Below are 48,329 nucleotides of genomic sequence, written 5' to 3'. Positions count from 1 at the left end.
CACCAACGGCGACCGCCACGCCGACCGCCACGGCGACGGCTACCCCGACCGCCACGGCGACGGCCACAGCGACCGCGACCGCAACACCAACGGCGACGGCCACCCCGACCGCCACGGCGACGGCCACAGCGACCCCAGAACCGACCGCAACACCAACGGCGACCCTGACGGCCACCGCCACGCCGACAGTCACAGCGACCCCGACCGCCACGGCTACCGCGACCGCCACGGCGACGGCCACGCCGACCGCCACGCCGACCGCCACGGCGACGGCCACCCCGACCGCCACGGCGACCGCGACCGCCACGGCGACCCTGACGGCCACCGCCACGGCGACCCTGACGGCCACCGCCACGGCGACGGCCACCCCGACCGCCACGGCGACCGCGACCGCCACGGCGACCGCCACGGCGACGGCTACCCCGACCGCGACCGCCACGGCGACCCCGACGGCCACCGCCACAGCGACGGCAGTCACCACCGTCACGCCACCGCCCGCACCGCAATATCGGATATACATCCCGTTGATAATGCGGTAACTGCGGTGGATTGAAATATACGTCATCCCTGTAGAGACGCACGACTGTGCGTCTCTACACGGTCATTTGGCGACGCACGGCTGTGTGTCTCTACGACGGGATCACCATCACCTCGCTCACGTCACCGCAAACCGACGGCAGCAACGCACGACTGTACGTCTCTACGGATAACACCCCATTTGACAATTACCCATATATACGCCATAATTTTTTTGAAACAATGTTTCATTAATGGAGGCAAATGCTATGAAATGGATACAACGCATAGCCGTTATCGCCATCGCGATACTGCTGATCACGGCGTGCGGCCAAACCCCGGCGAGCCAACCTACCGCCGCACCTGCAAATACGCCGGTCAGCCAACCTACCGCCGCACCTGCGAACACGCCGGTCAGCCAACCTACTACTGCACCCACCAGCGCCCCAGCCAGCCAGCCTACTGCGGCGCCTGAACCGATCATGGTTATGGCCAGCACCAGCATTGTGGCCGATGTGGTGCGTCAGATCGGCGGTGAGCGGGTGCAGGTTGATACGATTGTGCCGATTGGCGCCGATGGGCATAATTACGAACCAACCCCACAAGATATTGCGCGTATCAGTGCGGCAAAAGCTATTTTTGTGGTTGGTGTCGGCTACGAAGAATTCCTTGATCGCCTGATCGCGAGTTCGGGAACGCAGGCAACAGTTGTGTCATTGTCGGAAAATCTTACCTTGCGCACAATGAGCGAGGAAGAGGTGGGCGGCCATATGCATGATGAACATGGTGACGAGCATGACCACGATGATAAGAAGGACGACGAACACGGCCACGAGCACAGCCATGCCGCCGGTGCAGTTGATGGCCATACGTGGACTGATCCGACCAACGTGAAGGTTTGGGCTGATCTGATTGCTTCCACCCTCAGCCGGATCGATCCGGCAGGCGCTGATATCTACACGGCGCGCGCTGCCGACTATCAGCGCCAGCTTGATGAGCTTGATCGCTGGATTGCCGAGCAATTTGCCGCTATTCCTGCTGAACGTCGGCTGATCGTCTCTGATCACGTCATCTTTGGCTACATGGCAGACCGGTATGGACTGCGGCAAGTGGGCGCGATCATTCCCGGTGTAAGCACCAATGCATCGCCGTCGGCGCAAGAGTTGGCTGCATTGCAAGACCTAATCACCGATCTAGGAGTAAAGGCTATCTTTGTTGGCGATATTGCTAACCAACAGCTGGCTGAGCAGATCGCTCGCGATACCGGCGCTCAGATTGTGCCAGTATTGACCGAGTCGCTCACTACTGCCACAGGGCCGGGGGCAACTTACATCGACTATATGCGCTTCAACGTCCAGCAGATGGCGAATGCGCTGCGCGAGTAATTGATTTCTAGTTTACAATCATGGGACGATGCGATGCATCGTCCCGCTGTATTGTTTTGTGCGACGGAGAATATCGTATGTCCGTCCCATCACTGACTGTATCGACGACAACTGCAGCGGCGACAACCGCGATAGCTGTCGCTATTCGCCATCTGACGGTGCGCTATCGCCAGATCGAGGCGCTGAGCGATGTTTCAGTCGATATTCAGGCTGGTGAACAGATTGCGATTGTCGGCCCGAATGGCGCCGGCAAGAGCACATTGCTGAAAGTTATTGCCGGCCTGCAACCGATTACCGCTGGCGAGGTTCGCATCTTCGGCGTCGAGCGGGCTGAACCAAACATGATTGCGTATGTGCCGCAGCGGTTGCAAGTTGATTGGCGCTTTCCGGTTTCGGTCAGTGATGTGGTCTTGATGGGGCGGGTAGGGCGAATCGGTCTCTTACGCCGACCATCACGTCACGACCGACTATTGGTGCAGCGGGCGCTTGAGCGAGTCGGGCTGGCTGCCTTCGCCAACCGCCAGATTGGTCAGTTGTCGGGCGGTCAGCAGCAACGAGTCTTTTTGGCGCGGGCGCTGGCCCAAGAGGCGCGCCTGTTATTGATGGATGAGCCACTGGTGGGGCTGGATATTCCCTCCCAAGATGAAATCTTTCGCACCCTAGTCGCCTTACGCGCTGAGGGGGTGACAATTTTGACCGCGTTGCACGATTTGCAACAAGCGGCTCGTTACTTTGACCGGGTGATGCTGCTGAACCGCCGGCTGATTGCGTATGCGCCAGCCCGCGAAGCTTTTACCGCTGCCAATCTCGTCGCCACCTATGGCGGTCATCTCCATCTGCAAAGCAGTGGTGATGGGCTGCTGACGGTGGCTGACACCTGCTGCAATCCACCTCTGGATGACACTGTATGATTGAGGTTGTTACCACTCCCCTTGCTTACCCTTTTATGCAACGTGGGCTGATCGCTGCCCTGCTGGTGGGAGTCGTTTGCGCGGTCGTCGGGGTGTATGTCGTCTTGCGCGGCATGGCCTTCTTAGGCGATGCCCTAGCTCACACCATATTGCCCGGTATTGCGATCGGCTATTTAGTGAATGGGGCTAACCGGGGTGCTCTCTTCTGGTGGGCCTTGGGTGCAGCACTGGTCAGCTCGTTCTCGATTGGCGCGGTGAGCCGGGCAGCGCGTATGCGCGAAGACACCGCGATCGGCATTGTTTTTGCAGCAATGTTTGCGCTCGGCGTAGCCCTCATTTCGACCGTGCGCAATTCGGCGGTCGATCTCTCGCATTTTTTGTTTGGGAATATTTTAGGTGTGAGCGAAAGCGATCTGTGGCGGATCGCCGCGTTTGGCGCGGCGGTGTTAGCGGTGATTGCGCTGTTTTACAAAGAGCTGATGGTGATTACGTTCGATCCGGTGCTAGCGGCAACGTTGCGCTTGCCGGTACGCTTCTTCGATTTCTTGCTCTTGACTATGCTAGCAGTGGCAATTGTGGTTGCAATCCAGACGGTTGGCGTCGCATTGACACTGGCAATTCTCGTTACTCCGCCAGCTACTGCCGCTTTCTTCACCTATCGCATGCATACAATGATGATTGCAGCGGCAATCTTAGCAATGCTGGCCGGCGTCGTTGGCCTCTATGCCTCGTATTATCTCAGCATTGCCTCTGGTGCAGCGATTGTGCTCGCCAGTACGCTGATCTTCGCGCTGGTGTGGGCCGGTTCGCACCTCCGTCGCCGCAGCGGCTAATTATGTAGTACAATTGTTGCAGTCCGGTCAACTGCAGGCCGGTTCAAGCCTCTGAACCAACGATTGGCAGAGGTGAGGCAATGATGATTAGCCGGCTGTGGCTCATTTTCACCATAGTGGTTGTATTCATCGCTACACCAGTCGCGCAAGCCCAGCCGCCAGCTGGGCCGCGTTGGGCGCTCAACCGGTGTGGCGCTGGTGATTCGGTGCAGTATACGATCGCAATTGCTGGCGCGATCACGCCCGATGCCCTCATCCCCGGCGGGATCGAGACGCCGAGTTACGCCGAGTCGTTCGCGCCGTTGCGCCCATTTTTAGCTGCTGCCGATCTCGGCTTGGCGACACTGGCCGGGCCATTGGCCGGCGGCCCGGCACCGGCACTCGCCGCAGCGATGGCCGAGAGCAACTTGCTCTTGCTCGGTGCTGCTCATCCACGAGTGCTCGACCGGGGGCCGGCTGGGGTTGATGCCACCTTGCAAACCTTAGCCCGCTACGGCATCTACCAGCACGGCGCTGCGCCTAGCGGCGAGACAGCGCCACCGTTTTTGAAGGTCACGGTGCCGCATCCGGCCTCACCGTTAACGCTCGGCTTCCTCAGCGCGACGTGGGGGCTCGGCGGTAATGCCGATCCGCGCGGCCAGATTAACCTCTTGGCCGACGCTGCCGGGGTCTTGCCAGCGATCAGTTCTGCTATCGAGCAGGCGCGCCGCCAGACTGATTTGGTCGTGGTGATGGCGGCATGGGGCCAGCCAAACGATCCTGATCCGGCCCAAGCCCGGATCAACGCTGCCAGCAACTTGATCACCGCCGGAGCGGATGTGGTCATCGGTAGCATACCGGGTGCGACCGCAACGGTTGACTGGGTGCGATCCGGCGATCGGGAAGGCTTGGTCATCTTTTCCGCCGGCGACCTGATTGGCGCAGCGGAAACGCCAGCAGTGTTGATATATGTGGGCATCACGCGCGACGCAGATGGCGCAGCCCGTGTGACCGGCATCCGCTATTTGCCGATGACCCCCGGCAACGGTAACCGTGGCCCGGCGCCCTTGCCGGTTGCACTCCGTGAACTATCGGCGCTGTTGGGTGATCCCGGCCAATTGCAGGTGGTTGCGCCCCTTCCCCCCACCGGCAAGATCGAGGTCTGTCCGTCGCTGGTGTTACCCGAAGCGCCAGCAACGCCGATTACCGGCGATTTTGCCCGCTTTTACCAGACCTTCGGCAGCGACCAACGACGCGATCTGATCGAAGCCATTGCTCTGCTCGGCTTGCCGCTCGGCCCGGTGCGCCGCGAATTGGCCGGCGATTGTCGGCAAGAAGTAGCTGTGCTCTATACCGAACGCCAGCGACTTGAACTACATCCAGCCAACGATTGGCCCAATCGGGTGCTTGGTTCGCATCTCGGGACAGTAGCCTTCCGGCTGGTATATCCCGATCAAGCAGTAACGCCTCGCACCGATCTGAACGATCCCGCTGCGTTCGCCCATCCACGGTTTCGCACGTTTTACGAGCGGTATGGCGGCCTGAGCGTATTTGGCTACCCCATCAGTGGCGCGCTGACCGAGCGTGATCCGCTGTCAGGACGCGATCTGGTGGTACAGTACTTTGAACGGGCACGGTTTGAGTTGGATCCAGTTGCGCCGTTGCCCGAACAACCAATCTGGCAGGTACGGCTGGGGTTGCTGGGGCGTGAAGTAGGGGCGCAAGCGGCGAGTGTGCTCTGCCCAGCAACCGTCGTACCAAACACAACGGTGCCATCTATAATGGCAACCCCAATCGCTCCGGCAACGAGCGGTGACGTGGTGCAGAGCAATAGCGGTGGAGCAGAATGGATAATGGCTGTCATTCTCGTGTTGGGATTAGCGGCAGTTGGGTTACTGTTGTATATGATGTATGACTTATATTGCTACAGCGAGCAACATCCCACAGCAGGCTTGCGGAGCAGCCGCAGCAGCTATCGATCGGCCAGCACCCCGCCACAATCGTCGCATAGCGACTCCCTTGTGGTAGATAAACCTCAGGAAACGTGGCAAGGCCGGCTGCGCAATTTTGTGCGCCGGAGCCAATCAACTCCCGCGCCGCCATCAGAAGAGACGGTGATCGAGCAACCAGCCGTGGCTGGTGGCCGCTCGCTCTTGGGATGGGTGACGAAACAGAGGAAATTAGAACGTTCAACCCGCAGCGGGCCGGCATGGCGACAACCAACCCGGACGGCAAGCCGCCAAGCCCAACCATTAAGCGCAGTGGCATCACAACCAGCGACCAGCTCGACCGTTCGCCAAACCGATCAGTGGCCGGCAGCCAATGATCGTCCGGCCAACCGGAGTCACTCTGCATCCGGCCAGCCGCCCAACCAACCTGATCCACTGGCCAATCATGAGCTTGATGCTTGGTTTGATGCGCCGGCAAGTATGTTGCGCAACGGGTATGATCCAGCGCGCCTCGAACCGGCCAGCGATCAACCGGTAGACTGGAACGATCTGCCGCCAACCGAGCGTGAACGTTGGCAGATGGAGCTAGGACCGCTGGACGATGATACGGCAGCCGACTTGCCGCCAGCCGAGCGTGAGCGCTGGCAAGCGGAATTGGCTGCACCAGAGTTTGAATTTGACTCTGACTGGCATCGCGCCGAACCGCCCAAGCAGCCCCGCACCACCCACCGGCTCGACGATGCCGAGTTGCCTGCTGATCCGACGCTCGGCCAGCGCTCCAGCACTGAGGATGATGATTTGTTACGGAAACTGCTTGGGTTATAATAAGGTATAGTGTCAAGCGGGCACAAAATCGTTCGCTAGACGGTTGATCGGCGAACGGTTGAATGCTATACTGCCCGCATAAACCAATCCGCTACCGATGCAGCCTGCCGCAGGTTGTCAATCACGATAGAGGAGAGAGCGTATGCCCCAGACGCGACTGGTGATCGCCGACGACGAATCGATCATCCGCATGAATCTGAAAGAGACGCTCGTGAGTCTCGGCTATCTGGTGGTCGGCGAGGCCGGCGACGGCGTGAGCGTGATCAATCTCGCCCGCGAACTACGCCCCGATCTGGTCTTGATGGATATCAAGATGCCGAAACTCGATGGTATTCAGGCTGCCCGCATCTTGACTGAAGAAAAGATTGCGCCGGTGTTACTCCTCACCGCTTACTCTGATCGCGATCTGGTCGAGCGGGCGAAAGAAGCTGGCGTGGTGAACTATATCGTCAAGCCGTTTCGCGAGGCCGAGCTGTTGCCCGCAATTGAGATCGCCATTGCCCGTTATCAAGAATTCCTTGAGATGGATCGGCAAGTGGCCGATCTGAAAGAGACGCTCGAAACCCGTAAGCTGGTCGAACGGGCTAAGGGCATCTTGATGGACACCCAAGGCCTGAAGGAGGCCGAAGCCTTCCGCAAGATCCAGCAACTGTCGATGAATACGCGCAAGTCGATGAAGGAGATTGCGCAGGCCATCTTACTGGCGCACGAGATTTAGTTCGCCAGAGGGCTACTCCCGCCATACGGTGGTAGCCCTCACGCCGCTGTCATGTCATCTGCCGATGCTCCACCACCACCTCCGCTATCACTGCCAGCGCGCTGGCAGCGATACGTTCGGCTGCTTGCACCGCATCTGCTGACGGTTATCGCTAGCTTGCTACTCTTTACCGCGATCCACGCTTGGGTATTCCCAGCGCCACAACCGGTGGCGCCGCAGTTTGCAACTGCAACCCCGGCGCCGACTGTTCCACCCACACCTCCACCCACACCGCTACCCACCCTCCCGCCAATACCTCTCGACGATGGCTTGCTTCGGCTGACAATCCTTGATCTTCAAGCCGAAAATGCGCAATTACGCACGGCAACCCAGTTATTACGGGCTGCTATGACGCTCGACGAAGCGGTGCAAGCTCTGCAACGGAACGATATGAGCGAAGCTGATCGCGCACTCATGACGGCGCGCCGCGCGCTTGATCGCGCTTATCAGCTTAGTATTGAACCACAAAAAGGCCCTATCGACGCTATCCGCTTGCAGATCAGCCAGATTCGCGATGACCTCGGCGTGCGACCCGAAGGCGCTGACCGCCGGTTGTGGCAGGTGCGCCGGTTGATTTTGGCGTTGGTTGACGAATGAAGGGCATCCGGTTGCAGGGAAGCGGCGTATAATACCGGTAGAGACGTATGGCTTGCATCTCTATGAAGATGCGTAGCCGTGTGTCTCTACCGGCCCTACAATGATGTCATCCCTAGAAAGACCCCATCATGTACCGCGATCCAACGATTCGCTCATCGGATATCACCCCCGAATCGGTCTATCTCAACCGGCGCGCCATCTTACGCGGGTTGGGGATGCTAGGGTTAGGAGCGGCGCTTAGCGCCTGCGGTCTTCCCACTAATACTGAGAATAACAACCAGCTATCTCCTGTTGTCAACGCCGATCTGCGCGACGAGCTGGGCGATCCGGCCAACACCTTTGAACAGATCACCAACTACAACAACTTCTACGAATTCACCACTGACAAAGAAGCGGTCGCCCGCCGCGCCGCCAATTTTGTCACCCAACCATGGACGGTGGAGGTGACGGGGATGGTGCGCAATCCGCGCATCTTCGCCATCGAAGACATCTTGCAGATGTTCGATCAAGAAGAGCGGATTTACCGGCTGCGCTGCGTGGAAGGCTGGTCGATGGTCATCCCGTGGCAGGGGTTCTCGCTGCATAAGCTATTGGCGCTAGTTGAGCCAACTGCTCAAGCGCAATACGTGCGCTTCGAGACACTCTACGATCCTGACCAGATGCCGGGCCAGCGCGATCGCTACTTTCCGTGGCCGTATGCCGAGGGGCTGCGGATCGATGAGGCAATGCACGATTTGACCATTCTCAGCACCGGTCTCTACGGACGCACGCTCTTGCCACAAAACGGCGCACCGTTACGGTTGGTCGTGCCGTGGAAGTACGGCTTCAAGAGCATTAAGTCGATAGTCAAAATCGAACTGACCGACACGATGCCGCTCTCGCTCTGGATGGCAGTTGCGCCGCACGAATATGGCTTCTACGCCAATGTCAATCCCGATGTGCCGCACCCGCGCTGGTCGCAAGCTACTGAGCGACGCATTGGCGAGCTGGGCCGACGTAAGACGCTGCCGTTTAATGGCTATGCCGAGCAGGTAGCGGCGTTGTATGCGGGGATGGATTTGCGGAAGAATTATTAGCGGTACGCTCTTTTGCTACTGCACAGGGCGCAGAGGGTGGTTTACCGCCGAGCGCGCGTGGCCCCGACTGGAAGAATTAGCACAAATCCGACCGTTTTACCGCCGAGCGCGCGTGGCCCCGGCATCTGTGTCCTTTGCGTCTTTGCGTTCACCTGCTCTGCTCCTTGGCTCGCTTTGCGTCTTTGCAATCGCCCCCGCTTCCCCATCTCGGCAGGCGCGTGAGGGTGGTGAAAGGGAATTTACCGCAGGGAATGCAGAGGACGCGGAGGGTGGATGCCATCTCCACGGACTCCTCCCCCGCTGGGGGCTTGGGTGGAGAGAGGGTAGATCGAGAAACACGCTCTATTTTAATGATAACTGAATCCATATCTATGACAGCAAATTTCATCCGCCTCGTCCCTCATCTGATCGGACTGCTACCGCTTGCGTTGCTGATTGGTGATGCACTCGGTAACCGGCTGACAGCCAACCCGATCCAATACCTCACCCAGCGCACAGGTTGGTTGGCGCTGGCGCTGCTCTTGGCGTCGCTGGCGTGTACACCACTGAATCGCTGGTTGGGTTGGAAGCCGGTGATGCGCTGGCGCAAACCGCTCGGTCTCTATAGTTTTGGCTATGCTAGCCTGCACCTTGCCATCTTTGGCGCGCTGGATTATGGTCTCGACCTTGACCTGATTGCGCAAGCGGTGATCGAAAAACGCTACATTATCGCTGGCTTTCTGGCATTTCTCCTACTTGTACCGTTAGCCATTACCTCAACTACCGGCTGGCAACGGCGGCTCAAGCAGTGGTGGCGGCGCTTGCACCGGCTGGTCTATCTGGCTGCGGCGCTGGCAGTGGCCCATTACCTCTGGCTAAGCAAAGACCCCCGTCCGGCACTGATAGCCGGCGGCATATTAGCAGTACTGCTGCTAGCCCGCCTCCCGGCTAGGCAAAGCTGGCAGCGCGTGGTACAATGGCGCTATGAGCGAACTGAAAGACAAACTGGTCCTCGTCGTTGATGACGAGCCGCGCATGATTACCTTCATGCGCATGAATTTAGAGCTGGAAGGGATGCGGGTGACAACCGCCACCAATGGCCGTGAAGCGGTCGAAAAGGTGCGCGAAGAGATGCCCGACATCGTGCTACTCGACGTGATGATGCCGGTGATGGACGGATTTGAGGCGCTGCGTCGCATTCGCAGCTTCTCGCAGGTGCCGGTCATTATTCTTACTGCAAAGGATGAAGAAGAAGATCGGGTGCGCGGGCTTGAACTCGGCGCGGATGATTATGTTGGCAAACCCTTCAGTCAACGCGAGCTAGTTAGTCGTATCCGAGCCGTTTTGCGCCGCCATTACACTCAGCCGCCTATCCCGCAGACACTGGTCAAGGTTGATGACCGCCTGAGCATCGACTTTGCTCGCCGCGAAGTGTTGGTTGACGGTAAGCGGGTTAATCTACGCCCGACCGAGTACCGGCTGCTCTACCATCTGGTACAGAATGCCGGCTATGTGCTGACCCACGAGATGCTGCTGAGCAAGGTATGGGGGCCGGAATACCGCGACGAGAGCCATTATTTGCGTCTCTACATCACCTATCTGCGTCAAAAGATCGAAGAAGATCCGGCCAACCCCAAGTACATTTTGACCGAACGCGGCGTTGGGTATCGGTTTGTCGATTTCCCCGGTGCGCGCCGGATCAATCCCGCCGATGCGCCAGTGGTATAAGGTTGCACGCGGCCAACAGCCGTTCGGGTTGGCCGCGGTAATCGTCCCACGCCAATTCACCGCGCGCGATCCCGCCTAACACCCGCCACAACCCGGCATTGACCGGCGCAGCAAGGCCGTGCGCCGCCGCGGTAGCAGCCACCGCGCCGTAGAGAAACTCCCCCTCAGAACGTGGGCGTCCGGCACGCAGATCGCGTAACAACGACGGATCTTTGCCGCCACGCCCACCGGCAACACGCTGGCGCAAGATCGGGTCAAGCAATGCCGGCGGCAACCAACGAATGCCAAACGCGAGCAACGCCGCCGGGTAGCGTGGCAAATTGACCGGTTTCACCCTCATTGCCCGCATCACGGCCAACGCTTCACGCACGGCCGCCCGTTCAAGCGCAATCAGGCGGCGGTCGGCGTACACCTGATCAACCGGCCAGCCGAGAATGGCGGCAGTGGCATTCCCTAGCATGTTCAGTAACGCCTTCGACCACTTCATCGCCCGATAATCAGCGTAACGGCGCACCGTAAACCCGCCTGCGGAAAGTACCGTCTCGGCTAGCGTCAGATCACTCGCCGCACCAACTGGCGCCAAGCCAATTCCGCCCTCTTTGGTGACCGTAATCGTTGTTGGGCCGGTCACGTCAACCGAAGTGGTAATCGTGCCCGAGACGATCCGGTCGGCGCCGAAGGCGGCAGCGAGCGTCTCTTCGTTCCCAATACCGTTCTGCAACGTCAAGATTGCCGCTGGATTGAGTGCGCGCAAGGCAGGAATCGCGCCTGCGGTATCGTACCCCTTCACGCACAAGATCGCGAGCGCTGGCGACTGAAATGTCGGCGGTAGCTCGGCAACTGCGCCGGATACCGTCAGATTAGCTAACTCACACGCGCCGATCCCGCTGACAGCGAGCGGATTGGCGCGCAACGCCGCCGCACCGTTCGGACGGGTCAGCAACGCAACCGGCGGGATATTGGCGGCTTGCGCCAAGCGCGAGAGCACAAGTAACCCGATCGCGCCACCGCCGACAATCACAATGGACATGGAATGCCTCCAGATAGGTTCGATGCAACCGGAACGGGTTCAGTCTACTTCCCGCACTGATGCCAAAAAGCGCTCGGATGGGGTGCGGCGGTTCAACTGCTGCACTCCAGAATAGTACACGCTCACGCCATCAGCGCGTTTGCGTTGGCTATCATCTCAATTAGCCCTTGCGCGCACTGTTGCGAGAGATTGCGTCACCGCGCTCTGCACGGCTCACAATGACAACCATCAAGGTGCGCATCTCCCCGGTTCACCAAGCACACACCGTCACCAACGCTGTAGTATAGCGGAAAATGAACGCTGAGCGATACGCCGATTCGTGCTACCATGAAGGTGCTGGATTCGCGTTTGAGCTAAGGAACCCTAAGGTATGGCAACCCCTCCACAAGTTGGCGATAGCGCACCCGATTTTACGCTGCCGAACGAAGCCGGCGAGCTGGTCTCGCTCAGCCAGTTTCGCGGCAAGAGGGTCATTCTCTACTTCTACCCCAAAGATGACACCCCCGGCTGCACGTCGCAAGCGTGCGGGTTTCGCGATGCCTACCCGGTGATCGAAGAGAAGAACGCGGTCGTCATTGGCATCAGTCCCGACAGCACCAAATCGCATGCCAAGTTCAAGACCAAGCACAACTTGCCGTTCATCCTCCTCGCCGACGAGCAGCACAGCGTCGCGGAAGCATACGGCGTGTGGGGCGAGAAGTCAATGATGGGCAAGAAGTACATGGGCATCATCCGCTCGCATTTTGTGATCGACGAAGAGGGCCGGATTACGCAAGCCGAGGTGAAAGTCAGCCCCGCCGACAGCGTCAAGCGGGCGCTGGCGGCGTTGGAGTAACAGGGTAGGAGCAGGTTTGAAACTCTCTCTTATATCTGACCATAGCTATGGAGCAGGTTTACGCCTCGCTCCTATCCCTCTCCACCTCGTCGGCGGTACTCTTCTGGCGTTTGACCAACCTCTTTGCGAAACACCCGGCTAAAGTAGCTGCTGCTCGAAAAGCCGACTTCGAGCGCAATGTTGGTGATACTCTTGTCGCTTTCGAGCAGCAACCGGCGCGCTTGCAAGACGCGATAGCGGTTGAGATACTCGACTGGCGTGGCGCCGAGTTCTTGCCGGAAACAGTGGGTGAGGTAGTCTTCGCTCATACCAACATAATGGGCGATATCTTGCCGGGTAATCGGGTGGTCGTAATGGCTATGGATGTAAGCCATCGCTTTGCGCACCAGCATCTGCGCCTGATCACTCAGCCGCCGCCGCCGTTCGAGCGCAGCCTGTAGGTGGGTGAGCGTTTCACTGGCGCTGAACATGCCTTTGCCGAGCACCGCCGTCACCCCTTGATTGAGACGGGCCATATCCGTTTCACTCAGTATGCGCCCGGTAATCACGATCACCGGAATATCACGCCACTCTCTACGCGCGCGCATGGTCTCGAGCACTGCAAAGCCATCCATTTCCGGCATCATCAGATCGAGCAGCACTAAAGCGATCTTCTGCTGAGCCAAGATCGCAAGCGCCTCGCGGCCCGACCGGGCGCGTTTGACATGGATGGCGGCATTGTGGGACTGAATGAGGCGAGCGTGCAAGTCGAGCGTATCAGGATCGTCATCAACTACAAGGATGGTTGGATTGCGCTCGGTTGAGCTGGCGGCCAACCAGTATTGGTCGAGCGCGCGGCTGAGATCGGCCAGATCGATCGGCTTGGTGAGATAGTCGAACTCCATCACGGTACCGTGCTGCTCGGTCATCGCGTAGCACAAAAGTGGCAGGTCGCGGGTGGCCGGATTCGCTTTCAGCACCCGGATCGTCTGCCACCATGCCCGTTCGCCTTGGGTCGCATTGAGTACGACGGCGCTATAGCTCTTACTGAGCAATTCACTCAGCCATGCCGCGCTCTCGTCAATCGCGAAGGCGGCGACAGCAAAGCCGCGCTGTTCGAGATAGCGTTGCAGCCGCTCGTCCGGCCCCGTCGCGAGCAACAACACCCGTGGCAAAGCCGGAATAGCCGACACGCTGCGCCGCCGCTTGCTGGCCGGCGCAGTAATCACCGGCAACCGGAAGAAAAATTCTGAACCCTCGCCTTCGATGCCGCTCGAGCGCACCCCGATCTCACCACCGTGTAAGGCAACCAGCCGCTTGCAAATCGCCAACCCCAAACCAATCCCACCATAGCCGCGACTCGAGCTGCGTTCCGAACGCTGGAATTCGTCGAAAATACGCATCTGCTCTTCCGGCGGCAGCCCGATACCAGTATCGCGCACAGTGACCGTGACAGCATCGATTGCCGGGGTAACGGTCAGACTCACGCTGCCGCGCGCGGTGAACTTGATCGCATTGACGACCAAGTTCAGCCCGATCTGATGCAGCCGGGTACGATCACCCCACACCCACGGCCCCTCGGCGGGGATCGAGTCGTTCCACGCCAGATGTTTATCAGCAGCCATCTGCTGGCCGGCCTCGGCCACCGCCCGCATCACCTGCCCCAGATCGACCACTTCGCAGGCCAAGCGCAACTGGCCGGCATCGCTGTTGGCCAGATCAAGCACATCGCTGATCAGGCGAGCCAAATGGCGGGCATTAGCGTAAATCCGCTTCAGATCAGCGCGCATCGCCGCCGGCAACTGGTGCTCGCCGGCAGCGCTCTCGCGCAAGAGCAGATCGCTCATGCCAACAATCAAGTTCAGCGGGGTCTGCAACTCGTGGCTGACCATCGAAAGAAAGCGACTCTTGAGCTGATTGGCCTCTTCGGCCAACCGCCGGCCCTCGTTCGCCGCCCGATACAGGCGAGCCGTATTGAGCGCAGCGCTGATTTGCTGGGCAATCGCGCCGTAGAGATCAAGCCGCGAGGCATCAAACGCGACAAAACCGGCCTCGCTACCGGCGCCGGTCAGCGGGATGAGGGTGAGTTGGAAGGGTTGGCGTGCCGGCAGCCATTGCGCCGGCGGAAAAGCGCGGCTACGGATCCGGATCACCGGCTGTTGCGGCGCAGTCACGGCCCGCAACCGGCACCACGCCACCGGATCATCACCCTCGGCCTCAAAAAAGCCGATCCAGAGCAGCGGCAAGTTTAATTCGGGCAAATGACGAGCCAGAATCTCGTAGATATCACTTTCCGCCAGCGCATTCAACAACCGCGCGGTTAGTCGGCCCAACCGGTTGTTAGTTTGTTGTTGGGAATTGAGGTAGTGCCAATGCTGAAAGCGCATCGCGGCGCTAATCGTTACGCGCGATTCGTCAAGCAGTTCTTTGGCAAGAGGGTGGAACGCCGGATCAAGCAGATTTGGTAGCGCATCACGAATGAAGGAGAGGGCGATTTGCCATTCGTGGGTATCATCACCGGCAGCGGCTACTTGTTTCAGCGTCTGCGCCAACACTGCGCGCACATGGGCCGGATCTGCACGCTGCACAGCTTGGGTAAAGGCGGTCACAAGGCGCAGGCACAGCCGGTACACCTCATCACGGGTAAGACCACGTGATTTGTGACTGAGAATCTCGCCAATCGAGCGCGCAAGCGCGGCAGAGCGATCGGCAGCGTCCGGTTGATCAGCGTGATGGGCAGCCATTTCCAACGCATCGGCCAACACCGCGCTCTGGCTACATCCGCACGACTCGCGGATGACCAACCGGGCCGGCACCTGCACCAAATCTGGCAACGGCTGGCGATCACGTAGGTGGTGAACCATCAATACAAGCGCTTGATAGCCCAGCCGGAAGAGCGGAATCTGCACCGTAGTCAAGGCCGGTTCGTGCAGCAAGCCCTCGGGACGGTCATCGAACCCAATCATCGCCACATCGTCCGGCACCCGCCGGCCCGCCGCGCGCAGCGCCGCAATCGCCCCCAGCGCCGATTCGTCGTTGCTGGCCAGCGCCGCGGTAAAGGGTTGGCCGGTTGTTAACAACTGCTGCATCGCCTCGTAGCCACCGGCGAAAATGTGCCGCCCAAACACGATCAACCGCGGATCGACCGCCAAGCCGAACTGGGCCATTCCTGCCTCAAAGGCGCGCAACCGCTCGCCCGAATCACCGTCGAGATCGGTTTCACTACCGGCAATGAAGGCAATCTGGCGATGACCGTGCTCGACCAGATGGCGGAGAGCGGCAAGGATACCACCGGCGTTGTCGGCGACAATGGTCGGCCCGGATTCACCCGATCCGACAAAGATCATCGGGTGACCAGCGGCGCGGATCGACTGGATTAGGCGCGAGCGGTCAGGATGCTGGAGGGGGTTGATCACGATCAAGCCGTGGGTATTCCACGGCCCCACCGGCACAAAATCGGCATCATTAGCCACCGCTGGCCACGCCGGACGCGGCGGATCGTTAATCTGGCCGGAAGCTCCCATCCCACATGCCAGCAGCAGATGGCACCCCAACTCGTGGGCGGCATGGCGCATGCCGTGATAAATCGGGCTGAGATAACTCAGCGTTAACGCCGTACCGTAAAATTGCCAGCCAGCGATCACGCCCACCGTTGGGCGTCGCGAACGGTGCATCGTTGCCGAACGAGTTCGCATAGGGTATCTATCACTGCTAAGACACAAAGAATAACCAACACAAAGGTACGAAGGCACAAAGGTTTGGATATAGTTGCGCTTGAACACCCTTGTGCTAACCATTATACCCTTTTACGTCTTCGTGCTGCTTGCGCTAGCCATTATCGTCTTTGCAGTATGTTTCTCTCGTAGCCAAAAACGCACCCGATCAAACGCTAACCTGACCACTATATTCGGCACAGCACGGAACGTCAGAGTCTGTTCCGCTCTTGAAAGTTCTTGGCAAAATCCGACTCAGTCCTGCGTAAGCCATATTCCATCACATAAAGTAATTTATCAATCTTCTCCTGCGTTTCTGCTGAGCGCACCCATTGCACTATATCCTGCTGCTTCATCCCCTCATTTAAAATATACGAACTAATCGTATTACTCCACGTTTCCATGATCATCACTGCCAAGTCTACATCCACGCTAGGGTCAACCTCGCCATTTTGGATGGCTTGGCGGATCAGTGCTTGCAGACTCTGCGTCGAACGTTCGCGAACATTAGCAAAGTTTTGGTAATATAAGCCTTCATTAAACATCACCCGGCTGATCGCCTGCACCAAACGCGGGTACACTGAGTTAAACTCCATGCCGGTCTTGACCATCCAGCGGAAATACTCGAAAGCATCCATGTGCCTACTTTCCGGGTGTTTATCCTTGAAGTATTCCATCTTTTCGTGCTCTAACACTGTTAGCAGGTATCGGAATACGTCCTGTTTATCTTCAAAGTATTGGTAGAAGCTGCCCTTGGCAATACCACTATTGGCAACAATACGGTTGATAGAGGCGTTTTCCAAACCATATTCTGCAAATTCATCAATTGCTGCCTTAATAATCTTTTCGCGTTTCTCTTCAGGCAGGTTGAAGAAGGTAGGTTTAGGCATACATCCTCCCAGCAAAAGAAAGAATAAGACAGATAAACAACGAAGACGTGGAGTTCAGTCACCGTGTTTATCTGTTTACTTGTATGTGTCTCTATCGTACCAAAAACAATATACCACCAATAATGGCCGCAATACCGACGATACTAAAGAAAATAACGGTTCCTCTTTCCGAGAGCAGTTGCACAAATCCCTGAATCTTGCCAAGCTGCCAGATCGCTTTCGGTTTGGCGAAGGCAACATACAGCACGAGAACGCCGTACAGGATGAGAAGATACGCGATGAGTGTAAGAGTATCCATAAGAGTTTCTCCGGTATGATGTCGCCACCTTCGCTCCTTGAGCAAAAGATGGTCATCTCATTGTGAAAGAGCGCCAAGGCGCGGAAGAACCCTATTGATGCAACACCTTGTAGAACCGCCGCGCAAACAAGCTGGTGACGAGCAACTGATACCCGACTGCGACCACAACGTACAACCAGACATTCGTGTCGCCCGCGTACAACAGCCAGTACACTTTCATCGGCCAATACGTCGGAATGATGCCGAACAATAGTTCCCAGCCTGCAGGCGCAAAGTAAGCAACGATAGGAACCATCAAGATGATACCGATCAGTTTTAGGAGCGCAAAACCCTGCACCTTGTTTTGCGCAATAGCACCGAAGAGTAGCGCCATCATCGGTGCCGTAGGTGCCGCAGCAATCGCCGAGAGCAGGATCGTTCGTAAATCGAAAGGTGTCAGATTGGCCAAAGGAAAGAGCACAAACATCAGCCCAAAGGTCAGCAGGATCGGAACTGTCACCCGATAGAGGACATATCCACTAAGAGGCAGCGGCGTCACTTGGAGCGCGGTCAGAGTACGGTCATCCTTTTCATCTAAAAGGAGAAAACCGATTACTGCACCAAACACCATCGGACACATACCAATGAAAAAATACGCTAGTAGCACAGGATAGTATTGAGTGAGATCAACGTTGTACTGCTCCATTACCCGGGCAGTGATCGGCGGAACACCCCAACGAATCACTAGCGCCATCAAGATGGGAAGAAAAATCATCCACGAAGTCATGCTATCGCGACGGATGCTACGAATGTCAATCGGAGCAAGTGAACGAAAAACTGTACTGAGCTTCATGTTCTCCGTACCCCTTCTTTTGTGACTACGAAGCGGTGGAATGCACGCAAACTGAGCCACATGATGATGCCCATCCACAATATTGCATAAACAATGCCATATACAATCTGCCACACTGGCACCGACCGAAACGCCGCCTGAATTAAGATAACGACTGCTTGTAACGGATGCAGAAACATCACCCAACTCCGCCAGATGTCGAAGTAGTACAACAATGGCAGAGAGAATCCCATCGTCCACAGTGCAGAAGGCAAGAGAAATTCATTGATCGATTCGTAGCGGGCAACGATGATGAAGCCGTAGAGTGAAAGCATGGCGATGTACAAGACAACCCCCATCACCAGAAAAACCCAGTTGAAGTTCACACCTTGCACAATGACGATAATGATCAGCGTCTCAAACAATGAAAGCAGCCCAAGTGTTAGTACCTTCGAGCCGAGGATTTCCCATGGGCGCAGCGGTGTGACGATCTGCGCCTCCAGCGTACCTTCGCCTTTTTCGAGTAGAATGAGACCTGCCATGAAATAAAAGGAATTAACCGTTAAGTTGATGGTAATGATGGCTGGCCACCAATAGCTCACGGCTGTGATGTCGAACTGTTTGAGCAGGACAACGAAGATAACCGCCGTGAACAACGATACGTAATAGAAACCGTTGCGGAATTGCAGCCTCACATCCCAACGGGCAGCAGAAAGCAGCCGCATCATTCGAGCCTCCGTCCTGTTACTTGAATGAAGATTTGCTCCAGCGTCGCTTCCTGCGTGTGCAGCGTGCGAACGCTGCCTTCACGGAGCAATACTAAAAACTCGCTATTATCCGCAAGACCTGCTAGCGGGAAATCACGCTGGGCAATGGTGCCATTTACACTGAATTCCACACGTACTTCCGCTTTGCCGTAGCGCAGTTTCAATTCATGGGGCGAGTCAATCAAGCAGATGCTGCCATCCACGATGAAGGCAACCCGATCGCACAATTCATCGGCGATGTGCATATCATGGGTCGTTAAGAAGACCGTTCTGCCTGCATCCTTCTGGGCCTTGATGAGGTCTTTGATTTTACGCGCATTGACCGGGTCTAGCCCCGAGGTTGGTTCATCCAAAAACAGCAGGTTTGGATTGTGTACCAACGCACGAGCTACGCTCAGGCGGTTCTTCATCCCCTTAGAGAATTGCGCAACTGGCGTATCGGCATCCTCGCGTAAGCCGACCATCGCCAGCAATTCATCAGGATCGTTCACCTTCCCTTGATATAGTGCCCCGAAGTAGCGCAGATTTTCGCGTGCAGTCAATTTGCTGTAGTGATTAGGCATTTCAAAACTTACGCCAATCTGCTCGAAATAGTCGTAGCCCCACGTGCGTAGGTCGCGGCCAAAGACATGCACCGTTCCCTGAAACCCTTGTAACAGGCGAAACAGTATTTTTTGTGTGGTTGATTTGCCTGCTCCACTCGGGCCGAGGAAGCCAAAGATTTCACCAGCGTCAACGTTGAAGCTAATACCTTTGATAGCAGGTTCAGTTGTGCCGGCATAGGTAAAGATGAGGTTCTCGACGTGAATCATGGTTTCTTCCTGTTTATCTCATTGCCTCACTGTGGACATGTACAGTGCAGGAGAAGGATCGGTATGACCAGAAGGTCATATGACCAAGTGGTCATATTATAGCAGGATTTGCTCTCGTGTCAAGAAAAAACTCACTCTCTCTTCAGGCCATTCCTTGCCTGACTTTCCCCCAATCCTGCATACCACCAAGCAACCACTACCATCCTAACAACGATGGTTTGGCGACTTGTCATACAACCAACCTAGCGTAACTGGGATCGATAGGGGTGAGGATGAGAAGAAGCGTAAAGCTAACGGGAAGCGTAGCAGAGAGAACTACCCAAGAAACAGCGAGGGCGCACTGGCGAAAAGAACGTCAAATCGAGACAGGCGACGAATGAATCCACTAGCACCGTTGCGTTTACCCCCAAGCAGCTCAAGCGCCGTCTCAGCCCGTCGCCGCCACACGCTCGCCGGCGCTTGATCGGCGACCAGCTCAAGCGCGGCCCGGCCATTGGTCAGATCACCACTGGCACTAAGGGCGAGACCGTAGTAAAAACGGGCTTCCACATCGGCGCCGGCTTCCAGCGCAGCAGCAGCGGCAACCTGCGCGCCGGCGGCATCGCCGCAGTAGTAGCGCGTACCGGCCAGCACCGTCAACGCTTCAGGATCGTTGGGCAACACATTGGCCGCCGCCTGCGCCGCTTGCAAGCCGCTGGTACAACGCTCAAAACCGCTGTCGAGATGAAACCGAGCAGCCAATAGCGCGTACCGAGCACGTTCGGCAATAGGGGCAGCAATCACCGCCTGTTCGTAAGCATCGGCAGCGGCGACAAAATCACGGTGAGCAAGGGCTAATCCGGCCTCCGCCAGTGCCAACGCCGGCCCGCTATGACCGGAATCACGCAACCGGCGCAACCGCTCGCCAGCCGCTTCCAGATCGCCACTGTTGAGGTAGGCCAGCGCCAGTAACGGGCCAATGCGCGGGTCAGCAGGGTACGCAGCAGCCAGTTGCTCAAGTTGCTCAACCCCTTGCTGCCGATCACCCAACCGCAGATGGGCATAGGCGCGGTAGATCGCCGCCGCCAAGCCGTGCGGCCCGGCGGGATCAACCTGTGCCAAAAAAGCCAGCGCCAGCCGGTCGTAGCCAAGATCAAGGGCCAGTTGGCCGAGCAACTGCGGGCGCGCCGCCGGTTCAGCGGCGAAGACAGCCGCAAGGGTGGCCGGATCGGGGGCAGACGGCAAGAGCGGATGGGCGAAAGGATCGGGCGGGAAAGGAGTCGCCGGTACGGTGAGGTCAGGGGTTGCGGCAGAGTTGACCAGCGCCGCCAAGATGGCCCGCTGGCCAATCACGAAGCTGGCCCAATCAGCGGGCAGCGCATCAAGCGCGATAACACGATACGTCGCCAATGCCTCCTCGATCCGCCCATTGCGCAGATCATCATCGGCCAGCAACAGATCACGTTGCACGCAGCGATCAGGATCGCAGCGTGTCAACGACTGCCATGTCTGGCGCGCAGCGGCGATGTCACCTTCCATTGCTGCTACACGACCAAGGTAGAGCACCGCAAGCTGGTAGTCGCGGGGGCGCAACCCGGCTTTGATAGCTGCAATCAGCGAACGGCGGGCCGGATCAACCTCGCCGCGCACGATGAGGACAATGCCGCGACGCAGAGCGGCGTCGCTTAGCGTTTCAGTTAGTGTGGAATACGCAGAAAGGGCAGCGCGGTACTTCCCGGCGGCAAAGGCTTTATCGGCCCGGCGCAACGCATCGTAGGGGTCAGGGCGCAAGGCAATCAGAACCGCAGCCACCGCCGCCAATACCAGCGCCACCCATGCGCCAACCTGTTGCCAACGCCAAGCGATCACTCGTCGTTATCGTCTTCTGGGTGCGGGTCGGGGCGACGGCGCGCCGCCTGCGCCTCACGGCGATTACGGCACTTGGGGCAGCGCGTCGGCTCGTTGAGAAAGCCCTTATCGGCGTAGAACTCCTGCTCGCCGGCGGTGAAAATAAAGGTCGCGCCGCAACTGCGACAGATTAATTCCATATCACGATAAAATATCATTGCCATAGACACCTGCCGGGTGGTACGAGGACGAGTGCCGGTGTCATATTGTACCATGGTCAACAGAGAAATGGCATCCCACCGCCACCCTCACCCTCACTCATTCCACCCGCCCCACCACTACCCGGTTCTTGCCGTTTGTCTTGGCCTGTGCCAGCGCAGCGGTTGCAAGCCGCAGCACTGTATCGACATCGCGGCCATGTTGGGGTATCGAGGCCACCCCAATCGAAATCGTGACCGGAAACGGCCAGAGCTGCGAGCGCTCGCTCACCCGCTGGCGCAGCCGTTCGGCCAGCGCCGCTGCGCCGCTAACGCCGGTTTGCGGCAGCACGACCAGAAATTGATCACCAACATCCCAGCGCGCTAACAGATCGCTAGGTCGTAACTGTTCGCGCAGGGTGGTCGCTAGATCGTGGATCATCTGATCGCCGGCGACATAGCTCAGCTCATTGTAGCGGCGCAGATCGTCGCCGTTGATTAGCAAGATGCTACAGGCATGGCTTTGGACCAGCGCGTTATTCATCATCTCGACTAGCTGGCGACGAGCGGCGACACTGTTAAGCAAACCGGTGACCGGATCGAGATCGAATTGCGCTTGGTTGTTGAGCGTAGCTCCCAAGGCGGCCAGTTGCATGATCAGCCGGTTGAGCAACGCATCTTGATCGGCAAAATCGGCAGTGAGTTGGCGCACAATGGTCGCCGGATCGCTGCCGGCAGGGATCTCGTGCCGCCGGATGAGCGGGATTGTCGCGAGATTGAGCCGTTGCGCCTGCCGTTCAAACAGCTTCTGTAGCCGATCGAGCTGGGCCGGCTTCGCCGCCGGTTCGTCAGGTGGCGCGACCATCACAAACTGCGTGTTGCCGGGCTGGTATAGCGTACCGGCCAGCTCTTCACGCAACAGTAGCGCCAACCAGCGCAAGGTGGCCGCTGAAGGTGGTTGCAAAAGTTGGATGTCGATCAAGACGCACGGTGTGGTGGGTTGAGCCAGCCATTCGGCAAAGGCGAGCAGGTTGGCGGTACCGGTGTTCGGATCACGGCGCAACACATCGGCAATAACGGGCATAGTTCCCTCTCTTCAAGCGATTTATGCAATGCTTTTGAGTCGCTACGAAAAGACACAAAGGCGTTAATGGCCTACATGTATAAACTATGCGTTGTTTGCCCGTTTTCGCAAAAATATCACGAAGATTAGACCATAAATTAGGATAATATAATCAACCATACCCTTCAGAATAACACATCGCTCGCGATCGAGACCTCAAGGATGCTGCTCATCCTTACCCCCTCTGCGCCGTTACTCACTTGGCGACTTGGTGTCTGCCCCCACCCCTAGCCCCGCTGAGGGTGGGCCGGGGGCAACCGGTTACTACCGTCGAGGACACCGAGGGCGTATCGGATAAGCATCCGTTCAAGCCGCTTCGCGCCCCTGCACGCCCTTTGCGCCTTGGCGTTTCAGGTCTCGGCGTCGTTGCTCGCTTGGCGGCTTGGTGTAACGCCCTCTTACCCAATCAATATCAATCTACCCGCCTGTGGTATGATGAATCACGACGTCACCGTTACAAAGGACACTACTGCTATGTTCGACTTCGATACCGCCACTACCCTCCGGATGTTAGCCGCTGAAGTCATGCTGGTGAGCACGAGCGAAGAATTGGTCAATGGCGATCAGCGGGCGGTTCGCTGTCGCGGCCAACTGCTGCTCGAGGCGCAAGCGGCTCACGACACGATTGTGGCGCGGGCGCAGGCGCTCGGTTACACGCCGCTGTTCCAACACGATCCGGCAGGAGCTGCAATCCTATTCATTCCTACTCCACCCAAAGCGCCGCCCTCGCGCTTATGGCTGGCCGTGCTGCTCTTTGTGCTGACCATCATCTCAACTATGCTGGTCGGCGGGCAAGAGTACATCGAAAGCACCGGTCAGCTAGTCTTCAATTGGGGCCATGCGCTCAGTTTCAGCGGCTCGCTGCTCGCGATCTTGCTCGCGCACGAATTAGGTCACTTCTTTGTCGCCCGCCGCGAACGGGTAGCGGTGAGCTATCCCTTCTTTATTCCGATGCCCTTCTTCTTGCTCGGTACGATGGGCGCGTTTATTGCGATCAAGGATCTGGTGCCGAACCGGCGGGCGCTGTTAGCCATCGGGATTGCCGGGCCGTTGGCCGGGTTGGTGGTGGCGATTCCGGTGCTGATGATTGGCCTGAGCATTTCGGAAGTGAAGCAGGTCGTGCCCTTGCCGGGCAGCTTTACTGAGGGGAATTCCCTGCTTTACGCTGCGATCAAGATTTTGATCTTCGGACGTTTTTTGCCTAGCGGTGGCGAGGATGTTTACCTCCACCCAATGGCGTTGGCCGGCTGGGCCGGCCTGTTGGTCACCGGTCTCAATCTACTGCCAGCCGGCCAACTCGACGGCGGCCATATCTTTTTCGCCTTGTTCGGCCCGCGCGCGGCCCGGATTATGAGTATGGTGGTCGCAGTCGCACTACTCGGCCTTGGATTTTTGTGGTCAGGATGGTTTATCTGGGCAGTGATGATTGCCCTCATTGGGCAACAACGCAGCCCGCTGCGCAACGAGATCTCGCCGCTTGAGGGGCCATGGCGCTGGTTGGCATATTTGGGCATCCTGACCTTCATCCTTGTCTTTACCCCAGTGCCGCTGACAGTGATGACACCATAAGCGGCCTTCGATTGGGTGTCTTTCAGTTGATTATCTAACAGCTAGCAACTGCTGTCACGACGAGGACGTAGGCAGCATCTGACCCGCTGCGATCTCTGCGTCCGCTACGGTTACAATCCCCCCGCCCCGGCTGCGGTACAATAGCGCGCACAGGAAGCAGTGTCCAATGTTGGAGGAGCTATGAAGCTGTTGACCTACCGGTACGAAGGGGTTGAGCGGGTAGGAGCGCTGCGCGGCGACGAGGTGATCGATCTCTCGCCAGTGGCGGTGTCAATGCTGGAGTTGATCGAGGGCGGGCCAGAGTTGCTGGCCGAGGCGCGGAAAGTGGTCGAGACGGCTGCCGGTGGCCCGGCGCTAGCAGCGGTGGAATTACGCGCCCCAATCCCACGTCCGCGCAAGAATATCATTTGCCTTGGCATGAATTACGCCGCCCACGCGATTGAGTCGCTGAGGGCGAAAGGCTTGCCGGAAAAGCTGCCCCAGCATCCGGTGTTCTTTAGCAAAATGCCGACGGCGGTAAACCACCCAAATGCACCGGTGCCACTACTGGCCGATGTGTCATCGCAGCGTGACTGGGAGGTTGAGCTGGCTGTGATTATCGGGCGGCGCGGGCGCGATATTCCGGCGAGTGAGGCGTATGATTATGTGTTCGGCTATACCATTTTGAATGATGTCAGCGCGCGCGATTTGCAGTCGCGTCACCACCAGTTCTTCTACAGTAAGAGCCTCGACGGCAGCGCACCGATGGGACCGTGGATCGTCACCGCTGATGAAATCCCTGACCCGCATGCGCTCGGCATTCGCCTGCGCCTCAACGGCGAGCTAGTGCAGAACTCGATGACGCGCGATATGATCTTCGACATTCCCACCTGTATCGCCACCTTCAGTCGCGGCATCACCCTCGAACCGGGTGATATTATCGCCACCGGCACCCCCGCCGGCGTCGGCATGGGTATGACCCCGCAGCGGTGGTTGCAAGCCGGTGACGTGATGGAGGCCGAAATTGACGGAATCGGCGTCTTGCGCAACGAGGTTGTTGCGTAACGAACGGCGGCAGAGCCACACGGCTGTGCGCCCATTACCACCATACCGGCGCGACGTGATATAATGCGCGCCGGTATGATCGTTTTTGATAAACATTCGTAACGAGGAGCGGCCATGGAGCGACGGGTGGTAGTGACCGGTATGGGGGCGATTAGCCCACTAGGTCTCAGCGTAGCCGAACTCTGGCAAGGGATTGTTACAGCGCGCAGCGGTGTCGGCCCGATCACGCTGTTTGATCCCGCCGGTTTTGATACCCGGTTTGCCGCCGAAGTCAAAGGCTTCGATCCAACCAACTACATGGATCGGAAAGAGGCGCGCCGCACTGACCGCTTTGTCCAGTTTGCCGTGGCCGCTACCAGAGAGGCGCTGCGCGACGCCGAATTGGACATTACCCCCGCTAACCGCGATGAGATCGGCGTCTTTATCGCTAGCGGCATCGGCGGCATCGCTACGCTCTCGGAACAGTTAGAAGTATTGCGCAGCCGTGGGCCGGGCCGCATCAGCCCCTTCCTCATCCCCGCCATGATCACCAACCTCGCCGCCGGGCAAGTCTCGATCGTCACCGGTGCGCGTGGGCCAAGCTACTGCGTCACCTCGGCCTGCGCCAGCTCGGCCCACGCATTGGGCGAGGCCGCCGAGACGATCCGGCGCGGGTGGGCCAAGGCGATGATCGTCGGTGGCAGCGAAGCCAGCATTACCCCGATCGGAGTAGCCGGCTTTAACGCGATGCGCGCTCTTTCGACCCGCAACGACGACTACACGCACGCTTCACGACCCTTCGACGCCGAACGCGACGGGTTTGTAATGGGCGAAGGCGCGGCGGTGCTCATTCTCGAAGACCTTGAGTTTGCCCGCGCTCGCGGCGCGCGCATTCTGGCTGAAGTAGTGGGTTACGGCGCCACTTCCGACGCTTACCATATCTCGAACTTGGCCGAAGACGGCGAGGGGGTGGCCCGCGCTATCCGGCTCGCGCTACAGCGGGGTGGCATTGCTCCCAGCGAGGTTGATTATATCAATGCCCACGCCACTTCCACCCCCGCCGGCGATCCGGTGGAGACCGCTGCGATCAAGCAGGTCTTCGGCGGGCGCGAGCAGTCGCCCCCGGTGAGCGCCAGCAAGTCGCAGTTTGGCCATCTGCTCGGCGCCGCCGGCGCGATCGAGGCGGTGGTGACGGTGCTGGCGATGCAACACAACATCTTGCCGGCGACGATCAATTTGCAGCAGCCCGATCCTAACTGCGATCTCGACTATGTGCCCAACCAGCCGCGGCCGGCGACGATTGAGGTGGCGCTGAGTAACTCGTTTGGCTTTGGCGGGCACAATGTCTGCCTTGCCTTCCGCAAGTATCACGGATAATCACGATGGCCGACCGGCTAGCAGCACTCGAACGAGAGCTTGGCCTCACCTTTCGCGATCGCAAGCTGTTACAGACGGCGCTTACCCACCGTTCGCTCTTCAACGAGCAGCCGCATCTGCTGCGCGAACTGACCGATAACGAACGGCTGGAGTTTCTTGGCGATTCGGTGCTGCATTTTGTCACCACGACGTGGTTGTTTACCACGTTTCCCGATCAGGATGAGGCGACACTGACCCATTGGCGGGCGGCGCTGGTTAGCACCAAAGGGCTGGCCGAGTGCGCTGCCCAGCTCAATCTCGGCCAATATGCCTATCTCTCACGGGGTGAAGATAATCCGGTTGGGCGACGGCGTCCAAACTTGCTGGCCGATCTGTTCGAGGCGCTGATCGGCGCGATCTATCTCGATCAGGGGCTGGAAACGGCGAATACGTTCATTGTGCCCTTCTTGCGCGCGCGGATCGATAACATCCGCCAGACTGTGACCGACCCAACCACAGCCTTGCAAGAGCTGGTGCAGGCCCGCCATAAGAGTTTGCCTGCCTATCGCTTGATCGAAGCGCGTGGCCCCGAACACCGGCGCGAATATGTGATGGCTGTGTTGGTCGAAGGGCAAGAATATATCGGTAGCGGCCCCAGCAAAAAAGAGGCTAAAAAAGCCGCAGCCCAAGCCGCCCTCGCCGCATTAACCTAATTCGTGGGACACCCGGCTGTGTGTCCCCCAGCGTGCGACCCCGGCTATGCGGCGCCCCGGCAGTACAGCCGCACAGCGTGCGGCCCCAGCAATGAATCGCTATGAACAACACCTACCTCATTACCGGCGGCACTGGCTATCTCGGCAGCGCACTCATCCGCCATGCCCGCACGCGCGGCATCCCGGTGGTCGCCACCTTTCACAACCAAACCCCGCCATCCCAACCCGGCGTGGTCTGGCAACCGCTCGATCTGCGCGATCCCGCGACGGTGACCGGCTTGATCACTGCCGTACAACCCGTTGCCATCATCCACACCGCTTTCCGCCAATACGAACCAGACTTGATGGCGATCACCGGTGAAGGACCCGGCTACGTCGCCGCCGCCGCAGCGCAAACCGACGCTCGCCTGATCCACATGTCGAGCGACGTTATTTTTGATGGCGAAAAGACAGGCGCATACACCGAAGCCGATCCGCCCAACCCGATCACCGATTATGGCCGGGCCAAAGCGCGGGCCGAAGCGCTGGTGCAGTCGATCTATCCGGCGGCGGCCATTGTGCGCACCTCGCTGATCTACGGCTTCGATCCGCTTGACCGCCACAGTGCCTTTGCGCTGGCGGTAGCGCGTGGTGAACGGAGGGAGAAACTCTTCTACGACGAGCTGCGTTGCCCCGTGTTCGTTGATGATCTGGCGGCGGCGCTGCTCGATCTGGCGCAGAGTGATTATCGCGGGGTGATCCATCTGGCTGGCACCGAGGCGCTCAGCCGCTACGAGTGGGGCCGGCTACTCGCCCAAGCGTATGGCCTTGATCCAGACCGCATTGCCGGCGCGTTCAGCGCCGAAAGCCCCACTCCACGCCCGCGCAACTGCACACTCGACATCAGTCGCGCCCTTGCGTTGGGATACCGGCTACGCGGCGCGCGCGAGGTCTTGCGCACCGTGGGCCGGTTGCCGTAAACTCAAAACTCGGTGATCACCGTTACGCCTGATCCGCGAAAGCTGTCGAGATCGACCAGCGCCGCCGGCGCTTCATCCAGCCGGATCGGGCGTCCAATCAATCGCTGGGGCTGCACCTTGCCCGACTGGATGAGATCGAGCATGGCGTCGTAGCGATGGGCTTGCATCCCGTGGCTGCCTATGATCACTAGCTCGCGGGCCACGACAATATCCATTGGCAACGGCGGCATGCGTTGCGCGGCCAACAACAGCCCCACCTGCACATGGCGGCCCCGTTTGCGCAGGCTGGCAATCGAGTTAGCACAGGTGGTCGGGCTGCCGAGGGCATCAATCGATAGATGAACCCCGCCGCGGCTTAGATCGCGCACTGCGTTTACCACATCGGCCTCGGCCATCGCGTCAACCACTGCCGCCGCACCCACGGCGCGCGCCAGCTCCAACCGCTCTGGATTGATGTCGATCCCGATCACCTGCCCGCCTAACGCGCTTGCCAGCATGATTGCCGACAAGCCCACTCCACCACAGCCATACACTGCCACCCACTCACCGGCAATGACCCGGCCCAGATCAACCACCGCGCGAAACGCAGTCGCGAACCGGCAACCGAGACTAGCCGCAGTAGCAAAGCTCATGTCATCCGGCAAGCGCACTAGATTGAGATCGGCGCGGTCGAGCGCAACATATTCGGCGAACGATCCCCAATGGGTAAAGCCCGGTTGAAATTGATGATCGCACACCTGCTGTTGCCCAGCTTGACACTGCGGGCAAACCCCACACGCGCAGACAAAGGGTACCGTCACCCGATCGCCAACCCGCCAGCGGGTGACACGCTGGCCAACCGCGACCACTTCGCCGGCCAGCTCGTGTCCCGGTACGTGCGGCAGCGTAATATCGGGATCGTGGCCCATCCAGCCGTGCCAATCACTGCGGCAAAGACCGGTGGCGCGCACTGCAAGCACCACGCCATCAGGTGACGGTGTCGGATCGGGCACGTTGGCAATCCACGGCATCTGACCAAACGCTTCGTAGTAGACGGCGCGCATGGGTGACTCCTTGATGTTTGGCAACAACCACTTGTACAAACAGCGATGAGGTACGAGGGGCCATTCACGGCTATGCTACCATATCTCGCTTGCGCCAAGAAGATGCCATACGACCCGATGAGTCTTCCATCTACCGACAACGCTATTATCGTTGTCTTTTCGGTAATCGTGGATGTAAGACGCACTCGCACTACAGCGAAGATACTCAGCCGTTTCATACTGCTCGGCAAGGTTTTCCCTGTTTCCCCCGTACACGAGTTATATCCGGCTCGATAGTATAGCGTTTTTAGATGTATCACCGCTTCCAACAGCCATGGTCCTCATCACATCCCCTCCTTTCATCACCCAAGTATGCGAGCACAGAAACATTGTTCCACTATGATTGCCACGCGAGCCCCCTCACCCGTCTGGTATAATACCCAGCCGGCAGACCATTCAGACCGGTGAACTGGACAAGCCATGGAACAGCTCAACCATCTCAATCCAGCCCAGCGCGCCGCAGTCACCGCGCCAATTGGGCCGGTGCTGGTCAAGGCCGGTGCGGGCAGCGGCAAGACGCGCGTGCTGACCCTGCGCATTGCTTATTTGATCACCCATTACGGCGTGTCGCCGTCGCAGATATTGGCCGTCACCTTTACCAATAAGGCGGCGCGCGAGATGCGCGAGCGGCTGCGCGGTCTGCTCGGCACGCGCATCCGCGGCCTGACCAGCGGCACCTTTCACGCCGTTTGCACCCGCATGCTGCGCGAGTCGATTGAAGGCCGGCTAAAGGGTTATACTGCGTCGTTCTCGATCTACGCCGGCGATGAACAGTTGCAATTGGCTGCCGAGGCGTTGGCCGGTGTCACCGAAACGCCGCCGCGTATGATCGAGGCCGATGAGGTCCTGCGCCTGATTTCTCGCGCCAAGAGTCGCATGCTCACGCCACGATTGATGGCCCGCTTCGCCACCGATCCACTCGATCGCTTTGTCGCCGCATGCTACCGCCGTTACCAGCGCGCACTCGAACAAGCCAACGCGCTCGATTTCGATGACCTGATCCTCACCGCCTACCGCCTGCTCAGCGAAGACCCTGATCTGCTTGCGACCTACCAGCAACGTTGGCCGCACGTGTTGGTGGATGAATATCAAGATACCGATCCGAGCCAGCACGCGCTGATCGAGCTGCTCACCCGCCCAACCGCCAACCGGCCCCGTTCGCTGTTCGTGGTTGGCGATGCCATGCAGAGCATCTACGGTTTTCGCAATGCCGATCACAGTATTATCAGTCGCTTTGCCACCGATTTTCCCGACGCGCAGGTGATCGAGTTAGCAACCAATTACCGCTCGCGCCAGCCGATCCTCGATGCGGCCTATGCCATCATTCGCCATAGCCGCAGCGTAGCCCCAATGCAACTACGCGCTGCGGCGACGGTCGCCACCGAGCGGTGTGTCTTGATCAGCGAAGCCAAGGATAGCCGCGAAGAAGCCGAACAGGTGGCCCGTTCGATTGCCGATCTGCAACGGCAAGGCCGTCGGTTGCGCGAGGTGGCGGTGCTCTTCCGCACCCGTCATATGAGCCGCCCGCTTGAGCAGGCGTTGCGACATGCCCGCCTGCCCTACGTCGTGCGCGGCGGGGTCAGCTTTTTTGACCGGGCTGTAGTGCGCGATGCGCTGGCCTATTTGCGCTGTATTGCCAATCCTGCCGATAGCCTAAGCTTGACCCGGATTGCCAACGTGCCGGCGCGCGGATTGGGCGGGCAGGCGCTGGCTACCATCGCCGCCTTTGCGGCTGCCCACTCGATCCCGCTCAGCGAGGCGCTCGGCCACGCCACTGCCATCCCCGGCCTCAGCCCGCGCGCGGTTGAAGGCGCGCGCCGCCTGTTTGCCCTCCTCCAACGCTGGCGGCGACTAGCCGCCGGTACGATGCCTCCCGATCACCTATTGGCCGATGTGCTGGAACAGAGTGGCTATATGGCTGCTCTGGCTGAACGGTTCGACGCCGAAGAGCTGGCCGAAGCGCGCGCCCATCTGCAAGAGTTGCTGCGCGCCGCCGAAGAGCATACCGAGCTGGGTTCGTTTTTGCAGGAAGTGGCGCTGATGACCAACACCGACGACGACGATGATCGTGATCGGGTGCAACTGCTCACGATTCACGCCGCCAAAGGGCTTGAATGGCCATTTGTGTTTGTGGTTGGGTTAGAGGAAGGCACCCTGCCCCACGAACACAGCCTCGGCGATCCGGCCAGCCTTGAGGAAGAGCGGCGGTTATGTTACGTTGCCCTCACCCGTGCCGCCGAACGACTCTATCTATCGTGGACGGCGAGCCGCAACCGCGGCCAGCGCCTCAAGCCATCCCGCTTCCTCGACGAAATTATCGCCTTCGGACGCGAACGAGCTGGGGCGTCACGTGCGACACCCTAGTAGGGACGCAGCGCACGGCGCTTTAGCAGGCGACGCCCCGCCTTTGTCCGGGCGTAGCGCACTGCGCCCTAAATCATGATGATCCCTACCACCACCGCCATCACCACAAACAACGCCAGCACCACTACCAGCGCAATCCGTTCCCAATTCCATAGCGAAATCGTGCTCACCAAGGTCTCATCTGGCCCGATGAGGTACAGCTCACATTCTTGCTCGTCAAGCAAGCCGTTGATCTGCGTCACCATCGCGCCCTTGATCTGTAACAATGCCCGCAATGGCTGCCCCTGCTCACCGGCTTCCTTGATCGCCTTTTCGATCAACGCGCTCAGCGGCCCGGCACTTTGCCAATGGCTATCATAAAGGTCAATCTCCGCCTCGTACACCTTACGCGCGCGCTGGCGCAACAATGCTTGCACCCTAGGCGGCAATCCCTCGCTATCATCATTATTCTCATACGCGAGCGCCTTGCGTGACCAATGAAACACCTTCTCTTCGACCAAATTGCCATTGCCGGCACACTTCTCGCAGCGAACTTTACCATAACCTCGGCATTGAGTACACGTCTGCTCGACCGGATCAGGCTCGCCCTGCTTTGCTCGCGGCTTGATCATTCCTTTGCCTTGGCATTGCGAGCACTGGACTTGACCCGAACCTTGGCAATCGGGGCAGGTAAAGAATCGCCGCGATCCCGGCAAGACTACGTCGCCACCCGCCTCCGAGGCAAAATCTTTTGGCGGCGGTAACTGCATCTTCCACAAATCAAGCGCCGGTTCAGCGATTGGTCGCTCATCGAGCTGCATCGGGCGAATCTGCGTCTTCGGCGACGTGCGAAACTCGTACAATACCTCCAGCTCGTAGAAGTAGATGTTATAACTAGCAATCGTCTCAAACTCGATCAGTTGGCCGAGCGATTGGCGGCGAAACGGATGCTGCCGGCTCCAACGGTTGAACCATTTGCGCAGGTAGTCGCGCCGGTGAAGGTTATCTGCCCGTTTCCGCGACTCGGTCAGGAAGTGGTTAAACTGCTCAGCTAAATCCGCCAACTCGGCGGTGAGCGCCAATTCCAGCGGATTTTCAAACCACTCGGCGCACGTTTCCCACCGTGACTCCTCCATGTCGGTCGTGGTCTGGTCAAGCAACGTGCGTAATGCGAGCCTGAGCGCATTCGCTGCTGCACCAGCGGTCGGAAACCGCAAGTTCGGCTGCGGCGAGAGCATCCGCAACAGCGCCCGTTCGGCCAGTGCCAGCGCCGGCGACTTACCGGCCAGATCAAGTTCAACGATCAAGCCGCTCGGCGGCAATTCACCGCTAAGCAGATGGTAAGCAACTGCTCCCAGACTATAAATATCGAGCGCAGGATGCGCCTCGGTCTGCGTAAGGTGTAGCTCAGGCGCCGAGTAGGGGGTCAGATACTCGGCCTCGCTCAACGTGCTCAGATCGAGCGGTGTATCGGGCGCTGCGGCAAGGCTCAGGTTGGTCAGATAGGCATTGCCTTGCGGCGTGACCAGAATGTTGGCCGGTTGTACATCACGATGCACAATCTGCTGCTCGTGGAGATAATCGAGCGCAGCAGCCATCTGGTTAATAATCCGCATCGCTAACGACAAATCGGGTATGCCCTCGGCAAGGATGTCGCTCAGCGGGCGGGCATCGATATACGGCGTCACCATGTAGTCGCCGTAGCGGTCGTCATGGCCGGCGTCGATTACCGGCAACAGGTGCGGGTGGCTGAGGCTGGCTGCTAGCCGGGCGGCAAGTTGAAACCGGCTGTTTGAAATCCAGTCGTGGCGGCGTAAGATCGCAACATAGACCGGCCGGTTGAGGGTTTGGTGCGTGGCACGGTAGATGATTGACAGCTCATCTTGTCCAACCTGTTCGTGCAACCGGTAGTCGCGCAATTCAAGGTCATTCGTATCGTTATGTCGTTCGCCGCGGATGGTGGGGCGTGGGGTACTCATAGCCACCTCAGCATCGTCGTTGTGTATAGCCGCAGAAAAACACAAAACAGTGTTGGTTGCCGCGATAGGATCGTCATTTGATGCATCAGCGACTCTCACTCACTATGCATCGTTAGTAGAACATTTGTTTGTTATTATTGTACCTTGCCCGTCAATCGGGTGTTGCCACCCACAGCCCTGATTGAAACGAAAAAATCGTACAACAGTGACCAAATCGCTACCAGCAGTAGCCGCCCATTCTCTTTTTCTGCACTGCGTCATTGCTATACTAAAACTGTGCCGATTGGTGGCGGGCTGCCTGAGAGATTGGACATGCGATGTCGTACATCCACGTCCTACCTGCCAGTCAGGATCTCTGCCTCCCCAATTTCTGCCCCACGCGGCAAGGTGTCTGCCGCTTCCTCGCGCTTGCCCCTTAGCCCGCCGCCCGGTGTACGGCCCCTTAAGGGGCCGTTACTGTTTCGGTCACCGCCGGCGGCGCCACACCTTCACGCAACAACTTCAGTGCCCAATAGAGTTGCGCATCAGCGCAGCTACTATCCTCTGGTCGGTCAGGCACGCATGGCGCGGCATATTCCGCTTCATTCGACGCCAACACAATGTGCTCTGGCGTAATCCCGACCCCATTAATCGCCTCACCCTCCGGCGTAATCCAGCGCGCAATCGTAATCCGCACGCTGCTACCATCCCGCAGCGTATAGATGTTTTGTACCGATCCCTTGCCAAAGGTCTTCTCACCGAGCAATACGGTGTTCGGGCGCGCATCGCGCAACGCGCCCGCTACCACCTCGGCAGCGCTGGCCGATCCGCCATTAACCAGCACGACCATTGGAATGCCGTATAGCCGGCGATCGGCAGGGGCGACAATTGTGCGCAATTCTTTGTTCACGCCGCCACGCTCCTCTTCATAGAGCGCGACTCCGTCGTAAAACCGGCCCAACACCTCCTGCGCCGTGGTTAGGAAGCCGCCTGAATTATTGCGTAGATCGAGCACGATCGCGCGTGGTTGTTGCGGGCGTAGTTCGGCGATGGCTTGGTCAAGGAGTTCGGTTGTGCTCGCTTTGAACTCGGTGATCTGGATGTACGCGATCTCGTCGGGTAAGAGGGCGTGATGAACGGTAATCAGCGGGATGGCGGCGCGAGTGATGGTGACGGTAAAGACACGATCGTCAGCAGGCCGGCGGATGGTCAAACGCACCACAGTGCCCGCCGGGCCGCGAATGAGACTGACTGCACGGGCGCTAGCATCTTTGTCGTCCAATCCGGCAATCAACTCAGCCAGCGGTTGGTCGTCTACCGCGACGATAATGTCACCCGGTTGCAAGCCAGCTTGTTCGGCAGGCGAGTTGCGAATCGGGCGGTCGATGATGATTTGGCCGTTTTCCACCCGCAAATAGGCACCAATCCCTTCAAAGCGTCCTTCCATCGAATCGCGGTTTTGGCGCGCCTCTTCCGGCTCTTGGAAATAGGTATAGGGATCGTCGAGCGTTGCTAGCATGCCTCGGATGGCGCCGTAGACCATACGCTGGCGATTGATCGCTTCGGGTTGGTAGAAGTTGCCCTCCACCAAATCCCAGACATCCCAAAAGACGGCAAATTGTTGGCGCCGGTCGCCGGGAGTGAGCAGCCGTGCGTCGGCATTCGAGACGCCGGTAATGAAGACATCAATCGGCGAGACGCCGACAATTCGCCCGGTGATCCAACCACCAAGGAAGGCGACTGCGATCACGGCAACCCATTGCGTGATTTTGCCGATAATGACCCAAGCCCGTTCCATGGAACAGCCTTTTCTAGCTGTGAAGTGCGTATTGCAGCATCGCCAACGCTGCCAGCGGTGCGGTTTCAGCACGCAAGATTCGCGGCCCCAACGAGACAGGATGCAACCCATGCCCAAGCGCCATCTCCCGCTCAGTCGGATCAATACCACCTTCCGGCCCTGAGAATATCGCGATTTGGCGCGCTGTTGCGTGGGTGCCAACCAGATCACGCAGATGGATGCTTGCCCGTTCATCGAGCAAGATGGCCAGATCGGCGGTGATGCTCTCAGCCAGCGCCGCTACGAATGGTTGGGGCGCTGCGATCGCCGGAATCCGGCCCCGAGCCGATTGCTCAGCAGCTTCAGTGGCGATCCGTTGCCAACGGGCCAGCCGGCGCTCATCAGCCCGATCACTAGGCAGTGAGCGGGCAAACGCCACCGGCACGATCCGGCGCGCACCCAACTCTACCGCTTTTTGCAATGCCCATTCAAACCGCTCTGGTCGAATCAAAGCCAGATAGAGATCGAAGGCAATGGCTGGTTCGCCGCTGGCTTGGCAACGGGCTATTACTTGACCGCGCGCTCGTTTACGATCGACCGCGGCAATCTCAACCACTGCTGCCCACCCTTGCCCATCAAGCAATAACACCCGATCGCCGGCGCCGAGCCGCAATACCCTGCCCCACTGATGCACCAGCGCCGGGTCATCAATCTCGATCTGATCAGATCGCAACCATGCTGGATCAACGAAGAAGCGCCGGGTATTGGGTATCGTTGTTGCGTTGTCCACGGCAGTATCTACAGAAAAATCGGGGCGGCGCCGGATGCAGCGCCGGCCATAGCGAGTAATGCTGTGAGATCGGGGATGTATGAACGCAACAAAGTGGCGTCACTCGCTGCAATCCGGTATGCTCCTAGCATTGCCGGCAATACCACTGCTGCACCCCGCCGCAACTCAAGCGTTTCCTTGCCCCACACCAGTTGCACCGTCCCGGCAATCACGGTCAAAATCTCTAACGAACCGGGATCGGTAGCGGCGCTGAGGCTGTCCTGCACCCGCCAGCGTTCCAACGCAAATGATGTGCAGGCTACCAACAGATCCCGCTGCTCGTCGAGCGGCAGAGGCCGGAGCTGCGCAGTGGCAGCCGGTTCACGCCGGCTCACCGCCAGCGCCTGTTCGATATGCAGCTCGCGTGGCTGGCCAGTGCGCGCATCGCGCCGGTTGTAGTCGTAGAGCCGATAGGTCAGATCCGATTTTTGCTGGATTTCAAACAGCATAATCCCAGCATTAATCGCATGAATCGTCCCTGCTGGCACAAAGATCAAATCACCGGCGCTGACCGGTTGTTGGGCAAGCAGCTCTTCCACCGTGCCATCGGCAATCGCCGCTGCCAACGCCTCCCGCTCTGCCGGCGCACGCATACCCAGCGTCACCGTCGCCCCCGGTTCAGCGTCCAGAATGTACCACGCCTCGGTTTTGCCGTGGAAGCCGGTATGCGCCTCAACGGTGTGGGCATACTCGTCGTCAGGATGCACCTGCACCGAGAGCCGGTCGGCAGCGTCGATAAATTTAGCCAGCAGTGGCAGGTCGGCCCCGTAGCGCGCAAACGGCCTCGTGCCTATCAACGCCGCGCCATACGCGCGCACCAATTCGGCCATCGTTGCGCCAGCCAATGGCCCATTGCTGACCCGATTGCTATCAAAGACCAGCCAAATCTCGCCGAGCCGTTCGGGGTGCGGCGGCGGCAATTCCAGCCATGGCGCCAGCCGTTGCCCGCCCCAGATCGGCTCTACCAGCCGCGGCTCGCACACAATTGGATACAACCCGCTCATGCTAATACCCTGTATTGCCACACGGCCGTGCGGCTCTATCACCATTGTAATCCATTACTGTGCGGCTTTTATAGAGCCGCACGGCTGTGCGGCTCTACGTATGCCCCACCATCACCGTGTATGTACCAGCGCTACCCATTCACCTTCGACATACCGTTCAACCTGCCGCAACCCGGCGGCAGCAAATGCCGCCACGACATCCGCCTCTTTTATGTCAATAATACCACTACTCACTAAATAACCGCCGGGTTTGAGCGCCGCCGCTAAATCCGGCGCTAACAGCACGAGCACTTTGGCAATCAGGTTGGCAGCAATGAGATCAAAGGCAGCGTGCGGAGTCGTTGCGCTCAGCGCCGGGTCAGGCGTTGCCGGGCCAAAATCGCCCGATAGCCAGTGCCCCATCACTTGCCCAGCCCCAAGGCTGCCCTCAGCTACCGTTACACTGTCACCCACCTGATTGCGCGCGACATTCTCCTGCGCGACCCGCACCGCAATCGGGTCATTGTCGAGCGCCAGCACCGCGCCGGCCCCCAACTTGGCCGCCGCAATCGCCAAGATGCCCGATCCAGTGCCCAGATCAAGCACCTGCTGGCCGGGTTGCACCAGCCGTTCGAGCAGTTGCAGACAGAGTTTGGTAGTGGGGTGCAAGCCGGTACCAAACGCCATCCCCGGATCAAGCAAGAGCACGATGTCGTCCGGTTGGGGTTTGTATTCGAGCCACGACGGCACGATCACTGTTCGCGCACCAATCCGCAGTACCGGGTAGAACTGTTTCCAAGCGTTTGCCCAATCCTCTTCGGCGATAGTCCTCGTCTGGATTGGCCTCAGCGGGCGGATTTGACTAACATGCCAGAGGGCGTGCTCGATCCGCTGGCGCGTCTCTTCGACCTGCGCGTCGAGCGGCAGATACGTGCGCAGCCAGACTGGCCGGTTGGGGTCATATTGGAACTCTGGCCCTTCATCGCCGGCGATCCAGCCTTGTTCCACCACCACGCCGCCGTTGTAGCCGTAGCGTGCCAGTATCTCAGAGACGGTTTCAACGACCTCTGGCTCGACTTCAACCGCGATTTCAAGCCACGTGTTTGGCGTTTCCATACCGCTCATCCTTGCCACTTCCAGCGCGTGCCCTGCGGCCCGTCTTCCAGCGTGACTCCGAGATCAGCCAGCCGGTTGCGCACGAGATCGGCCAGCGCGAACTGCTTGGCTTTGCGCAGCTCGCCGCGCACCTCGATCAACAGCTCGATAAACGGGGTCGCTTCGGCGGCAGCACGCGCTTGGCGCGGCTGGAGCCGCAAACCGAGCACACCAGCCAGTTCGCGCAGCGTCTGTTGGCCAACTGCCAACTCTTCGGCGGCAAGGCCGGCGTCGCGCGCCGCATTGATCGCCCGCACTAGATCAAACAACGCCGCCAGCGCCGCCGGACTGTTGAAGTCGTTGTCCATCGCGGCGATAAACCGCTCGCGAGCAATGGCGGCAGCGTCGCGCAGCGCCGTCACTGCCGGCCCCTCATGCACATTGCCGGTCGCCGGCGCTAACGCCGAGAGCAACCGCTCAAGCTTGCGCTGGTTGTCGGCGGCAATCTCGTCGTTATAGGTCAGCGGGCTACGGTACGAGCTGCTCAAGACGATCAGCCGGAAGACATCGGCATCGTAGCGGCTAAGAAAATCGGCGATCGTCACCACATTCCCCAGCGACTTCGACATCTTCTCAACCTGCCGGGTCTGCGGGTTCACCAATTGCAGCATACCGTTATGCACCCAGTAGCGGGCGAACGGCTGGCCGGTCAGGCTCTCGCTCTGAGCGATTTCGTTCTCGTGATGCGGGAAGATCAGGTCGGTGCCGCCGCCGTGAATGTCAATCTGCGGGCCGAGGTGCTCCATCGCCATTGCCGAGCACTCAATGTGCCACCCCGGTCGGCCCGGCCCCCACGGGCTATCCCACGCCGGCTCGCCGGGACGAGACGCCTTCCAGAGGGCAAAATCAGCCGGCGATTCCTTGCGCGGATCAACCTCAAAGCGGGTGCCACTTAGCATCTCGTCGAGCGACCGGCCCGACAACTTGCCGTAGTCTTCGTCGCGCTGGACCCGGAAGTAGACATCGCCATCGACCACATAAGCGTAGCCGCGCTCGATCAAGCCCTGCACAAAAGCGATGATTCCCGGCATCGTGGTTGAAACCCGCGGGTAAGCCGTCGCCGGTAAGACATTCATCGCCTGCAACTGGGCCAAAAACTCGGCAGCATATTGACCTGACAACGCTAGCGGGTCTTGGCCCATCGCGTTCGCGCGCGCGATCACCTTGTCATCAATATCGGTGAAGTTGACGATATGCCGCACCTGATAGCCACGAAACTCAAGGTAACGGCGGATCATGTCGAAGACGATCGCTGACATCGCGTGGCCGATATGCGCTTCGTCATACGGTGTCACCCCGCAGACATACATCCGCACCACACCCGGCTCGATTGTCTCCAGCGGTTCAAGCCGCCGGGTCAGGGTATTGTAAAGCTGAATCGCCATACCAACTCGCTATCTCGCACTGCGGCGGGCCGTGTCCGTTCAAATGCCCGCGCCTTGATTATACTCTTCTTCAACCGACGGCGTTTCATCCAGCAACGTTTGCCAGAGCTGATCAGGCAATGCGTCGTATCTCAAGCGATGCTCTTCGTGATGTACGTGCGTCTCGGCTTCGAGATCGGCAATGCGCATTTCCAACTCTAGCACCTTGTCGTGCAGGCAACGCAGCATTTCGCCTTCGGGGTCGGGTAATTGCTCAACCCGGCGCGACTGGCCGGTCACCGGATCGCGGCGGGCCACGATGCGCGCCGGCACGCCGACCGCCGTCGAATGGGGCGGCACGTCTTTAACCACCACCGCGCCGCCGCCAATGCGTGCCCCACGCCCGATCCTGATCGCTCCCAACACGATCGCCCCCACGCCGATCACCACGTCGTCTTCAACGGTTGGGTGGCGCTTGCCGGTCTGTTTACCGGTGCCGCCGAGCGTCACCCCTTGATAGAGCATCACCCAATCGCCGATTTCGGTTGTCTCACCGATGACGACCCCCATACCGTGATCAATGAAGAAACCGCGCCCGATCCGCGCGCCGGGGTGAATCTCGATTCCGGTCAGAAAACGGCTGATCTGCGAGATCAGCCGCGGAATGAACGGAATCTCGCGCCGGTAGAGGGCATGGGCCAGACGGTGCAGAATTATCGCGTGCAGGCCGGGGTAGAGCAAGACCTCGGCCAAGTTGCGTGCAGCCGGATCATTACGAAAAATGGCGCGAATATCGTCGCGCAACACACAGAGAGCATGTGACAGACGCATCGGATTGCTCCGGCGAATAATATAACTGCTAACCGCTGAAGGGTATAACGAGAGAGCGCCGGAAGCGCGCAACGATGCGCGAACCCGGCGGGCATACATGCCGGGGCGCCGCCAAGTAGGGCAGCGCCCCTAGCGACAGTAGCATCCGGGGAATGGAAGGGGGAAGGAGGCGAACGATTTAGTCGTCGCTTGACGAGTCACTCTTGTCACCTTTGCTCGAGTCGCTGCCTGTTACTGAGCCGCTGCTCGCGCCACGGCTATCGGTAATGTACCAGCCTGACCCTTTGAAAACAATGCCCGCCGGCTGAATCACCCGGCGCACCCGGCCTTGCTGGCCGCACAGGCAGACGGTCAGCGGCTCGTCTTTGAAGCTTTGGAATTGTTCAAACTGCTTGCCACAGGCATCACAGGCGTATACGTAGGTTGGCATAGCGCGCTTCCTACCTCCATTGCGTAGTTGTTTGACATATCACGTTCTGTATTGTACCCCAGAGCGTCAACATGCGCAATAAGAGGAGTGTTAGATCATGGAGGTCGAAGCAGGACACCCAGTCGCCTCGTTACATCACCGATTTTACTCAACCCTTGCGTTCAATACCATTCTTACCCGCTCTCCCCCTTGGAGAGAAACGAACGGAGAGCGGAATTCATGCCGCCCACCCCTGACCATCTCGTTACCCGACTTCCCGAAGAGAAACGAATGGAGAGCGGAACTTATTCCGCCCTCTATGTGACCTTGCCCAGACGGGGGATGAATGCGGGGTGTGGGGATGCCGCGCAGGGGTGATAGCCACTCGCAACGGAGGACGGCTTTCATCCCGCCCTCCGTGTGACCTTGCCGGACGGGATAGAAGCCCCCCCTCCCGCCGACCCACTCCCCGCAGGGGAAAGTAGGTGAGAGGAGGATGCGCTCTTTTGTCATTGCGAGGGGACGCAGCCCCCGAGGCAATCTCCGGCTGAAGGTAGTGAATAGTGAACGACAGAGGGGCAGCACCGCTGTGCCCCCATTCCTGTGCTCTCTGACCCCGGCCCTCTCCCCCGTGGGGAGAGGGGTGAGGAATAGCGTACTTGTCATTCGTTCCCCTATTCGTTCATTCCTCGCCCTATTCCCCATCATTGACATACCCCTCTTGTGCATGGTATCATCTATGACGCAGTGTGTTATAAATTCATCAGAGCGGAGTGGCGCATGCGTTGGCTTGGATGGTCTCTGGCCGGAGCTGGGGTGACAGCAGCAACCGTATTTGCGGTTCGTCGCCCCTTGCTCGCCCGCCTGCTCGGTTTGCGCCCCGCCGAGCACCGGGTGGCCGTCACCCGTGACATACCCATCCGCATGCCCGATGGCGTTGTGCTCTACGCCGACCGCTACGCACCCCGCGATGGCGGCCCCCATCCCACCATCCTGATCCGCACCCCTTACGGCCGCCCCAGTGAATTGGGGCCGCTGGGCATCTTTGAACACACCGGTTGCATGCTTTTTGCCGAACGCGGCTACAACGTGATCGTGCAGAGCGTGCGCGGGCGCTACCGCTCGGAAGGTGTGTTTGAGCCGTTCGTCAACGAAGCCGCCGATGGCCGGGCAACAGTGGCATGGATCGGCGAACAACCATGGTTCGACGGGAGTCTCGGTCTCTGGGGGCCGAGCTACGTTGGCTATACTCAATGGGGGCCAGCGATCGACGGGCCGCCCTACCTCAAAGCGATTGTGCCGATTGTTACCAGCGCCCGCTTTTCATCGCTCTTCTACCCCGGCGGCGCGTTCGCGCTCGAATCAACATTGCGGTGGGTCTTTCTCATCGCTGCAACCAATCGCCAACGCCAACGGCTTGATCCGTCAGCACTCTGGCGCTTATTCGTCTTGCGCGAGCGGATCCTAAGTCGTGCTCTTCATCATCAACCCTACGCTGCCGCCGATGCACTGGCGACCGGCGCTTCAGTGCCCTTTTTCCAACGTTGGTTGCGCGATCCTGATCCATACGGGCCGTACTGGTCGCAGGTTGATTACCACCGCTCGTTGCACCGGATCAACGCTGCCGTCCATCTGGTCGCCGGCTGGTACGACATCTTCCTCCCCGGCCAGTTGACCGACTACGCTGCCTTGGTTGCCGCCGGCAAACGCCCTTACCTAACCGTCTTGCCGCGCGCGCATACCGATCTGGCGCTGGTCTTTGAAGGACTGCGCGAAGGGTTATGGTGGTTTGATGCTCATTTGAAAGACCAACGCGAGCTGTTAGCCCGTCGTCCGGTACGCATCGCCCTGATGGGCAGCCACGAGTGGCACGAGATGGATTTCTGGCCGCCACCGGCCACTATGACGCGCTATTGCTTGCAACCCGATCGCAGTCTTGCTCGCCAAGCACCACCCACCGGCGCACCGCCCAGCCGCTTTCACTACGATCCTGCCGATCCGACCCCAGCCATCGGCGGCGCGGTGCTTAGCGCACAGGGCGGCCCCCGCGACCAGCGCCCGCTCGAAGCGCGGCCCGATGTGCTAACCTTCACTAGCCCGCCGCTGGCGGCTGATCTCGATGTGATCGGGCCGGTGCGCCTGTGCGTCTATATTTGTACCGATCATCCCTTCTTCGATCTGGTTGGCCGTCTCTGCGATGTTTACCCCGATGGGCGCAGCATCAATATCTGCGACGGCATCGTGCGCGTGCGACCCGGCGTTGGCGATGTCCAGCCTGACGGTACACGCCGGATCGAGATTGATCTCACTGCCACCGCCCAACGTTTCCGCGCCGGCCACCGCCTGCGTGTCCAGATTGCCGGTGGCGGCAACCCACGCTGGGGGGCACACCCCGGCGACGATTGCCCGTATGGGCAAGGACGAGGCGGCCCGGTCATCGAGCACCGCATTTGCCACGACGCTGATCATCCGTCGGCAGTGGTGTTGCCGGTAGTTGACACACCGCACTCCCCACAACCGTAGGGACACATCACGGTGTGCCCTGTCGGCACCCGGTCAGGTGTCCCATCGACACTCTGTTATGCGTCCTAACACGTTTTGTATTGGTCATCAACAAGCAAAGGAGCACACCCACAATGGAGTACGAGCACAGCCCAGAAATCAAGATGTTACGCCAGACGGTACGCGAATTTGTCGACAAGGAGATCCGCCCGATTGCCCGCGCCATTGACGAAGAAGAGCGCGTACCGTTCGAGACGCTGAAGAAGGCCGCTGACTTAGGCCTGCTCGGTGTCCCCTTTCCCGAGCGCTATGGCGGCCTCGAACTCGGTATCACCGGCTACTGCGTGCTGATGGAAGAGCTTAACCGGGCCTGCGCCAGCCACGCCACCATCATCGGCGCCCATTCTCAATTGGCGGCGATGAGCATCTATCTCGGCGGTACCGAGCAGCAAAAGGAGACCTACCTGCGCGCGTTAATCGAAGGGCGTATGTGGGGCGCGTGGGCACTCACCGAACCAAATGCCGGCTCAGATGCCGCCCACATCCAGACCACCGCCGAGCGCCGCGGCGATGAGTGGATTATCAACGGCCAGAAGATGTGGATTACCAACGGCAGCTTCGCCGACGTGATCGTCGTTCATGCCGTGACCGACAAAAATCTCGGCGCGCGCGGCGGCATCACCGCCTTCATCGTCGAGAAGAATATGCCCGGTTTCCGCGTTGGCAAGATCGAAGAAAAGATGGGGTTGCGCGCCTCGCATACCGCCAGCCTCTATTTCGAGGATTGCCGCGTTCCGGCCGAGAATGTGCTAGGTCAGGTTGGCATGGGCTTCCCGCTCGCGATGCGCACGCTTGACATCGGTCGCTGCGGTTTGGGCGCCAGCAGTATCGGTTCGGCGAAGGAAGCCTTCGAGCTGAGCCGCAAGTATATGGTTACCCGCCACCAGTTTGGCCGCCCGATCGCCGAATTCCAAGCTCTCCAGTTTAAACTGGCTGAGATGGCGATGAAGCTCTACACAATGGAACAGATCGTCTACGACTGCGCTCGCCGGGTTGACGCCGGCCAGCCAGCGACGCTCGAAAGCAGTATCGTCAAACTCTACTGTACCGAGATGGCCAGCCAGATTATTGACGAAGCAATCCAAATCCACGGCGGGATGGGTTTCTCGCGCGAGTTACCGCTTGAGCGTATGTACCGCGATGCCCGCGTCACCCGCATCTTCGAGGGCACCAACGAAATTCAAAAGCACGTGATCGCCAGCGAATTGCTGAAGCAGGTTGGCTACAAAATCCGGCTGTACTAACTCGCCTACACCGTAGAGACGTAGCAATGCTACGTCTCTACGGTCTCTACCTTTCCGTGTATCTCGTCAACAATAGCGGAGAGGTAAGCATCCAGCGTACACTGAGAGCGGCATAGGATCCATCAAACGAAACGCCATCCAAGCGAGCAGCGTCCCAATCTATCAAAACCCATCACCGTTCTCGCGGATCTAACGCATCCCGCAACCCATCGCCGAGGAAGGTAAACGACAACATCAGTCCTGCAATCAAGACCACCGGAAAGCTCAGCAACCACGGCCCCGACGACAGGTTATTGTATCCCTCAGTCAACATCACTCCTAGACTGGTCGGAAACGGATTATCGGGATCGACCGAGGGCCGCATACCAACACCCAGAATAGTCAATACCGCCTCGGCACTGATCAAAGCCGGAATGCTAAACGAGGTCGAGACAATAATCGGCGCCAGCGTATTGGGCAAGATGTGCCGCCAGAGGATCGCCGCCGTCGGCACCCCAATTGCCCGCGCCGCCTCGACAAACTCCTTCTCCTTCAGCGACAGCACCTGCCCGCGCACCAAGCGGGCAATTCCTGTCCAGCTCACCAGCGAGACAGCGACAAAGATCAGCAGCAACCCGTTAAACGTGCGACCGAGCCACGTCTCACGGAACGCCGTCGAAAGCGCGATAATAAACAACAGATCGGGGAAGGCAGCCACAATCTCGGTAAACCGCATGAGCAGATTATCAAGCCACCCACCAGCAAAACCTGAAATCAGGCCAATTGTCACCCCGATCAGCAGAATCGCAACCTGCGGCACAATCCCCACAATCAGCGATACCCGGATAGCATACATCAACCGCGACAAGACATCGCGCCCCAACGTGTCGGTGCCGAGCAGATGTTCAGGCACTCCCATACGAGCCGGGTTATCCGTTACCCATGCCGGCGGGCGCAGGCTGTTATTAGGAATTTGCTGAACGGGGTTATACGGTGCGAGCCACGGCGCAGCAATCGCTACGATCACGTAGAGGATAATCACCACCAACCCAACCATCGCTGCACGATTGCGCCGCAGCCGGGCCAGCGCATCCGACCACAAACTGCGCGGTTTGGTGTTTAGAGCTTGAATATCGATCGGGTTGGTCAACGACTTGGCCGGTGACGTCACGTCTGTTCCTCGCTCTCAGCCTATAACTCTCTGAACCACAGCGATTCGCGCAGAGAGCGCGGGTCGTTGGGTCGTCCGTCTGCTATGCGCAGGCATCTATCACCCTTAGCGATTCACCCAGAGAGCGCGAGCCGCTGGCCCGCACGAACCGATAACCCTCTGCACCGTAGAGAGGCGGTTGGCTACCTCGCTCCTCTCCATTACTTATAGCTAATCCGTGGATCAAGCACGCCATACGCAATATCGACCAAGAGATTAGCAATCCCCAAAAAGAAGACATAAATCAGTGACCCGGCCATAATCATCGAATAGTCGCGCTTGCCGATCGCGTCAACAAAGGTGCGCCCCATGCCGGGTACTTGAAAGATGGTCTCGACAAACAGCGTACCAGTAATCAAACCGGCCAGCGCCGGACCCAAAATCGTCACCACCGGCAGCAGCGCATTTTTGAGCATGTGACGCCAGACAATCACCTGCCCGGCCAAGCCCTTCGCCTGCGCCGTGCGAATGTAGTCTTGCCGTTTCACTTCGAGCACACTCGACCGCGTTAATCGAGCAATGAACGCCATGCTGGTTGTGCCTAACGCCACCGTCGGCAAAATCCACGGCTTCACTGGATCGTTCCAATCGGGAATGACCGTAAACCAGTTAAGAATCACGGCAAAAATGATGACCAATATCAAACTGGTAATCAGCGTCCCTAACGCGACGAAGATCGTCGATGACAACGAGAGCAGGTAATCGAGCCACGTATTTTGGCGCAGCGCAGCCAGAATGCCCAACGGAATGCCGAACATAACCGCAAACAAGAGGGCTTGCACGCCTAAACGGGCTGAGTAATAAAACTTGCTGGGCCGGGTTGGCGTGCCTTCAAACAGCTCTTGCTGCACCGTGCGCGCCCCCCGCGATGAGTAGGTTGGGCCGAGATTGCCGGCAATCGCGCCCCACTGTATCTTCCATTCACCGGTTTTCGGATCGGGCACGACATCAAAAAACATATAGCGGGTAAACTGGCGCCAAAACGGTAAATCCATCCCAAACCGCTCGCGCAAAATCGCTTCGACCCGCGGCGAGAGCTGGCGCCGTTCGGGTTGAGTGTCGAATGGGCCACCCGGCGTCAGTTTGGCAATGCCGAAGGTGACAAAGCCAACGATAATCAACACCGGAATATTCCACAAGATGCGCCGGATAATGTAAGCGGTCATACCACTCTTCCCTTTTGAGCGCTGGTGTGCAACGCAACGACACTTGCCTCTAGCACCGCGAACATTGTTCTGATGGGAAACGCAAAGGCGCTAGGGCGTACAGTGTTGAGCCTGTTTCCCATTCCCATACGTACCTTTGCGCCTTTGCGTTTTGCATTATCCAAGTCACCTAGGGCTGCACATCAACGTTCGGCAAATTGAAGAAGCCGAGCCAGTAATCGAGCGGCGTGATTGTCTCCTTGGTCACCCCCTTCACATACGGCTTCACCAACACTGGCCCGCCGTTGTTAAGCATGAAGACCACTGGCGCGTCTTCAACCAAAATCGTCTGCGCCTGCGCATACAGCTCAGCACGGCGCACCGGGTCTTGCTCAATATCAGCCTGTCGTACCAGCTCGTCGAGCCGCGGGTTCGAGTAGTTGACGCGCGTGCTGAGCAAACCATTGGTCTGGAAGAGTGAGACCCAGTTCTGTGGATCGGGATAGTCAGCACACCAGCCGAGCGAGAACATCTGCGGCGGGTTGTCCTTGGTGGCCGCAGCAAAGGCAGTTGGATCGATAGGATCGAGGATCACATCGATACCAAGATTCTGCTTGAACTGGTTGGCTACCCACTCGAAGCGGGCATTGTTACGCGCTGTGCCCGAATAGGTCAGCTTAATCTCAGGCAAACCTTTACCGTCAGGATAACCAGCCTCGGCCAGTGTCTGCTTCGCCTTCTCTGGGTTAAACTGCCATAGCTTCAAATCGGGCTGGTAGCCGGGGAAGCCGGGCGGAATGAAGCTGTAGGTTGGTGAGCCGAGACCTTGAAAGACATCGCGCACGTAGGCTTCGCGGTCGAGCGCCTGTGCGAAGGCTTGCCGTACCAACTTATTGTCGAACGGCGGCTTGGCAAGGTTGAAACCGAAATAGAAGGTGCAAGAACCGGGGACATCAATGATCTGCTGGCTCAAGACCGGGTCTGATTTGACCGTTGCCAAATCCTCGGCGCCAACACCCAG

At 58.9% G+C, this 48,329-nt stretch carries 39 protein-coding genes and 2 pseudogenes (1 of these 41 cut by a window edge); 19 read left to right on the top strand and 22 right to left on the bottom strand.

Translation table 11 applies throughout. From position 1 onward, the window contains the following. From Q1A00_RS06570 to Q1A00_RS06525, 10 genes and pseudogenes are all read left to right on the top strand, one after another. A pseudogene (locus tag Q1A00_RS06570) lies at positions 1-553 on the top strand (hypothetical protein); the annotation flags it as partial. Between the two features lie 232 nt (positions 554-785). Next, complete coding sequence (locus Q1A00_RS06565) at positions 786-1,901, top strand: zinc ABC transporter substrate-binding protein (protein ID WP_298490437.1); 1,116 nt, start codon at positions 786-788, stop codon at positions 1,899-1,901. Between the two features lie 77 nt (positions 1,902-1,978). After that, positions 1,979-2,812: a metal ABC transporter ATP-binding protein gene (locus tag Q1A00_RS06560; protein WP_298407433.1), complete on the top strand. Its 834-nt coding sequence runs from the start codon at positions 1,979-1,981 to the stop codon at positions 2,810-2,812. Further along, positions 2,809-3,645 carry a metal ABC transporter permease gene (locus Q1A00_RS06555; RefSeq protein WP_298407435.1) on the top strand — a complete coding sequence of 279 codons (837 nt, stop codon included), beginning with the start codon at positions 2,809-2,811 and terminating at the stop codon, positions 3,643-3,645. Before Q1A00_RS06560 ends, Q1A00_RS06555 begins: the two co-directional genes overlap by 4 nt. Positions 3,646-3,725: 80 nt before the next feature. Further along, positions 3,726-6,398 carry a CapA family protein gene (locus tag Q1A00_RS06550; protein WP_298482470.1) on the top strand — a complete coding sequence of 891 codons (2,673 nt, stop codon included), beginning with the start codon at positions 3,726-3,728 and terminating at the stop codon, positions 6,396-6,398. A 142-nt stretch (positions 6,399-6,540) separates the two neighbouring features. Continuing rightward, complete coding sequence (locus tag Q1A00_RS06545; protein WP_012257866.1) at positions 6,541-7,116, top strand: response regulator; 576 nt, start codon at positions 6,541-6,543, stop codon at positions 7,114-7,116. A 51-nt stretch (positions 7,117-7,167) separates the two neighbouring features. Then, on the top strand, positions 7,168-7,752 hold the full coding sequence (locus tag Q1A00_RS06540) for a hypothetical protein (RefSeq protein ID WP_298407461.1): 585 nt from the start codon (positions 7,168-7,170) through the stop codon (positions 7,750-7,752). A gap of 128 nt (positions 7,753-7,880) precedes the next feature. Continuing rightward, positions 7,881-8,828, top strand: coding sequence for a protein-methionine-sulfoxide reductase catalytic subunit MsrP (gene msrP, locus Q1A00_RS06535; RefSeq protein ID WP_298407464.1), 948 nt, complete (start codon positions 7,881-7,883; stop codon positions 8,826-8,828). A gap of 371 nt (positions 8,829-9,199) precedes the next feature. Then, entirely contained in the window at positions 9,200-9,829 is a 630-nt protein-coding gene (locus tag Q1A00_RS06530) for a ferric reductase-like transmembrane domain-containing protein (RefSeq protein WP_298407466.1), read from the top strand. Beyond that, positions 9,792-10,535, top strand: a complete 744-nt coding sequence (locus Q1A00_RS06525) for a response regulator transcription factor (RefSeq protein WP_066790185.1) — start codon at positions 9,792-9,794, stop codon at positions 10,533-10,535. Before Q1A00_RS06530 ends, Q1A00_RS06525 begins: the two co-directional genes overlap by 38 nt. Here Q1A00_RS06525 and Q1A00_RS06520 read toward each other — a convergent pair. Continuing rightward, positions 10,507-11,565 (bottom strand): ketopantoate reductase family protein, encoded by a 1,059-nt coding sequence (locus tag Q1A00_RS06520; protein WP_299755817.1) that lies wholly within the window; start codon positions 11,563-11,565, stop codon positions 10,507-10,509. The two genes, Q1A00_RS06525 and Q1A00_RS06520, sit on opposite strands and share 29 nt — an antisense overlap. 370 nt (positions 11,566-11,935) lie before the next feature. On the opposite strand from Q1A00_RS06520, the gene bcp reads away from it, so the two are divergent. Further along, positions 11,936-12,400, top strand: a complete 465-nt coding sequence (gene bcp / locus Q1A00_RS06515; RefSeq protein WP_298407474.1) for a thioredoxin-dependent thiol peroxidase — start codon at positions 11,936-11,938, stop codon at positions 12,398-12,400. 71 nt (positions 12,401-12,471) lie between these two features. Here the strand turns inward: bcp and Q1A00_RS06510 are convergent, their stop codons facing one another. From Q1A00_RS06510 to Q1A00_RS06470, 9 genes and pseudogenes are all read right to left on the bottom strand, one after another. After that, positions 12,472-16,074, bottom strand: coding sequence for a substrate-binding domain-containing protein (locus Q1A00_RS06510; protein ID WP_298407477.1), 3,603 nt, complete (start codon positions 16,072-16,074; stop codon positions 12,472-12,474). Between the two features lie 230 nt (positions 16,075-16,304). Then, positions 16,305-16,982 (bottom strand): TetR/AcrR family transcriptional regulator, encoded by a 678-nt coding sequence (locus tag Q1A00_RS06505; RefSeq protein WP_298407480.1) that lies wholly within the window; start codon positions 16,980-16,982, stop codon positions 16,305-16,307. 91 nt (positions 16,983-17,073) lie between these two features. After that, on the bottom strand, positions 17,074-17,280 hold the full coding sequence (locus Q1A00_RS06500) for a hypothetical protein (protein ID WP_298407482.1): 207 nt from the start codon (positions 17,278-17,280) through the stop codon (positions 17,074-17,076). A gap of 91 nt (positions 17,281-17,371) precedes the next feature. Beyond that, positions 17,372-18,112, bottom strand: a complete 741-nt coding sequence (locus tag Q1A00_RS06495) for a hypothetical protein (RefSeq protein WP_298490441.1) — start codon at positions 18,110-18,112, stop codon at positions 17,372-17,374. Beyond that, on the bottom strand, positions 18,109-18,819 hold the full coding sequence (locus Q1A00_RS06490) for an ABC transporter permease (protein WP_298482472.1): 711 nt from the start codon (positions 18,817-18,819) through the stop codon (positions 18,109-18,111). The genes Q1A00_RS06495 and Q1A00_RS06490 overlap by 4 nt, the downstream gene beginning before the upstream one ends. Beyond that, positions 18,816-19,670, bottom strand: a complete 855-nt coding sequence (locus Q1A00_RS06485) for an ABC transporter ATP-binding protein (protein ID WP_298407495.1) — start codon at positions 19,668-19,670, stop codon at positions 18,816-18,818. Before Q1A00_RS06485 ends, Q1A00_RS06490 begins: the two co-directional genes overlap by 4 nt. Before the next feature lie 315 nt (positions 19,671-19,985). Next, entirely contained in the window at positions 19,986-21,518 is a 1,533-nt protein-coding gene (locus Q1A00_RS06480; protein ID WP_298482474.1) for a tetratricopeptide repeat protein, read from the bottom strand. 50 nt (positions 21,519-21,568) lie between these two features. Beyond that, a pseudogene (locus Q1A00_RS06475) lies at positions 21,569-21,715 on the bottom strand (zinc-ribbon domain-containing protein); the annotation flags it as partial. 100 nt (positions 21,716-21,815) lie between these two features. Next, complete coding sequence (locus Q1A00_RS06470; protein ID WP_298400414.1) at positions 21,816-22,778, bottom strand: GGDEF domain-containing protein; 963 nt, start codon at positions 22,776-22,778, stop codon at positions 21,816-21,818. A gap of 513 nt (positions 22,779-23,291) precedes the next feature. Between Q1A00_RS06470 and Q1A00_RS06465 the strand changes: the two genes are divergently transcribed. From Q1A00_RS06465 to Q1A00_RS06445, 5 genes are all read left to right on the top strand, one after another. Then, a complete protein-coding gene (locus tag Q1A00_RS06465) occupies positions 23,292-24,386 on the top strand; it encodes a site-2 protease family protein (protein WP_298400416.1) in 1,095 nt (364 codons plus the stop codon). Between the two features lie 180 nt (positions 24,387-24,566). Further along, positions 24,567-25,430, top strand: coding sequence for a fumarylacetoacetate hydrolase family protein (locus Q1A00_RS06460; RefSeq protein WP_298400418.1), 864 nt, complete (start codon positions 24,567-24,569; stop codon positions 25,428-25,430). A 114-nt stretch (positions 25,431-25,544) separates the two neighbouring features. Then, the gene (gene fabF / locus Q1A00_RS06455) at positions 25,545-26,786 is read left to right on the top strand and encodes a beta-ketoacyl-ACP synthase II (RefSeq protein ID WP_298400421.1); all 1,242 of its coding nucleotides are present in this window, start codon (positions 25,545-25,547) and stop codon (positions 26,784-26,786) included. Between the two features lie 5 nt (positions 26,787-26,791). Further along, the gene (rnc, locus tag Q1A00_RS06450; protein WP_298400423.1) at positions 26,792-27,478 is read left to right on the top strand and encodes a ribonuclease III; all 687 of its coding nucleotides are present in this window, start codon (positions 26,792-26,794) and stop codon (positions 27,476-27,478) included. Between the two features lie 101 nt (positions 27,479-27,579). Next, entirely contained in the window at positions 27,580-28,437 is an 858-nt protein-coding gene (locus Q1A00_RS06445) for an SDR family oxidoreductase (protein WP_299755806.1), read from the top strand. 2 nt (positions 28,438-28,439) lie between these two features. On the opposite strand, the gene Q1A00_RS06440 is transcribed toward Q1A00_RS06445, so the two are convergent. After that, positions 28,440-29,480 (bottom strand): zinc-dependent alcohol dehydrogenase family protein, encoded by a 1,041-nt coding sequence (locus Q1A00_RS06440; RefSeq protein WP_299755803.1) that lies wholly within the window; start codon positions 29,478-29,480, stop codon positions 28,440-28,442. Between the two features lie 459 nt (positions 29,481-29,939). On the opposite strand from Q1A00_RS06440, the gene Q1A00_RS06435 reads away from it, so the two are divergent. Further along, complete coding sequence (locus tag Q1A00_RS06435) at positions 29,940-31,883, top strand: ATP-dependent helicase (protein ID WP_298400432.1); 1,944 nt, start codon at positions 29,940-29,942, stop codon at positions 31,881-31,883. Positions 31,884-31,951: 68 nt separating this feature from the next. On the opposite strand, the gene Q1A00_RS06430 is transcribed toward Q1A00_RS06435, so the two are convergent. The 8 genes from Q1A00_RS06430 to Q1A00_RS06395 form a co-directional block, all read right to left on the bottom strand. Beyond that, the gene (locus Q1A00_RS06430) at positions 31,952-33,841 is read right to left on the bottom strand and encodes a protein kinase (protein WP_298400436.1); all 1,890 of its coding nucleotides are present in this window, start codon (positions 33,839-33,841) and stop codon (positions 31,952-31,954) included. Positions 33,842-34,283: 442 nt separating this feature from the next. Then, a complete protein-coding gene (locus tag Q1A00_RS06425) occupies positions 34,284-35,618 on the bottom strand; it encodes a S41 family peptidase (protein WP_298400439.1) in 1,335 nt (444 codons plus the stop codon). Between the two features lie 13 nt (positions 35,619-35,631). Beyond that, on the bottom strand, positions 35,632-36,387 hold the full coding sequence (locus Q1A00_RS06420; protein WP_298400442.1) for a 16S rRNA (uracil(1498)-N(3))-methyltransferase: 756 nt from the start codon (positions 36,385-36,387) through the stop codon (positions 35,632-35,634). Positions 36,388-36,395: 8 nt separating this feature from the next. Then, positions 36,396-37,430, bottom strand: a complete 1,035-nt coding sequence (locus Q1A00_RS06415) for a type I phosphomannose isomerase catalytic subunit (protein ID WP_298400445.1) — start codon at positions 37,428-37,430, stop codon at positions 36,396-36,398. 111 nt (positions 37,431-37,541) lie between these two features. Further along, entirely contained in the window at positions 37,542-38,525 is a 984-nt protein-coding gene (locus Q1A00_RS06410) for a 50S ribosomal protein L11 methyltransferase (protein ID WP_298400448.1), read from the bottom strand. 5 nt (positions 38,526-38,530) lie between these two features. Next, a complete protein-coding gene (cysS, locus tag Q1A00_RS06405; RefSeq protein ID WP_298400451.1) occupies positions 38,531-39,949 on the bottom strand; it encodes a cysteine--tRNA ligase in 1,419 nt (472 codons plus the stop codon). Positions 39,950-39,988: 39 nt separating this feature from the next. Further along, a complete protein-coding gene (epsC, locus tag Q1A00_RS06400; RefSeq protein WP_299755796.1) occupies positions 39,989-40,759 on the bottom strand; it encodes a serine O-acetyltransferase EpsC in 771 nt (256 codons plus the stop codon). Between the two features lie 178 nt (positions 40,760-40,937). Beyond that, complete coding sequence (locus Q1A00_RS06395; protein ID WP_298400456.1) at positions 40,938-41,189, bottom strand: FmdB family zinc ribbon protein; 252 nt, start codon at positions 41,187-41,189, stop codon at positions 40,938-40,940. Positions 41,190-41,948: 759 nt separating this feature from the next. Between Q1A00_RS06395 and Q1A00_RS06390 the strand changes: the two genes are divergently transcribed. Continuing rightward, on the top strand, positions 41,949-43,691 hold the full coding sequence (locus Q1A00_RS06390; RefSeq protein WP_299755792.1) for a CocE/NonD family hydrolase: 1,743 nt from the start codon (positions 41,949-41,951) through the stop codon (positions 43,689-43,691). Between the two features lie 113 nt (positions 43,692-43,804). Further along, on the top strand, positions 43,805-44,974 hold the full coding sequence (locus Q1A00_RS06385; protein ID WP_298400458.1) for an acyl-CoA dehydrogenase family protein: 1,170 nt from the start codon (positions 43,805-43,807) through the stop codon (positions 44,972-44,974). 172 nt (positions 44,975-45,146) lie between these two features. Here Q1A00_RS06385 and Q1A00_RS06380 read toward each other — a convergent pair whose 3' ends face one another. From Q1A00_RS06380 to Q1A00_RS06370, 3 genes are all read right to left on the bottom strand, one after another. Beyond that, positions 45,147-46,124 (bottom strand): ABC transporter permease, encoded by a 978-nt coding sequence (locus Q1A00_RS06380; RefSeq protein ID WP_298400460.1) that lies wholly within the window; start codon positions 46,122-46,124, stop codon positions 45,147-45,149. Between the two features lie 200 nt (positions 46,125-46,324). Next, a complete protein-coding gene (locus Q1A00_RS06375; RefSeq protein ID WP_298400463.1) occupies positions 46,325-47,329 on the bottom strand; it encodes an ABC transporter permease in 1,005 nt (334 codons plus the stop codon). A gap of 169 nt (positions 47,330-47,498) precedes the next feature. Beyond that, positions 47,499-48,329, bottom strand: the end of a protein-coding gene (locus Q1A00_RS06370) for a peptide ABC transporter substrate-binding protein (protein ID WP_298400466.1). It continues 948 nt past the right edge of the window; the window shows 831 of its 1,779 coding nt (coding positions 949-1,779); its start codon lies off the right edge, out of view; its stop codon occupies positions 47,499-47,501.

The organism is uncultured Chloroflexus sp. (assembly GCF_938091255.1).
GTDB lineage: Bacteria > Chloroflexota > Chloroflexia > Chloroflexales > Chloroflexaceae > Chloroflexus.
This window is presented reverse-complemented; position numbering and strand designations above follow the sequence as displayed.

What these genes read in the sequence shown, in the direction of transcription:
- fabF (WP_298400421.1), top strand. Translation starts at nt 25,545, where the DNA reads ATGGAGCGACGGGTGGTAGTGACCGGTATGGGGGCGATTAGCCCACTA.
- bcp (WP_298407474.1), top strand. Translation starts at nt 11,936, where the DNA reads ATGGCAACCCCTCCACAAGTTGGCGATAGCGCACCCGATTTTACGCTG.
- Q1A00_RS06445 (WP_299755806.1), top strand. Translation starts at nt 27,580, where the DNA reads ATGAACAACACCTACCTCATTACCGGCGGCACTGGCTATCTCGGCAGC.
- Q1A00_RS06465 (WP_298400416.1), top strand. Translation starts at nt 23,292, where the DNA reads ATGTTCGACTTCGATACCGCCACTACCCTCCGGATGTTAGCCGCTGAA.
- Q1A00_RS06550 (WP_298482470.1), top strand. Translation starts at nt 3,726, where the DNA reads ATGATGATTAGCCGGCTGTGGCTCATTTTCACCATAGTGGTTGTATTC.
- Q1A00_RS06385 (WP_298400458.1), top strand. Translation starts at nt 43,805, where the DNA reads ATGGAGTACGAGCACAGCCCAGAAATCAAGATGTTACGCCAGACGGTA.
- Q1A00_RS06525 (WP_066790185.1), top strand. Translation starts at nt 9,792, where the DNA reads ATGAGCGAACTGAAAGACAAACTGGTCCTCGTCGTTGATGACGAGCCG.
- Q1A00_RS06430 (WP_298400436.1), bottom strand. Translation starts at nt 33,841, where the DNA reads ATGAGTACCCCACGCCCCACCATCCGCGGCGAACGACATAACGATACG.
- Q1A00_RS06470 (WP_298400414.1), bottom strand. Translation starts at nt 22,778, where the DNA reads ATGCCCGTTATTGCCGATGTGTTGCGCCGTGATCCGAACACCGGTACC.
- Q1A00_RS06540 (WP_298407461.1), top strand. Translation starts at nt 7,168, where the DNA reads ATGTCATCTGCCGATGCTCCACCACCACCTCCGCTATCACTGCCAGCG.
- Q1A00_RS06560 (WP_298407433.1), top strand. Translation starts at nt 1,979, where the DNA reads ATGTCCGTCCCATCACTGACTGTATCGACGACAACTGCAGCGGCGACA.
- Q1A00_RS06555 (WP_298407435.1), top strand. Translation starts at nt 2,809, where the DNA reads ATGATTGAGGTTGTTACCACTCCCCTTGCTTACCCTTTTATGCAACGT.
- Q1A00_RS06565 (WP_298490437.1), top strand. Translation starts at nt 786, where the DNA reads ATGAAATGGATACAACGCATAGCCGTTATCGCCATCGCGATACTGCTG.
- Q1A00_RS06545 (WP_012257866.1), top strand. Translation starts at nt 6,541, where the DNA reads ATGCCCCAGACGCGACTGGTGATCGCCGACGACGAATCGATCATCCGC.
- Q1A00_RS06500 (WP_298407482.1), bottom strand. Translation starts at nt 17,280, where the DNA reads ATGGATACTCTTACACTCATCGCGTATCTTCTCATCCTGTACGGCGTT.
- Q1A00_RS06410 (WP_298400448.1), bottom strand. Translation starts at nt 38,525, where the DNA reads ATGGAAACGCCAAACACGTGGCTTGAAATCGCGGTTGAAGTCGAGCCA.
- Q1A00_RS06390 (WP_299755792.1), top strand. Translation starts at nt 41,949, where the DNA reads ATGCGTTGGCTTGGATGGTCTCTGGCCGGAGCTGGGGTGACAGCAGCA.
- Q1A00_RS06395 (WP_298400456.1), bottom strand. Translation starts at nt 41,189, where the DNA reads ATGCCAACCTACGTATACGCCTGTGATGCCTGTGGCAAGCAGTTTGAA.
- Q1A00_RS06415 (WP_298400445.1), bottom strand. Translation starts at nt 37,430, where the DNA reads ATGAGCGGGTTGTATCCAATTGTGTGCGAGCCGCGGCTGGTAGAGCCG.
- Q1A00_RS06530 (WP_298407466.1), top strand. Translation starts at nt 9,200, where the DNA reads ATGACAGCAAATTTCATCCGCCTCGTCCCTCATCTGATCGGACTGCTA.
- Q1A00_RS06375 (WP_298400463.1), bottom strand. Translation starts at nt 47,329, where the DNA reads ATGACCGCTTACATTATCCGGCGCATCTTGTGGAATATTCCGGTGTTG.
- Q1A00_RS06440 (WP_299755803.1), bottom strand. Translation starts at nt 29,480, where the DNA reads ATGCGCGCCGTCTACTACGAAGCGTTTGGTCAGATGCCGTGGATTGCC.
- cysS (WP_298400451.1), bottom strand. Translation starts at nt 39,949, where the DNA reads ATGGCGATTCAGCTTTACAATACCCTGACCCGGCGGCTTGAACCGCTG.
- Q1A00_RS06490 (WP_298482472.1), bottom strand. Translation starts at nt 18,819, where the DNA reads ATGATGCGGCTGCTTTCTGCTGCCCGTTGGGATGTGAGGCTGCAATTC.
- msrP (WP_298407464.1), top strand. Translation starts at nt 7,881, where the DNA reads ATGTACCGCGATCCAACGATTCGCTCATCGGATATCACCCCCGAATCG.
- Q1A00_RS06425 (WP_298400439.1), bottom strand. Translation starts at nt 35,618, where the DNA reads ATGGAACGGGCTTGGGTCATTATCGGCAAAATCACGCAATGGGTTGCC.
- rnc (WP_298400423.1), top strand. Translation starts at nt 26,792, where the DNA reads ATGGCCGACCGGCTAGCAGCACTCGAACGAGAGCTTGGCCTCACCTTT.
- Q1A00_RS06485 (WP_298407495.1), bottom strand. Translation starts at nt 19,670, where the DNA reads ATGATTCACGTCGAGAACCTCATCTTTACCTATGCCGGCACAACTGAA.
- Q1A00_RS06505 (WP_298407480.1), bottom strand. Translation starts at nt 16,982, where the DNA reads ATGCCTAAACCTACCTTCTTCAACCTGCCTGAAGAGAAACGCGAAAAG.
- epsC (WP_299755796.1), bottom strand. Translation starts at nt 40,759, where the DNA reads ATGCGTCTGTCACATGCTCTCTGTGTGTTGCGCGACGATATTCGCGCC.
- Q1A00_RS06460 (WP_298400418.1), top strand. Translation starts at nt 24,567, where the DNA reads ATGAAGCTGTTGACCTACCGGTACGAAGGGGTTGAGCGGGTAGGAGCG.
- Q1A00_RS06435 (WP_298400432.1), top strand. Translation starts at nt 29,940, where the DNA reads ATGGAACAGCTCAACCATCTCAATCCAGCCCAGCGCGCCGCAGTCACC.
- Q1A00_RS06495 (WP_298490441.1), bottom strand. Translation starts at nt 18,112, where the DNA reads ATGAAGCTCAGTACAGTTTTTCGTTCACTTGCTCCGATTGACATTCGT.
- Q1A00_RS06520 (WP_299755817.1), bottom strand. Translation starts at nt 11,565, where the DNA reads ATGTCCATTGTGATTGTCGGCGGTGGCGCGATCGGGTTACTTGTGCTC.
- Q1A00_RS06510 (WP_298407477.1), bottom strand. Translation starts at nt 16,074, where the DNA reads ATGCGAACTCGTTCGGCAACGATGCACCGTTCGCGACGCCCAACGGTG.